This window comes from Clostridium sp. FS41, assembly GCF_000954015.1.
Taxonomy (GTDB): domain Bacteria; phylum Bacillota; class Clostridia; order Lachnospirales; family Lachnospiraceae; genus Enterocloster; species Enterocloster citroniae.
This window is the reverse complement of record NZ_JYHN01000067.1, coordinates 345,837-403,507: the sequence shown is the minus strand read 5'-3', so window position 1 is coordinate 403,507 and position 57,671 is coordinate 345,837. Positions and strand designations below refer to the sequence as shown.

The following is a 57,671-nucleotide window of genomic DNA, read 5'->3' as shown; positions in this document are numbered from 1 at the left end:
TGAAGGATGACAGCGGTAATTATATCATCCGTGAAAATGTGGTAGGTGACGAGGCCGATTATGTGGCAAAGCAGAACCAGTCCGAGGACGTGAGACTGTTATCCAACCAGGTTAATGAGCGCCTGAGGCAGGCTATTGAGTCCGATACCCTGCTGGCGGGAATTTATAAGGATCTGAGAAACGGTGCGGTTGTTTCAAACGCCGAGGAGGATGGACAGGACAGTTTTGTATCCCTGGAGGATGGCGGAAGTGATGAATCCGGCAATGATGGCACCCAGGCCGATGACAGCCGGAATGAGGGAAGCCAGGATGATTCGGCCGTCTCGCCTGAGAGCGGTTCCCCAGCAGGGGAAAACGGATCCCAGGGACAAGGCTTAGAGGGACAAAGCTCGGAGGGACAAGGCTTAGAGGGACAGACTGCTTCCAGCGGACAGGAACCGGCCGAAGGGACCACTGGCGGTTCCAATGTGAAGATAGAGTGATGCTGGAGGAAGAAAGACATGGATGTTAGGGATTTTTATTTTGATTTACCGGAAGAACTGATCGCCCAGGATCCTCTGGAGGACAGGTCATCCTCCAGGCTTCTGGTGCTTGACAAGGATACAGGAGAGATCCGGCACAGGGTATTCAGGGATATTGTTGAGTATTTAAGACCGGGGGATTGTCTGGTGATTAATGATACCAAGGTGATACCGGCCAGATTATTCGGAACAAAGAAGGACACCGGTGCAAAGATTGAGATACTGCTGTTAAAGCGCAGGGAGAATGATATATGGGAAACCCTGGTCAGGCCCGGAAAAAAGGCCAAGCCAGGTACTGTGATTGATTTTGGAGAGGGGCTTCTGACCGGCACTGTCATCGATACCGTGGATGACGGAAACCGGCTGATCCGGTTCAGCTACAAGGGGATCTTTGAGGAGATCCTGGATCAACTGGGTCAGATGCCGCTTCCTCCTTATATCACCCATCAGCTTCAGGACAAGAACCGGTATCAGACCGTGTATGCAAAGCACGAGGGATCGGCAGCAGCACCTACGGCAGGGCTCCATTTTACAAAGGAGCTTTTAAAACAGATAGAAGACATGGGAGTGAAGATCGCCCATGTGACGCTTCATGTGGGTCTTGGTACTTTCCGCCCGGTAAAGGTGGAGAATGTGCTGGACCACCATATGCATTCGGAATTTTATGTGGTGGAGGAATCTGAGGCCAGGAAGGTCAATGACACTAAGGCAGCCGGCGGCCGGGTCATCTGTGTGGGAACCACAAGCTGCAGGACAGTGGAATCAGCTTCCACCCAGGAGGGGATTCTGGAGACAAAGACAGGATGGACGGAGATCTTCATCTATCCGGGATACCGGTTTAAGGTGTTGGATGCGCTGATCACTAATTTCCACCTGCCCGAGTCCACCCTGGTCATGCTGGTGAGTGCACTGGCGGGGAGGGAGCACATCCTCAATGCCTACCAGGAGGCTGTGAAGGAACGCTACCGGTTTTTCTCATTTGGGGATGCTATGTTCATTGCATCTGATCCAAAAACGGGGAACCAGTAGCTGCAGAGGATATGAGAGAGATCGTTATGAGAGAAGCGGTTAAGAAAGAATCAGTGAAAGACGAATCGGTTAAGGACGAGCGTCTGAATAAATGGCTCAGTCAGATGGGGGTATGCTCCCGGCGGGAAGCGGACCGTCTGATTCAGGAAGGCAGGGTGCTGGTGGACGGCTGTCCGGCAGTTATGGGGCAGAAGGTGTCACCGGGGCAGACGGTGGTCTGTAATGGAATCCCTGTGTCTTGGGAGACATCGGGAAGGCCGGAGCCTATTTTGCTGGCAGTAAACAAGCCGCGGGGGATCGTGTGCACTACCTCATCCAAGGACAGGGCTGAAAATATAGTGGAATACCTGAAGTATCCGGAACGGATCTATCCGGTGGGAAGGCTGGATAAGGAGTCGGAGGGTCTGCTTCTTATGACAAATCAGGGGGATCTGGTGAATAAAATCATGCGCAGCGGCAATGCTCATGAAAAGGAGTATATTGTCACCGTGGATCATGCAGTGACAGCGGAGTTCATGGATCAGATGGCAAAGGGCGTGTATCTGAAGGAACTGGATGTGGGGACCCGGCCCTGCAGGCTTCACAAAGTGGGGGAAAAGACATTTTCCATTGTACTGACCCAGGGACTTAACAGGCAGATCCGCCGCATGTGCGAAGCCTGCGGATATCATGTAAAACAGCTGGTCCGGGTGCGGATCATGAACCTTTGTCTGGGGAACCTTAAAACAGGGGAAAGCAGGAAGGTGACACCGGAGGAATACCGGGAACTGACCCGTCTTTTAAAGGATTCCACCAGTTTGCCGGTCAGACATGGCGGACAGTAATCTAAATCAGGAGAACAGAATGGAAGACAGAATTCAGAGAATGAAAGAATTGGTTTCCATCCTGAGGCAGGCGGGAAAAGCCTACTATCAGGAGAGCAGGGAGATCATGAGCAATTTTGAGTATGACAAGCTTTATGATGAGCTGAGTTCTCTGGAACAGGAGACAGGAATCATCATGTCAGGAAGCCCTACCCAGAAGGTAGGGTATGAGGTGTTAAGTGAGCTTCCCAAGGAAACTCATGATTCTCCCATGCTTTCGCTGGATAAGACAAAGAGCGTGGAGGATCTGCAGGCATGGCTGGGAACCCAGAAGGGCCTGCTGTCCTGGAAGATGGATGGTCTGACCATTGTGCTGACCTATGAAGGGGGAAGCCTTCAGAAGGCGGTTACAAGGGGAAATGGAGAGATTGGGGAAGTGATCACTGCCAATGCAAAGGTATTCTCCAATATTCCGTTGAGTATTTCCTATGAGGGACAGCTGGTACTACGGGGAGAGGCTGTGATCACTTATTCGGATTTTCGCAGGATCAATGAGGAAATCGAGGACGTGGATGCAAAATACAAGAATCCCAGGAATCTGTGCAGCGGCTCCGTGCGCCAGCTCAACAGCCAGATCACGGCTGAGCGGAACGTGCATTTCGAGGCATTTGCCCTTGTGAGGGCGGATGGGGTGGATTTTGACAACTCCAGGAGGAGACAGTTTGAATGGCTGAGGGAACAGGGATTTGAGGTTGTGGCATTTACGGAAGTAACCGCAGAGAGCCTGCCTGAGGCGGTGAAGGAATTTGCGGACGCGGTGGAGGGCAATGACATTCCTTCCGATGGTCTGGTGCTTACCTATGATGATATTGCTTACGGGGAATCCCTGGGAAGGACTGCGAAGTTTCCGCGCAATTCCATTGCGTTTAAGTGGCAGGACGAGATCCGGGAGACACGGCTGGACTACATTGAGTGGAGCGCTTCCAGGACAGGGCTGATCAATCCGGTGGCAGTGTTTGATCCGGTGGAGTTGGAGGGAACCACGGTGAGCAGGGCCAGTGTCCATAATCTGAGCATTATGGAGGGGCTGGAACTGGGAGTGGGCGATACCATAACTGTTTATAAGGCGAATATGATCATTCCCCAGATCGCAGACAATCTGACCCGCAGCGGGGTAAAAGATATACCTGGGGAATGTCCCGTATGCGGCGGAGAAACCCAGATCAAACAGATCAATGACGTGAAAAGCCTGTACTGTATCAATCCTGACTGCCAGGCTAAGAAGATAAAGAGTTTTACATTATTTGTAAGCCGCGATGCCCTTAATATTGACGGACTTTCAGAGGCGACCCTGGAGAAATTTATCGGGGCAGGTTTTATCCATGAGTATGCCGACATTTTCCATCTGGACCAGTACAGGGACACGATCGTGGAGATGGACGGTTTTGGGCAGAAATCATATGACAATCTGATGGCATCCATACAGACTGCGTCCAATACTACCCTGCCAAGGCTGGTTTATGGTCTGGGAATTGCCGGGATCGGGCTTGCCAATGCCAAGATGCTTTGCAGGGAGTTTAAGTTTGATTTTGAGAAAATGCGCCATGCCCAGGCTGAGGAGCTGGTGGCTGTGGACGGGATCGGAGGCGTGCTGGCCCAGGCATGGATGGATTACTTTTCATCGGAGAAAAATAACCAGTCGGTGGATCACCTGCTAAAAGAACTTACCATTGAGTTGGAGCAGGCGGAGACAGGCGAGGCTGTTTTTGAGGGAATGACCTTTGTGATCACCGGATCGGTGGAACATTTTGCAAACCGCAAGGAGCTGCAGGAAGTGATCGAGAGCAAGGGCGGCAAAGCCACAGGCTCTGTCACTGCCAAGACCACGTATCTGATCAATAATGATGCGGCCTCCAATTCATCAAAGAATAAAAAGGCAAAGGAACTTGGGGTTCCCATCATATCCGAGGAGGAGTTCCTGCGAATGTTGTAGCACAGTTTCGGCCGGCATACGGATGGCGGAAATGATTATTCAAACACGCTCGTGGATGGTTCAGACAAAAACCTGTATGCAGCGGCTGTGGGATTGCCGGCGAATCTGTGCTGTTTGTGAATGGATCACACAACATTTGAAGGGAGAGAACAAGTATGCCAATAAAAGTACAAAAGGAACTTCCGGCCAGAGCCATTCTGGAATCAGAGAATATATTTATCATGGATGAGGACCGTGCCATGAGGCAGGACATCAGACCTTTGGAGATTTTAATCCTGAACCTGATGCCTATCAAGGAGGATACCGAGACACAGCTTCTGCGGGCATTATCCAATACGCCCCTGCAGGTGGACTGCACCTTTCTCATGCTGTCCACCCACGTGTCCAAGAATACCTCGGCCAGCCATCTGAATAAATTTTACGTAACATTTGACGATATCAGAAAGCGAAAATACGATGGCATGATCATCACCGGGGCGCCTGTGGAAAACCTGGAATTTGAGGAGGTTAATTACTGGCCGGAACTTTCCAAAATCATGGAGTGGAGCAAGACACATGTGACATCCACCATACATATCTGCTGGGGAGCCCAGGCCGGACTGTATTATCATTATGGGATCCATAAGTATCCAATGAAGAGGAAGCTGTCCGGTATCTACAATCACAAGGTGTTAAACAGGAAGGTGCCCCTGGTGCGCAGCCTGAACGATTACTTCCTGGCGCCACACTCCAGGTATACGGAAGTGCGCAAAAGTGATATCTTAAAGCATCCTGAGCTTATGGTGCTGGCGGAATCAGAGGAGGCGGGAGTCTTTCTTGTAATGAGCTGTGACGGCAGCCAGGTCTTTGTCCAGGGCCATCCGGAGTATGACAGGATGACGCTGAACAATGAATATCACAGGGATTTAAACAAGGGGTTGGATCCGGAACTGCCCTGTAATTATTATGAACACAATGATCCCTTCTCGGTACCGGCGTTGACATGGAGAAATACCTCCAATACATTGTATACAAACTGGCTGAATTACTATGTTTATCAGACAACGCCTTATGTGTTGGATGAGGAGGAGTGAAGGCTATACCTGCCATAAGCTTTTGGGAAAGAGTTCAAGGATAACTGCCTATACTGCAACTGGGGAACCTGTTCGCGGTGTGATGGCTCGGGTCGAGTGTCTTATTAAGTCAAAATTCAGTAGGCTCTGTTTGACACAAACAAAAAAATAAAAGCAGGATGACTGAGAAAATGGTTTCAGTCATCCTGTTTTAATATTCCAGTTTGTAGTGGAGTCAGATGAAGATTATAATGATATAGATCGATTTATCAATGAAAAGCTGTTTTGCGTATCTGGTGATTTAGAAGTACTCACTGCTGAGGTTCTATTGGCTATGGACGGCGAAAGTGATATTTTAGAAATAAAAGGTAACAAAACAAACGAGAGCTTGCGGAGTAATGCATGGGATAGAAAATCTGATCTTAAAAAGAAAAATATAAGCAATAATCCTGCTAGACAAAATAATTATAAAATATGGATCATATTGAGATATTATTCCAAACATAGTATAATCATAGTCAGACATAAGCGTGAACAGAGAGGGAAAATACAGTTTTCAGGCTGGAAATGCGATACAATCATTTCATCACAAAAATTTATTGATCAACATAACCAAGGAGAAACTATGGACAACGCCAGTGATATGACACGTATTTCAAGGTGTAACAAATCAAAGATCCAGCGGTTTGATCTGTCGCCCCGGGAAGTGATCGATTTCCTGGACCATGGAGCCATTTACAGAACATTTTCTGATGTATTGACCAAGGTTTATCCCGGCAATGACCTGCAAAAGGTGCTGGTTGGCCAACTGGAGGAAATAACCGGAAAAAAGCGGGACAGCGTTACACGCAATGTAAAGAACTGGATCAAGGGATGCAATGAACCCAGCCGGGAAAGTTTATTTCAGATTTGTTTTGCACTGCGCCTTGATGAGCAGCAGGCATACCGGCTGCTGGCCAGTTCCTCGGATACGGGTATTCACTATCGAAATCCAGTGGAACTGATTTATGCATTCTGTCTGAAAACCGGAAGGACCTATAAGGAGGCACAAAGATTAAAGGAGGAGTTGATCCCCATTTATGAGGCTGAGAGGGCATTGGCAAAACAGTCTGAAGCAAGGGAGGAAGTCCGGGAACAGACAGCGGTGCATACCTTATACATGAAAGATGAGTTCAGTGAACGGGTGGAGACAGAGGAAGAACTCCGCGCCTTTTTCATTGACCACGGCAAAATGCTGGGAATCCTTCATAATACGGCATATGAGGAATTTATGAAAATGCTTGGCCGGCTGCAGGATCCGGATGAGGGGTTTGAGGATGATTCCTTTGACTTTATGAAAAAGCACAAAGATGAGTTTGACGAGACTTCTCTGAACAGATTGGCGGAGAGGGAGGAAGGCTTAAGAAAACAGTCCATCAAGGCAGTGGTTGAAGAATTTATGCAAATGCATGTTCCGGTGAGAACGGAGAGTAAACCGGAGAAAAAACAGGCGAAAAGGCAGGAGCGGGATTATGTTTATCTGCAGCAGGTGATCAAGGACAGCTGGCCCAGCGAAGATATCCTTTATAAAATGATATCCAGGGAAAATGACGTGAGCCGCAAGGTACTCCTGCTGCTGTTTTTGCTGACCGAAGAGTTTGAAGCAGAGGAAATGGAAACTTCCGATATGGGATCAGGGATGGATGATCTGTATTTTGAGAGGATTGAGAGTGAAGACGGAGGCGAGCGCATGGAAGCACGTCTTCATCTGATGAATCTGTTTCTTGACAGGTTCGGTATGAACCGGCTGGATCCGGGAAATGCCTTTGACTGTCTTGTTCTGTACGCGCTGCGGGCCAGCTACAGCGGAGGCGAAGGAGATCCCATGAGCAGCCGGCTGAAGCAGACCCTGGAACTGTTATTTCCGGGACATGGGGCGGACCGGAACATGGGTATGGACCGGAATATGAATGTGGACTGTAACATGGATGCGGACCGGAAAACGGAAGCGGATATCTGATGATCCCCTGATATACTTATAACGGAAGTCAGCAAGAGCATTGCGGGAGAAAGGCGGAACGGATGGATGGCGTACACAAGGACGTTTCGGAAAGACGGTGAGGTTCTCTATCTTGGAGAAAACGCATATCGGATTTTAGGTATTGCCGGTTATGGCGGCAGTTCTGTGGTGTACTACGCCGCATACCGGGATGGGCTGAACACGGATCAGGAACACCGTGTTCTGATCAAAGAGCTGTATCCCTATGATCCCAGAGGGCATATTTATCGGAATGAGGAGGGCGAGATCTGCTGGACGGAGGAGGCAGGGCAGAAGATCGAACACAGCAGGAAGTGCTTTCGCCTGGGTAATCAGGTCAATCTGGAACTTTTGGAAAAGCTCCCGTCCCAGATATCCGGTAATCATAACTCCTATGAGGCATACGGCACCTATTATTCCGTACTGACGGTTCACGGGGGAGTGATACTTGAGGATCTGCTAAGTGGGGAGGAACCCGCCAAAACCCTTCGGCAGGCAGCTGTCATCACCATAAAGATTCTGGATGCGCTGAGGGGATTGCATCAGAATGGACTGCTTCATCTGGACATCAGCCCTGACAATATCCTGCTCCTTCCGGAACAGGCAATGCTGATTGACTACAACAGTGTCCTTAGACGGTCGGACATAGAAGCATGTGAGTTTTTGTTTGCCGGGAAGGCGGGATATGCGGCTCCGGAGGTCCTTGAAGAAGATGTGTCATCCATCGACTATTCCTCAGACCTTTACTCTGTGTGCGCGGTGTTTTACCGGATGCTCACCAAAGATGGGATGACGGACCGGGAGATGGATCCCAGGCATATGCAGAAAAAGCTTTGTTCCGGGTTGGAGATCTTTTGTGGCGAACCTCAGTCTGCCGTTTCCAAAGCGATTCAGATCCTGCTGCGCGGGCTGCAGGTTTTATCAAGAAAACGATACGCGGATATTGATTCCTTAAAGCGGGATTTGGAGGAACTGGTTGAGCGCATTGACGGGAAAGGCATTTCCAACAGCGCCCTTTGGGAAAGCAGCAGGACCTTATACCGCCGGACAGGGGATATGGATCATGTTTACCTTCCCCAGAACATTTCCATATCGGATTTTGGGGAGGTTACTCTGCGTGAACTGTACGATTATCTGAAAGAGGGACATAATGTTCTTTTAAAGGGACCGGGTGGAATGGGAAAGACCAGTCTGCTGAAAGAACTTTGGGGAATGCATGTGGAAAGCTACCGGGCAAATGCTCCTGTGGTTTACTACATTTCGCTGAAAGACTATCAGGAGACCCAGGGTGAGTCCTGCTTTATCCGCAAATATTTTTTAAGGCAGCTGTGTTTTTCCGAAGGGCAGCCGGATACAGAGGATGCACTCCATGAACTGGAGCGGATCTTTGACCAACGGGTCGGTTTGGATGCAGGGGTGATCCTGCTGTTAGACGGCCTAAATGAAGCGGGAAGCAATCGGGAAAAACTGCTGAGGGAAATCGAGGGCCTGGGTGATAAACCGGGTGTGGGTGTATTGGTGACAGAGAGAACGGAAGAAGTTCTGGAATATGGGCTTACAATGTTCCAGTCTGCCCAACTGCTCCCCTTGCCATCACAGACAGTTAGAAATGAATTGGAAAAATATGGAATACCACTTCCGGAAAAGACAAACCTGAGAGAACTTTTGTCCAATCCCATGATGCTGGATCTTTACAAGAGCATTATTTCCATGGAAAAGGATAACCGGACCCATGTGGCATCAGACAGGAGCATCCGCAGTGCAGATGACTTGGTACGTCTGTATATGGAGAATCTTTGTACTACCCAGCTGCGGATCGATGCGGGAAATGAATCCATGCAGCTGTGCCATAAGTATATTTTGGTGCATCTTCTGCCCGCCATTGCCCTGGCCATGACGCGAAAGAAGCGCACTCTTTTGTCATTTGACCAGATGTATCAGATCCTGAGGCAGAATTACGGAAATCTGAGGAAGATTGGGTTCGGAAAGAAATTTAAGGATTACCTTGGGAAATCCCGCATGATGCTGGGCAGCTTAAGCGAGATGGAATGGTTTGATTTTGCAGTGGCGGAACAGCTTGACGGAAATCTGGGGCTTGTAACGAAAAACAGCAATGGATATTATGGATTGATCCATGATGATTTTCAGCATTATCTGGCCAAATGCGGGAGGGACAATGAAAAAAGGCTGCATAGCCTGAGATTGCCGGTGGCCATCGGCCTTACGGTTTGCCTGGCGGCCCTGGATTTTGTTGGGATCGGCCGCATCCTGCCGGGGAAAGGACATGATCCGGCAGCAGGTGCGGTAACGGAATACTACCATGATATAAAAGAAGTCTATGATGTTCCCAAGGGGATACATCCGGTAACAGAGGATGATCTGCCGCAGATGAGTTCATATTGGGCCATCCGGACCAATGAAAGTAAAACCATATTTGGAAAACGATTCACCAAGGGGCTGGGGACAGGATCCTTCCTGTGGGCCACAGATGTCGCGGACATTGAAATCTTTTATGATGATCCGCTGTATTACAATGGGGAGACCACTTACCGGTCGGCAGATATCCTTTCTTCATCCGGCTATGTTACCTATTCCTACGGAAAGGATTTCTATGAATCTGCGGAAGGGGCTTACCGGGTGATCAGCTGTACGGGAAGTGAATCCCCGGACAATCTTCCCTTTGGAAACGTGAACGCATACTATGAGGATTACGGTGAACTGGGAAAAGATATTGTACGCATCAAGGAATACTATACCCAGGAGGGATACATACATTACAATATGTTTCTCAACAGTTTTACGGATGCGGACAGCTACAGCAAGGATGAGAACGGGATTTCCGGCCTGGAGTTTGAGTACAATGAACTTGGGATCAGGACGGCCCAGTATTACCTGGACCAGGACAGAAAAAGAGTTTCCAGGCAGGGGGTATACAAGGTTGAGTATGTATATGATGAACGCGGAAACCTGGTGGAAAGCACATACAGGGATAAGGAAAATTCCCTGGTCCAGGGGCGGGAAGGATGGGCCCGGGTAAAACTTAGCTATGACCAGTGGCATAACAGGACCGGTTTGTGGTTTTATGACAGGGCCGGAAATCCGGCAAAGGGACCGGAGGGAGCGGAGCATCTGGAATTTGTGTTTGAAAAGGGCAATGTGACAAACGTGTCCTATTTTGACGGAAATGGAAATCTTCAGAAAAATACCAACGGATACGCTGTTGAGGAACGGTTTTACGACCATGGGTATTCTGTGAGACAAAGGTTTCTGGATGAAACAGGGAAGCCTTGTAAGCATGCTTTTGGCTTTGGGGAGCGCACTCTGGAATTGGGTTATGACGAGGAAACAGATACGTATAAACCGCTGACGGTCCGTTACCTGGATCTGGACGGGTCCATGTGCATGAATGCAAACGGCTTTGCAGGGATCTGCTATGAGTATACTCAGGATGGGATCCTTTGCAGGATCACCATGATAGATGTCCAGGAAAAACCATGCAGTTCATCAGATGGGTATGCCGTAATAGAAGGAAAAGACCCCATTGAGGATGGCGGATTTCGGTGGATCATCTGTTATGATGAGAATGGAAGGGAGGTTGAAAGAATGGACTCCACAACCTATGATGGGATATACCTGAAGTGGAGATAGACGAAAGCATATTATTTAATGTAAAAAGAACAGCAAGATCCAACGGATGAAACAGTTGGGGCTTGCTGTTTTTGCGTGCTTGGAATGCTGATCGCGTATAGAGCCATGTTTGGTTCTGGGATCAAAGCGTCTTGGATAAACCCTTCAAATAGGCGAGGGCCAGCTGCTTATCTTCCTGGGGAAGAGTGGTGAAAAGTGAAAGACAGAGGGCCTGTTCAGAAGTCAAACCCTGTTTGCTGCGGTTTGGTTCAAAGAAATCGGAAACAGTAATGCCAAATCCCTGACATAATTTGAAAAGGGTTGGGATGGATGGCATGTTCTGTTTATTGATCATGGTGTTTAAGGTGGAATATGTGATTCCTGCTGCTTTGGAGAGCTGGTAGTAGGACCAATGCCGTTCTTCACAAAGCTCCTGAATGCGCTCCAACGGATTTATCATATCATCCATGAAAAACCTCACTGTTAAAATAGTCAAAATTGGGCCATTTCTATTATATATGAGAAATTTCAATTAACCCAGATACTATTGTACGTCATTAATAAGACGAATAAACGTTACTTGGAGCGGAAACGTTTGGAAGAAAACTAAAAAAAACGCGGTATGATCATAATGGAAGAAAGGTGGTGACGACAATGGACAGGTTGACCATGCTTTGGATCCAGGCATTACATGGATCCGGAAAAGCGTACAGAAAGCTGGGCCTGGTATTTGCCGCGGGCGGCATAGAGGAACGGACATTGGCAAAGATTTGCCTGGAGAGGTCCATGGAATTGGGGGATGAATACGGTTTTTTTCTGTACCACAAGCTTTTTTGCAAAGGAGGCCAGGTAATTGACGACTTTTCCTATAGGACAATATGCAACGAATATATACGGACCAGGAGCCTGGTAAAGCGAAGACAATTAAAACCATATCTTGAATTGGGGACAAAAAAACAGAGAGCTTTATTTCGCGCACACTATGCCAGGTGCAAAAACGCTGAGACAAGGAAAAATTGAGACAATAAAACGAAAAGACGTTGATATATATACGAAAATACGTTATAATGTGTAATAATCAGAAAGGGGACGGCTTGCATGGATCAATGCCTCCCTGAATAAATGGAGGTACATAATGAAGAGGACAAAATTAGTAAAAGGAAGTGCTAAAAGGGCAATTGCAGTGGCATCTGCTTTTATGATGACCTGCGTTTCAGTTGCGGCAAGCCCTGGGTTGGGCACGGCCACTGCGTATGCCAAGGAGGCCGGTATTACAGGACAGGAAGCGGATCCGAAAGCAGATACGGATGCAGATCCGGTATCAGATCCGGTATCAGATCCGGCAGCTGGGGACAAAGCTGGGGGGAAAGAGGACAAAGGGGAAAACAATCCGGAAGCGGGCAATGGGGAGACAGAGGATAAAACGGAAAGCGAAGAAGGAAACCCCGAAACAGGAGATGGAGAATCGGAAGGAAATCCTGAAAAGGGAGATGGCGAGGCGGAAGGAAATCCCGGAGCCGGAAATGAGGAGACAGAGGGAAATCCCGGAGCCGGAGACGGCGAAACAGAGGAGAAGCCTGAAGCCGGAGACGGCGAAACAGAGGAGAACCCTGAAGCTGGAGACAGCGAAACAGAGGGGAACCCTGAAGCCGGAGACGGCGAAACAGAGGGGAACCCTGAAGCCGGAGACGGCGAAACAGAAGGGAACCCTGAAGCCGGAGACGGCGAAACGGAAGGAACCCCAGAGTCCGGAGCCGAAAATCCTGAGGATCAGCCTGCAAAAGAACAGCAGACAGCCCAAACCGTAAAACCAGTGCAGCCGGTTGCTGCAGCCCAGGAGAGAGTGAACGGAAGCTGGTATATCGTACTGGATGAGGACTGTGTGTTTGATGAGGAAAAAGGATATTATTATAAAACAGACGAGAACGGGGATCCAACGGATGAGATCATAAAAAATGAGTTTATCCAGTTGGATAACGCGGTGATCCATGTTGGCAAGGATGGGAAGAAAGAGACAAAGAAATGGATAGGAGACAAGGATGGCGGCTTCCGTTATGCGGACAGCAACGGAGAGATCATCATGGGTGAGGAGGCAAAGGCAGCAGGTAAGTACTACGGCAATTTTGCTGATGACGGCTATTGGGAAGCAATCTCCTATACATTCTTTGAAAATGACGGAAAACTGCAGTATGCGGGCAAGGATGGAAAGATCGCAGCCAAAGAGGAGGAAGAAAGCTGGCAGCCCTATTTCTTTGAGAATGATGAAAATGGAACTAAATGCCTGCTGCCGTCCCAGTCCGGAGGGACAGAGGTGACATCTGCATGGGCTGAGGATCTGTGGATCGATGAAAACGGTTATCTTATGACCGGTGATGACATGAAGCCGGAAAAGATTGGTGATCGGTATTACACCTTTGATGAGGAAGGGCACAGTACACTGGTTTTGGATTCCATTATTTATGACGCGGATGGGACGATCCTGTGCTATGTAGATGAAAATGGGGAAATGGTGAAGAACCAGTTTGTCTCCGATGGTGACCGCACCTATTATTTTGGTGATGACGGTGCCCAGGTGTTCCGCAAATGGATTGAGGGTGTGGACGAAAACGGCCAAGCCACATTCCGCTATATCAATGGCAAGGGTTATATGGTCTATGGTGATGTGAAAGTGGTGGGCGGATACTACGGTGAATTTGATATGGAGGGCTACTGGACCGCCATTGAAAACCAATTTTTCCAAGATAAATTGGATGACGGGACAGAGGTGACAAAATATTCCGGAAAAGGCGGAAAAGTTGCAGGTATCGGTGAAAAGGATGCCAGGCAGGACTATTGCTTTGTAAGTGACGAAAACGGCAGGAAATGCTATCTGCTGTCCGAGGACGGAACAACCATGGAGCAGGCGGAATCCGGATGGGTGGAGGATTTATGGGTACAGGAAAACGGCTATCTGCTGACCGGACAGGAGAGCAGCCAGCATAAGATAGACGGCAAGTACTATAACTTTGACGGAGAGGGACACGCTGGCCTGATCACAGATTCCATTATTTCTAATGCAGACGGAACGATCCTGTGCGGTGTGGATGCCCAGGGCAACATGGTAAGAGAAGCGTTCTTTACCTTGGGAGGGTTCACCTATTATTTTGATAAGGATGGGGCCCAGGTATTCCACCAGTGGATCGAAGGCGTGGATGAAAGCGGAGAAAAGACATACCGCTTTGTGGACATCGAAGGATATATGGTTTGGAATACGACAACGGCGGCGGGCGGGCGTTACGGCGTCTTTGATTTAGACGGCTATTGGACCGCAATTCCTAACACATTTTTTGAAGAAAATGACGGAAAGCGGCAATACTCGGGCAAGGATGGCAGGATCGCAGGCGCGGGAGAGGGGGAGAACCGGCAGCATTATTCCTTCCTGTCTGACGAAACCGGAAAGACCAAGTGCCTGTTGGCGGCCGAAACCGTAAGTTCCCTATGGATTGAAGATCTGCGGGTCGATGAAAATGGATATCTGGTGACCGGAAACGATTTGGATAAACTGGAGATAGACGATAAGTACTACACGTTTAATATAGAGGGACACAGCACTCTGGTTACAAATACATTCATCCGTGATCCGGAAACAAACAACATCCTATGCTATGTAGATGAAAATGGCGACAAGGTACGCAGTAAGACCGAGTGGGAGATCGATGGCAATTATTATAATTTTGAGGCAGACGGCTCAGGAGTCATGATCACCAATGCGTTCATTCATGACCCGGACGGTAATATCCTGTATTATGTAGATGTATTTGGAGAAAAAGTGACTGATGAGAAACATAAGGAAATAGATAATAAGTTTTATGACTTTGATGCGTCAGGTATAGCTGCATTGATCACAAATTCCTTTATTTACTGGCAGGATGGGACGGTCCGGTGCTATGTGGGTGAGGATGGAGCAATCATGAAAAATGTACCCCAGCAGGAGATCGAAGGTAAATTCTATCAGCTTGATGAGCTGGGCGCAGTCACCTTGATCACCAATTCCTGTATATATGCTGCGGATGGCCAGACCGTACTGTACTATGTGGATGAGGACGGAAACAAGGTGTCCAATGAAGACCAGAGGGAGATAAACGGCAGATATTACCGCTTGGACGAGAGGGGGAATGCCACGCTGATCACCAATGCGTTCATTTACGAGGCGGACGGCCAGACCGTTGCTTTTTATGTGGGTGCGGACGGCCTGAAGGTGACAAATGTACCCCAGCAGGAGGTGGAAGGCAAATATTACAGCATTGACGGGACCGGAAAGGTTACCTTGATCGTGAGCGTCTTTATCACAGACAGGGAAAACACCTATTATGTAGATGAAGATGGAACCAAAGTGACTGATGAAAAACAAAAGGAGATAGACGGTAAATATTATAACTTTGATGGGACCGGCAATGCCTCCCTGGTTATAAATGCCTTTATTCACGGATCAGACGGCCAGACGATTGCTTTTTATGTGGGTGCGGACGGCCTGAAGGTGACAGATGTGCCTCAGCAGGAGGTGGAAGGTAAATATTACAGCATTGACGGAGACGGCAGGGTCACCTTGATCGTGAGTTCCTTTATTGAAGTCGGGGAGACCACCTATTATGTGGACGAAGACGGAAATAAAGTGACCAATGAGAAGCAAAAAGAAATAGGGGGCAAATATTATAGCTTTGATGGGTCGGGCAGCGCTTCCATGATCATAAACAGTTTTATTTTCAATGAGTCCGGGGAGCCTCTGTATTACCTGGATGCACAGGGAGATAAGGTGACGGACCGGACCCAGGAGCTGATAGGGGAGAAATATTACAATATTAACGCAGACGGGCAGGTCACACTGGTTACATCCGAGTTTATCCTTAAAGACAACGGCGAAAAAATATGCTACGTAGATGCAGACGGAAACAAGGTGATCAGCGTCACTGGAATGGAGATAGACGGCAAATATTATAACTTTAATGAGTCGGGTATCCCCACTATGATCGCAGCCGGGTTTGTGTATGACGAGTCCGGAAATCCTCTGTATTATCTGGATATAAATGGGGACAGGATAACAGATAAACAGCAGGAACTCATAGAAGAAAAGTTCTATGATATTGACGCGGACGGTAAGGTTACACTGATCAAAAATTCCCTGATCTATTCAGGGGACAGCATTTGGTGCTACGTTGGGGAAAATGGAGAAAGGGTAACAAACGTAGACCAGCAGCCCATCGGGGATCAGTATTACAGGATTGATGAATCCGGCAATGTTATGCTGATCACATACGAATTTATCCTTGATCCCAACGGGGATAAGCTGTACTACATGGATGAAAATGGAGATAAGATCACCAGCCGGACATCTATGAACATAGAAGGTATGTATTACAGCTTTGATGATATGGGAAATGTCACCCTGATCATAAACTCCCTGATCCGTGACGGAGAACGCATCATATGCTATGTGGGGGAAGACGGGCAGATGGTGACAAATGCAGTCCAGATGCTCATAGAAGGCAAATATTATAATATTGACGGGAGAGGCGCCGTGATCCTGATCACAGATTCCTTCATTGTGGATTCAGAGGGCAGGAACCTGTTCTATGTAGGTGCGGATGGAAACAAAGTGATCAATGAGACTGGGAAGTTCATAGACGGTAAGTATTATAATATTGACGGAAACGGCCTGGCCTCCCTGATCACAGATGCCTTTGTATACGACAGGCAGGGGAAGATTGTATGCTTTGTTGATCCGGAGGGGAACATGGTGACCAACGCAAACCAGAAACTCATAGACGGCAGGTATTACAACATCGACTTAAGCGGCAATGTCCATCTGATCACAGAAGATTTTATCCGTGATCCGGAGAGCGGAAGTATTGTATGCTATGTTGGCGCCAACGGCGATATGGTGACTGATAAGTTTGTATCTGACGGAGAACACACCTATTATTTTGGAACAGATGGGAAAATACTGCTCCGCCATTGGATCGAAGAGGTAAAAGGCGGGGAGAAAAAATTCCGCTATGTTGACGGCAAAGGGCGTATGCTTGTCAATGTGACAAAGGAAGTGGCAGGGTATTACGGAACCTTTGACAGTGCTGGTTATTGGACGGCGCTGGAGGATCAATTTTTCAGCACAAAGCTGGACAACGGGACCACAGTTAAAAAATATGCCCTTGAAGGCGGAAAGGTTGCCGGAACCGGAGAAAAGACAGAGCGGTGGGATTACTGCTTTGTAAATGACAAAACAGGCACCCTGTGCTATCTGCTCTTTAATGATGAGAGCATCCAGACACCGGTGGAATCCACATGGATCAAAGATTTCTGGGTAAATGAAAGAGGATATCTGGCTATTTCGGCAGACGTGCCCGTGGATGGCGTGTATTACCGCTTTGACCAAGAAGGACACGGTACCCTGATTACCTATAAGGTTTCCTATGAACTGAACGGCGGAACCAATAACAGTGCAAATCCTTCAGGCTACACCGGAGCCATGAGCACCATCCTGTTAAATGCGCCCTCAAGAAGCGGATATACCTTTGACGGCTGGTACACAGACGGCAGCTTCACAAACCGCGTCACGGAGATTGCGGGCAAGAGCCATGGAAATATGACACTGTATGCAAAATGGACAGTGATTTCAAGCAGTGACGGAAGTGATGGAAGCAGCAGTGGAAGCGGCAGCGGAAGCAGTGGGAACAGCGGTATGGGAACCGGAAACAGCAGTGCAGATAATGGAACCGGCAGCGCAAATGGCAGCACCGGTAATACGGCATCGGTAACAGTTACGGTGGAAGAAAATCAGACTGTGACCGTGCAGACCGGAGAAAGCACAGTAGCAGCATCTGCGGTCCAGACAGCGGCAGGAAGCATAAGCGGCAATACCATTGTTTCAACAGCAGAACCGGTGACCGTTCCCGTGGCGGGGGGACAGACGGCAGTTGTGGCAACCATAGCCGTGGGCATGGATGGTTCCTCCAGAACGCTTTTGGCCTCCCAGGTACAGGGAGCCGCTGTTCAGCAAAAGACTGTTACCATACAGGGAACAGAAGTAACGCAGAATGTGGTCGTATATGCGGACGGTACCCAGGTTTCACAGAAGTCCGGCACCGCGGAGCTGGAGGGCTTTGACACGGCAGTTGTATTGGCGGAGCAGGCGATCCAAAGCGGTGTGCAAAGCGTTGCAGCAGTATACAATGACAAGGTGGACATTGATCTGCATCAGTATCAGCAGGTCGGGGCAGCTGTCACATATGAGGTGGTTGCTGGAACAAACGGAGCAGTTTCACAGACGCAGATGGAGCAGACCAGCTTTGCTCCCGGACAGGAGATCGCGGCACTGATCACAGATGCCAACGGAGGAGTAACGGCGATCACCATTGTGGTGGGTGAAAACGGGATCATCCAGTATCAGATTCCCGGCGTAAACTGTGTGGTCAGGTTTATGAGCAAGCTTGCATAAGCTTTGCTGAAAAGTCAGAGAGCCGGCAGAGGATAGGAAACTTCCTTTGCCGGCTTTTTGAATGTTGGGTCCGGACCATTTCACATAGTTTCTCTCAGACGGTTTATCTGAAAAAGAATTATGAAATTGTAAGGATTATTAGATTGTATAAATTTGGTATTTTTACTATAATGAATATATGTAACTGGAAATTGTAACTGGAAATAATCCAAATGATAACAGAGAGGGGATCGTTATGAAAAAGCAGAAAGCGTTATGCCTGGTCATGGCAGCTGTTATGACAGTCAGTTCCGGGTTTACTGCATTTGCATCCGACACAAAGATTGACAAAGTTAGGCTGGAATTTTCTTATGGTGAAACTCCTAAAAGCGGGGATGACATAGGTGACATTACGGTAAAGGCAGGGGGAAGTGAATACTATGTGGAGTCCGCGGAATACACCAACTCGGAGAACCAGGATACCTGGACATTAGGTGATGTACCGGAGGTAAAGGTTGAGCTTTCCGCCAGGGATGGCTACCGTTTTTCCTATACAAGCAAAAGCCATTTTACCTTAAACGGATGCAATGCCAAGTTTAAAAGAGCCAAGGTTTATGACAGCGGCGATTATATAGAGGTTTATGCTGAACTGAAGCGGATTGGCGGAAAATTGGAAGGCACATCCAATCTTCAGTGGGAAGATACCGTAGCTGAATGGGATGAGATCGATGGGGCCAAGAGTTATGAGGTAAAGCTGCTTCGCGATGAGAAGACCGTGACAACGGTCAGTACCACGGGTACCTCCTATGATTTTGCGGGTTATTTTAACCGGGAAGGGGATTACACCTTCCGCGTAAGAGCCATCTCAACATACAATGACAAGGCAGGAGAGTGGTCGGACGATTCTGATTCCCTGTCCATTGACGAGGATGAAATTGCAAATTACGGCGGCAGCGGCCGCTGGGTACAGGACGGCACAGGCTGGTGGTATTCCTATGACACCGGCGGTTATCCGGCATCCTGCTGGAAGCAGATCGATGGTGCCTGGTATCACTTTAACAGTTCAGGATATATGCAGACAGGATGGCTGAGACTGGACGGCGAATGGTATTATCTGGCAGGAAACGGAGCCATGATGACCGGATGGCAGGCCATTAACGGAAAGTGGTATTATCTGGGGACGGACGGTGTGATGTATGCGGACACATGGACTCCTGACGGCCGCTATGTGAACGGTTCCGGCGCCTGGGTACAGTAAATTATCAGTCAATTAATATAATATTCGCAAAAGGAAACGTAAAAATTAACATAGTATTGACATACGTTAGGCAGTGGTGTATGATAATACCAGCAGAGTAAAGATGTTATGTGCATTGTAACACAAGTGAATCCCCGGAGAGCGGCAACTCTTCGGGGATTCTTTTTCCTTTTAGGGAAGGAATATCCCAGGCTAGCTGTTGATATTTACTTTCTGTCTAGCCATTTGCCGATGTAATAGCAAATCACACCGGCCAGGACAGAAATGAGTAAAGATGTTATGTATTGCATTGCACCACCCCCTTTCCACTGGAAAGAGTCAACAGCAATTATATTATACCCACTATTGAATTATATTACAAGTACCTCGGAGAATAAATACAAATAAATATCATTGAATAAATATAATTAATATGATAAAATAAATATGTCAGAAGAATTTCTGTGGATTGAAATAATGATATTTATTTGTATAGTCAGAACGAATAAGGTGCCCTTCAAATTATAGTATAATAATTTGAAGGGATATTCTTGTATTAATAGTATTTGTTGTGCATTCAGATATTTGAATTTATACAATGTGAAATATAAGGGTGTCATTCACTTGACACAACCCTGGGTACAGTAAGTGATTGTTAGGCCGAAGGGTTTTATAATTTGATGGAATAAAAAGAAAAGGACTGAATCCAGGAAAACATTTGATGGGTTTGGTCCTTTGTCCTATACTGAAAGAAAACAGACAAAGGAGGAGCATGGGGTGCAGGAAAAAATATGCTGTGTAACATACGGGGAACTGGATCAGCTGGTGCGTCAGGTAGTAGACAGCTATAAGGATGAAACCTGCTGTTTTGATATAGTGGAAGGGGTTCGGGAGGAGAACCTGGACCGGATCAACCGTTCTATTTTGGAGGGGGCGGAGATCATAATAGCCGGAGGCGCCAATGCGGAGGTGATCAGGGGATATTTTAAAGTTCCTGTCATCAATTATAAGGTAACAATTTTGGATTATATGCAGGCGGTCCAAACTGGATTCAGGGAAGGGAAAAAGGTGTGTCTGGTAAGCTATATGACACACATGAACAGCCGTCTGAGGGAATATCTGGAGCAGATCCAGCGGCCGGTTATGGAGATTATTTATGAGGATACTGAAGAACTGGAGGAAAAGATACGGCAGAGTGAAGCGGATGTCTTTGTGGGAAATGGCCTGGCTGTCCAGCTGGCCAACAGCCTTGGACGAAAGGGAGTTATTCTATATTATGGGAAAGACAGTATAGAGGAGTCAATTGAGGAAGCCAGGCGTTTGTTAAGGGAAATACGCAGGGATAAAGAGCGGAATCAGTTTGTGAAAGCAATGATGGAGTACAGCCCCAACGGTGTCCTTTACCTGGATATGGAGAACCGGATCATTGACTGCAACAGGACTGTTTACGAACTGCTGCATAAGCCGTCCGGTATACTCGAAGGGAAGATCATTGAGGATGTACTTCCTGAATGTGTTCCTGAAAACCGGGAAGGGCCGGAATCCATGGTGGTCCAGGTGGATAACCGAACGTATATTGAGCGCTGGATCCCAGTTGATGATGGAAATGGAAATTGTTTTGGCTATATCATTATCCTTGCCTTGTTTTCCGATTACAAGAAGGCGGAACTGGATTACCGGAACAAACAATCTGAGCAGAGAAAAAAACGTGGATTTACAGCTAAGTTCACATTGTCTGATATCATTGGTGATTCCTATCACATGAAAATGGCAAAGGATGAGGCAAAATTATTTGCCCGCAGTGATGCCTCGGTGCTGATCTACGGTGAAACGGGAGTTGGAAAAGAACTGTTTGCCCAAAGTATCCATAATGGATCCCTGCGCAAAAACGGTGCTTTTGTGGCGGTGAATTGTGCGGCTTTGCCGGAGAATCTTTTGGAATCTGAATTATTTGGATATGATGAAGGGGCATTTACAGGAGGCCGCAAGGGCGGAAAAAAGGGACTGTTTGAATTGGCGGAAGGAGGATCCCTGTTTTTGGATGAAATCGGTGAGATATCCCCGGCTCTTCAGGCGCGGCTTCTTCGGGTCCTTCAGGAGAAGGAAATCATGCATGTGGGAGGAGACCGGGTTATCCCGATCAATGTGCGTGTTATAACAGCCACAAATAAGGATTTGGAACATATGCAGGACAGCGGGTTCCGCCGGGATTTACTCTACCGCCTGAATGTACTGGAACTGCATATCCCACCTCTTAAAGCCCGTGAGGATGATGTGATCAAGCTGTTTGATTTTTATTGCAATAAGAAACGAAAACTTGAATCCTGGGATATTGTGCTGACCGAAGATATGAAGAGGATCCTGACATCCTATTCCTGGAGGGGCAATATACGGGAACTTCAGAATGTTTGTGAACGTTTCTGTTTGTATATGGAATGTAGCACCAAGTTTAGTGAAGGCTATGCCAAGCGGTGCATCATAAAAGCAATCGGTGAGAAAAAGCTGGTTCAAGATTTACAGGAAAAATATGGGGATAAGAATAAAAAGGAACTGATTAAGGAGATAAAAAGGCTGTTTTCCTACAATAATGATCAGGTGGGGCAGCTGTTGGGGATCAGCAGGACAACCTTATGGAGGATCCTGAAAGATGAGAAACAGGCTGTAATTGATTGATCCGGTAAGTAATATTAAAAATACATATATGTCAGCATGGGAAATGTTTCAAATTTTTGAAAATCGAAAATTTGAAACATTTTTTTGCGTTTCAGGGGAGGCTATATGAGGTAATAATACGAAAAACCCTGATAAATCCGTACTTTTTAAAAGTTGGCACGCATTTTGCTTTATATAAGTGTACAAATATAAAACTGAAAGGAATGGTAAAAATGAATAAGGGTTTATTAACAGGAGTAAAGGTTCTTGATCTGACACGGGTTCTGGCAGGTCCCTACTGCGGAATGATGCTGGCTGATATGGGCGCGGAGGTTATAAAGATTGAGATGCCGGGCAGAGGTGATGATGCCAGGAAGAACGCCCCCATTGTCAATGGGGAAAGCGCGTATTTCATGAATCTCAACAGGAATAAGCGGGGCATGACCCTGAATCTGAAATCGGAGGAAGGCCGCCGGATCTTTAAGGAGATGGCTGCAAAAAGTGATATCATACTTGAAAATTACAGGCCCGGTGTGATGGAAAAGCTGGGGCTTGGTTATGAAGAACTGCGCAAGATCAATCCCGCCATTGTATATGGCGCGGTATCGGGCTTCGGACATTACGGGCCGTATTCCCAGCGGGCCGGGTATGACATCATCGGCCAGGCCATGAGCGGCCTCATGAGTACCACCGGATGGCCGGGAGGACAGCCTACCAGAACAGGAACCGCTATCTCTGATGTAATGGGCGGTATCAGCTGTTGTACCGGAGTGCTGGCAGCCTATGTTAACCGGCTTAAAACAGGGGAGGGAGACAAGGTGGATGTATCTCTGGTGGATTCCATGGTGTCTTCATTGGAGATCATCAATATGATTTATCTGTGCACTGGCAGGATTCCGGACCGTATCGGCAACCGGTATGAGGCAATCTATCCCTACGATACCTTTGAAGCATCGGACGGCATGGTCATCATCGCGTGCGGCAATGATAAACTTTACGGACTGCTCAAGGGAGTGCTTCAGCTCCCGGAACTGGAAGGAGAGGAGTTTGGTGACAATATCAAACGTGTACAGAACCATGCAAAGCTGAAGCCCATAATTGAAGCATGGACTGGTAAAAAGACGATTGACGATGTGGTGGAAACGCTTCTGGCAGCCGGGATACCGGCCAGCCCCGTAAATACCATTGACAGGGTTGTGAGGGATCCTCACATTGCGGGAGCCAGGGAAATGTTTGTGGAACTGGAGCATCCGGTAGCGGGAAAAATGAAGGTTACTGGCAACCAGTTAAAGTTTACCAACAATAAAATAGCGATCGATACCCCGGCTCCTCTTTTGGGACAGCACACAGAGGAAATACTGAAGGAGTTCCTGGGAACCAGCCATGAGGAATATGAGAAGCTGACAGAAATGGGTGTATTTTAGTGGGGACGGAAAGGAGCGTTTAAGATTATGAAAGCAAAGGTAGTTGAGATCGGACCAAGGGATGGGTTTCAGAATGTAAAGGAGTTCATACCCACAGAGATAAAGCTTCAAATCATTGACGGACTGGTACAGTCAGGTTTTAAGAAGATACAGGTGACCTCCTTTGTAAGCGAGAAGGCCATTCCGCAGATGAAGGATGCGGCTGTGATCGCGGATCGGGTATTACATAAGTATGAAGGCGTGGATTTCTTTGCGCTGGTACCCAACTTTTATGGGGCCAGATCGGCCGTTGCCGCAGGCCTTAAGGAGATAACACCGGTTATTTCACTAAGTGAGTCCCATAACAGGGCCAATGTAAAACGTACGGTGGACGAGTCTGTGGAAGAAATAAAGAAGATCCGCCAGACATTCCCGGACATCCGTATAACCCAGGATATTGCATGTGTATTCGGATGCCCATTTGAAGGGGAGATGCCGGCGGAGGCTTTGCTGCTGCTGGTAGGAAGGCTTAAGGAGATCGGCGTGGACGCATTTACACTCTGCGATACCGTAGGCCTGGCTTATCCTGCCTTGGTTGAGCGTATATTTAGGGCAGTGAAGTCGGAATTTCCGGGAGTGGAATTTAATGCCCACATTCACGACACAAGGAATATGGGAATCCTTAACAGCTATGTGGCGCTCGGGAGCGGAGCAGACAGTATCCAGGCAGCGGTTGGCGGTCTGGGCGGCTGTCCCTTTGCGCCGGGAGCCACTGGCAACACCTCCAGCGAGGATCTGGTCTATATGCTGAACCACTGTGGGTATGATACGGGAATCGACTTTGATAAGCTGCTTGACGCAGCAAGATTTGCGAAAGAACACATTGACGGTAATTTCAGCGGACACCAGATTCATATTTCCCCAAATCCATGTGTGGTGACACAGGAGTAGGGGACAGGCACAGCAAAAGGCTTATTATTCAAGAGGAGAATGGAATTGAAACAGGAAGTAAAAGATATCTGTGTTCAGATCAGAAAAGATATTATCAACATGGTTTATGACGCGGGATCCGGGCATCCGGGAGGTTCCCTTTCAGGGGTAGAGATTATGGCAGCCCTTTATTTTACGGATCTGTTCCGGTGCGATACAATGAACCCCGACTGGAAGGAACGTGACCGCTTTGTGTTATCCAAAGGCCATGCCAGCCCATTAATATACAGTGTGCTGTGCAGAAAGGGATTCTTCCGGGAGGAGGAACTTAAAACCTTCCGAAAAATGGGGACGATCCTTCAGGGTCATCCCCACAGGCAGCAGGTGCCGGGGCTGGACAGCTCCGGCGGCTCCCTGGGGCAGGGGCTTTCCATTGCCAACGGAATGGCCATGGGATACAGGATGCAGGGCATTGAAGGCAGGTGCTACTGTCTTCTGGGTGACGGAGAGCTTCAGGAAGGGCAGGTGTGGGAGGCCGCCATGACAGCGGCCCAGCAGAAGCTGGACCATGTATGCGCCATCGTGGATAACAACCATGTACAGCTGGACGGAATGACGGCGGATGTGTGCTGCGTGGAACCGGTGGCCGACAAATGGCGCTACTTTGGATGGAACGTGATCACGGTTGACGGTCACGACCTGGATGCATTATACGCGGCATACCGGTCGGCCGGGGAGACAAAGGGACGCCCCACCGTTCTGGTGGCGGAAACCATAAAGGGAAAGGGAGTATCCTTTATGGAAGGGCAGGCTGGATGGCACGGTGCAGTGCCCAATGAGGCGCAGTATAAGCAGGCAATGACGGAAATAGAAGGAGGTGGGAAGGTTGGATAGGATACCGCCCAGGGATGGATATGGAAAAGCATTGTTACGATTAGTGGAAACCGATGAGAGGATCGTGGTGTTAGATGCGGATGTGGCCAAGTCCACAAGGACAGAGTGGATTAAAACAGCAAAACCAGAACGGTTCATTGACATGGGGATTTCGGAACAGGATATGGTGGGTACGGCGGCGGGGCTGGCGCTTTCGGGAATGATACCCTTTGCAACTACATACAGCGTATTTCTGGCTGGACGGGCATGGGATCAGATCCGCACTACCGTCCTGTACAGCGGATGTAATGTGAAGCTGGCAGGCGCCCATGCCGGGATCAATGTGGGTCCTGACGGGGCAACACATCAGGCTATGGAGGATGCAGGCATTATGAGGGGGCTGCCGGGAATGACAGTGGTGGTTCCCTGTGACGCCATTGAAACGGAAAAGGCAACCATGGCCATCGCTGCATTAGACGGCCCCGCCTTTATACGGTTCGGACGGGAGGCCATGCCAGTTGTCACCGGTGAGGATACGGAGTTTGAACTGGGAAAGGCACGGCTGGTATCAGAGGGCGATGATGTTGTGATATTTGCCAACGGCCCTTTGGTATATGAAGCCATGGAAGCGGGACAGGAATTGTTGAAAGAAGGAATCCATGCTATGATTGTAGATGTCCATACCATAAAGCCCCTGGACTGTGAATGTATTGTAAATGCAGCCAGGAAAACGGGAGCGGTGGTGACGGCCGAGGACCATCAGGATATAGGCGGGCTGGGAAGCGCAGTGTGTGAGTGCCTTAGCGGACAATACCCCGTTCCTGTGATCCGGGTGGGGCTTCACAACACCTTTGGAGAGTCGGGACAGGCAGGCGAACTGATGGAAAAGTATGGGTTAAGCAGAAGCCATATCATCAGCGCAGTCAAAAGAGCATTGGAGCTTAAACGTTGAATCACATTATATTAGAGATTGTGAAATATTATCAAATCACCAAAAGCTGGGGGAAAGAATGATGGATATTGGGTTAATAGCACTATTGCTGCTGCTGTTAGTGGTAGCATTGGGATTCTGGCGCAAAGTAAATGTAGGACTTCTGGCAATTGCCGGAGCCGCTGTTTTAGGCTATGTTTCCGGCCAGTTTTCCGGGAAACAGATCATAGGGGGATTCAGCGCGTCACTTTTTATGACGCTTCTGGGCGTCACTTTATTCTTTGGGATCATACAGGAAAATGGCTGTATCGAGTTTGTAATGCGGCGCATGGTTGGGGTGTTCGGAAAGCAGATATGGATGGCGCCTGTTCTGGTATTTGCCATGGGATTTATTGTGGCAGCCATCGGGCCGGGATGTGTACCGGCCATGGCATTTGCGGCGGCCATGGCAGTTCCTCTGGCGCATGAAACAGGATATCATCCCGTGATGCTGCTGGTAATCGGTAATCTTGGAACCTACTCGGGCAGGTTTTCTCCCATCACCCCGGAGGGAATCCTTATTAGAAGCCTGTTGGAAGAACAGGGGCTATCCATATCCATTACATCTCTGATACTTAACACATTGATAGGAAACCTGGTATTATTCCTGATTGTGTTTGCGGCTTATAAAGGATTTCGCATTAAGGCCTCGGACGGAATAAAAATAGAGTGTGAAAAGGAGAAAATGCGGGCGGATCAGGTGATCGCCCTGATCAGTGTTGCGGTTATGATCCTTCTGGTTATTTTTGTAAACATGGACGTGGGCCTTGCGTCATTTCTGGTATCAGCCGTTCTGATCCTGTTGCGGATAGGAGATGAAAAGAAAGCAGTTGGAAGTGTTCCCTGGAATACACTGCTTCTGGTGTGCGGTGTAGGCGTTCTCATGAACCTTGTAATCAGTACGGGCGGGATCGATATGCTGGCCAATTCCATGTCATCCATCATGACATCGGGAACAGCAGCCGGTATCATGGGTGTAGTTTCAGCGGTTATGTCATGGTTTTCATCAGCGATCGGAGTTGTTTTCCCCACATTGATTCCAACGGTGGGAACCATTGTGAATAATGTGGGAGGCGGTGTACAGACCGCGGAGATGGTAAGTGTGATCGCCCTCTTTGCGTCCGTAGCAGGATTGAGTCCGGCTTCGACCGGCGGCGCCATTATCATGGGAGCCTGTGGAGCGGACGAAGAGTTTAACCGCCGGTATCCGGGAGATAAGCTGTTCGCACAGCTTCTGGCCTGGGCCTTTATCACAATTGGCGTGCTGGCGGTAATGGCGTTTGCAGGAGTGTTTGGCTGGTTTGGATAGCAGAAGCTGGAAAATATGAAGAAACATAATTGATTTGGAGGTAAAGATGAAGATTGTAGTGCTTGACGGATATACCCTGAATCCGGGAGATCTGGACTGGAACGGTTTCAATGCATTGGGGGACTGCGTGGTGTATGACCGCACCTCCAAGACAGAAGATAGGGAGATCATTGAACGGATAGGAGATGCAGAGGCCGTATTTACCAATAAGACCCCACTATCAAAAAGCATATTTGACGCATGCCCGGCCATACGGTTTGTTGGTGTATTGGCAACCGGGTATAATGTTGTGGATATCCAGGCAGCAAAAGAAAGGGGGATCATTGTTTCCAATATCCCATCCTATGGCACCAGTGCAGTTGGGCAGTTTGCCATTGGCCTGCTTTTGGAAATATGCCATCATATAGGTTATCATGACAAGGCTGTTCATGAAGGGGCGTGGATGCGCAATCCGGATTGGTGTTTCTGGGATTATCCCTTAATCGAATTAGAGGGAAAAACCATGGGGATTGTGGGATTTGGACGTATCGGCCAGATGACAGGCAAGGTTGCCAGGGCCATGGGAATGAAGGTGATCGCCAATGACCGGTTTGAGAGCGAGAGCGGACGCGGGATCGCCGACTATGTGGACCGGGAAGCACTTTTGAGGACCTCTGATGTAATCGCCCTTCACTGTCCCCTGTTTCCGGATACGGAGGGGATGATCAGCAGGGAAAACATAGGGAAAATGAAAGACGGCGTGATCATATTAAATAATTCCAGAGGCCAGCTGGTTGTGGAACAGGATCTTGCGGACGCCCTGAATTCCGGCAAAGTATACGCAGCCGGACTGGATGTGGTTTCAGAGGAGCCCATACAGCCGGATAATCCTCTGTTGGGGGCAAGGAACTGTATCATTACTCCTCATATATCCTGGGCCCCTAAGGAATCCAGGGCCCGGCTGATGGCATTGGCGGTGGATAATCTGCGGGCATTCATGGAGGGCAAGCCGGTCAATGTGGTGAATCCTTCCATTAAGTAAGGCCGGAAAAATTGATATAGGATGAAAGGAAACCAAGTTTGAGAGTAAAAGGCTTTGACCATATAGTGATCACAACAGGGAATCTAAAAGCGTGCCTTCATTTCTATGTGGATATACTCGGCATGGAGCTGGATGAAAGGAACAACAGATGCGAGCTCAGGTTTGGTAACCAGAAGATCAACATCCACAGAAAAGCGGCGGAGTTTCTGCCCGCAGCCAGGAATGTTACATATGGCAGTCAGGATATCTGTTTGATCATCGAGAGCAGCATAGAAGAGGCGATGGAGGAACTTAGGCGCAAAAGAGTGGAGATAGAACTGGGCATTGTTGACAGAACGGGTGCCTGTGGGCCGATCTCCAGTATTTATCTGCGTGACCCGGACGGAAATTTGGTGGAGATCAGCACTTATAAATGATCTCAGGCACGGGAAACTGGCCAGGTGTTTCTGTCCCCGGTCCATTGATGAGGCTATAAGCTGGAGTTCCTTGAATTATACGAATTAAAATGTTATACTTGTAACCGTTAGAAAACGATCAGTTCATATTGGCGGTGAAAATCATGTGCATAAACAAGAAAAAGAAAAACAAAGTATGGCTCCATGCAAAGCCAGTATAAGCGACACTTGCATGGAGTAATCTTATTGTCGCTGTCATAATAATGCTGGCTTTGCTGCTTGACTATATCGATCAAGGAGGAAGCCGCATGAAATACATAAATGCAACTACAATTCTTCCGGATATGTTGATCCAGGAACTGCAAAAATATGTTCAGGCGGGTTATATCTATATCCCTGCCAAAGATGAACAGCATAAATCCTGGGGCGAATTATCCGGCTGCCGGAAGGAACTTGGCAAACGCAATAAAGCTATCATTGAAAAACACCGGAATGGGGTTTCAATGGAAGAACTTGCTGATGAATACTATCTTTCGGTATATGCCATAAGAAAAATAATATATCAGAAATGATGATGGAGAGCTGTCGAAAAGGCAGCTCTCTTTTTCTACTGATCGCTTCGGTGCCATTTGGTGTATTGAGAGTACATTTCCTCCGGAGTACAATCATTGTAAATAATTAGCTGACAGGAGGATTGTAAAATGGCTGATTCAAAAAAGTTATATCCAAGAACAGGGGATACACAGACCATCTATCTTAAAAATGCGATTACCAGCCCTGACATAGTGGTGGGCGATTATACGATGTATAATGATTTTGCAGACAACCCAATCAAGTTTGAACAGAATAATGTGCTGTACCATTATCCTATCAATCATGACAGGCTTTTGATCGGAAAATTTTGCTCCATTGCCTGCGGTGCGAAATTTCTTTTCAACAGTGCGAATCATACAATGGATTCGTTATCTACCTATCCATTCCCTCTGTTTTTTGAAGAATGGGAACTTGAGAAAAAGGATGTTGCAAAAAGCTGGGATAACAAAGGGGACATTATTATTGGAAATGATGTTTGGATTGGTTACGAAGCTGTGATATTGGCAGGCGTTACCATCGGCAATGGGGCAATTATAGGCGCCCGCGCTGTTGTGACCAAAGATGTGCCGCCATATACCATTGTTGGAGGCGTACCAGCCAAACCCATCAAAAAGCGCTTTGACAATAAGACCATTTCTGAACTGTTGGATATCCAATGGTGGAATTGGCCGGATGAAACGATTGCCCAAAATATCAAAGCAATACAATCAGGGAATATGGAACAGATTAGCAGGAGGATTTGATCATGTGTACGAGATTTGTTTATAATGGAAATGATACGATTACAGGGTTTAATTTTGATATAGACCTTTCGGTTTGGACACATACCGTTATCAAAGAAAAAGACCGGTTTTATATCGGAATAAAAATGCCTGACGGCGATTATCATTCCTTTCATGGAGTCAATAAGAACGGAAATACGGGCACGCTGCTGTATGTGAATGGCAATGAAAATGGAAAACATGCGGACGGCAGAACCTGCTGCACCATTTCTGAGTTGACTGAAAACTTTATTAAAGGCGAAATCTCACTTGATGACGCGCTTAATATAGTGCAAAACAGCAAAGTTGTTTATGCTCCGGATACCACGATGCAGGCTATGCTTTCGGATAGAAACGGGCGTGTACTTATCATAGAGCCTGGATTGGGATACCGGTTAGAGCGGACAAGGTATTCCCTGATTACAAACTACTCGGTGTTGCGCCCGGAAACAACCAGGCCTTATATTGTATCTGGAGATGACAGATTTGAAAGAGGCGTCAAACAGCTTGAGGTCTGTGATGATGAGTTTTCCGTTACGGAAGCATTCCGCGTATTAAAATCTGTAAAGCAGGAAGGATTATGGGCAACCAGAGTATCTTTTGTATATTCAGTTGGCGGGAATAAGGTTTACTATGTTCTCAATAATGACTTTGAACATATGGAAGAGTATGGGTTTTAAAAGAGACGGCATAGAAAATCCGCAGGCCCAGGCTGTAATCTTCATAATATTGTAATGAGATTATCAATTGTGGCTTGCCGGAGAAACATGGTATACTGATTCTGACTACAAAAGCAGGAGAGAGCGGCCATGGATAAAAACAGGATTTTGATCATAGAGGATGAAGCTTCCATTCGGGAGCTGCTTGCCATGAATCTGGAGGCGGTGGGATATAAGGTGGATCTGGCAGAGGACGGTGTTAAGGCGGAACAAAAAATCCTTGCAGACCAAGGCTTATATGACCTGGCCCTGGTGGATGTGATGCTGCCCGGGCCCGGAGGGTTTGACCTGATCGGGAGCTTGAACCAGAAGGAGATCCCCTGTATCTTTCTCACAGCCAAGGCGGATGTGGCCTCCAAGGTAAAGGGGCTGCGTCTGGGGGCGGAGGATTATATGGTAAAGCCCTTTGAGATGATGGAACTTTTTGCCAGGGTGGAAAATGTCTTAAAGAGAAGGAAGAAACTAAAGGATTTTATGGAGATTGACAAATGCAGGATCGATCTGGCCAGCCATAAGGTATATGAGGAGGGGGAGGAGATCTCCCTAAAACCCATGGAATATGACCTGTTCCTCTTTTTCTGCAGGAACCAGAACGTGGCATTTACCAGAAACCAGCTGCTTGACAGGATATGGGGAGGGGATTACGGCGGTGAGACCAGGACCGTGGATGTCCATGTGGCCAGCCTTCGCAGGAAGCTAAAGGCTGGGAGCAGGATACAGACTATTCCAAAGCTGGGATACCGCCTGGAGGTGTAGGGTATAGATGAAGCTTACGAAAAAATTAGTTATCATACTGTTGTCAGGACTCGGAGCCGGGTTTCTGGCTATCAGTACCGCGGCTGTATGGCAGATGCGTTCCCAAAGCATAGCCATGGCCGTGGACAATTATGGAAAGCAGATGGACTCCATTGCCTATGCATTTTCTGAGATCGGCACAAGGGATGAGTTTGAAAATCTGGGGGACATTGCGGCGGAGGCATATCTTAAATACCAGTTCCGCAAGTGTTACAAGGAGGGGTATGCCCTTCTTAAGGGGAATGAGTGCCTTGTAAATCTTACGGATTATGAAATCCTTTCCCCGTCCGAGCTTGGGGAGGAACATATGATCCAGCATCTTGGTACCAGATCAGTCCTCCTGATGAAGCGGGAGGTCAGCCAGTTCCCCGGCTATCAGGTGCTGATGACCCAGGATATTACCCCGTATTATCAGGAGATAGAGCGTCAGGGAACGCATCTGCTTGTGCTCTGCGGTCTGATCTGGGCTGTCGCCGGAGCCGGAGTGTCTGTTTTGGTCCACAGGGCATTGAAACCCTTACGGCGGCTGACAAAGGCAGCTGAGAAGATCGGAGAGGGAAATCTGGATGAGCGGGTTCCTGTGGAGAGCCGGGACGAAATCGGGGAGTTTGCACAGGTTTTTAACCAGATGACCAAGAAGGTGGAAGGGCAGGTGGAGGATCTGCAGCTGCTTCTGGGGGCATTGGCCCATGAGATCAAGACACCCATGACAGCTGTGATCGGGTATTCCGACAGCCTGCTCCATGTGAAGCTGTCCGAGGAAAACCGGAAACGGGCCCTGGAACAGATCCACTATGCAGGTCTTAGACTGGAACGCCTTTCCGCTAAAATGCTGAATTTTCTGGGTACATATGAGAATGATGAGGTTCAGTTTGAAGAACTTGGCGTGGAAGCCCTGTTTCAGGAAGTGATCAGGGAAACGGAACCTTTGTGGAGCCGGAAGGGAGTTGTGGTGGAGGCGGAAACAGGGGATGGTGCGCCTGAGTCTGTGAACGGGGACAGGGAACTGTTGCTCACTCTTTTAAATAACCTGGTGCACAACGGAATAAAGGCCTCAGCACCGGGAAACCGTATCCGGCTCAGGGTAGATCAGGGCGTTTTATCCGTATGGGATGAGGGCTGCGGTATTCCTGAAAAGGATCTGCCCCATGTGAAAGAGGCATTTTATATGGCGGATAAATCCAGGAGCAGAAGTGAGGGCGGTTCCGGTCTGGGTCTGGCTCTTTGCGAGCGGATCGCACGCCTGCATGGAATGGAGATGAAGATTGAATCTGTGAGTGAGGGGGATGGGAAGGGGAAGGACCGGCCCAGGGGGACCGTGGTATTCCTTTATCTTCCGGACGGATATGGCCGGTGACCTGTTTACAAAACGTTTACATTTTGATGAGGACTTTGCCGTCCAAACCGGATACAATGGGCTTATCAAAGAGAAAAGGAGTGAAGAGACAGTGAAACGGAAAGAAAAACGGTCCCTTCTTTTGAGTATGGTCCTGGCCGCAGTTCTTCTTGGGGGCTGCGGGGGAACGGAGGAGCCAAAGGTGATCGGTGAGGAGACGGATGTTGTTTCCGGGCAGCAGACCGGGGATCACAACAAGGAACGTGTTCCGGATACAGAGAACGGGGGTACTGAGGGGGAACAGATCCAGGAACAGGTACAGGCACCGGAATATTATAAGGCAGAGGTCAAGGGGGACGGACTGCTCCTTTCAGCGGATGCACTTGTAACAGTGCCGGATGTGCGGGCAGCCGGTTCAGGAACCTCCGGCTCCGTGAATTTTACAAACGAAGAGTATTCTGCGGTGAAGAAAGCCCTGGAGGACCAGATGGGTATTAAATGGGAAGAGGAGCACAGCGAATCACTGCAGCCGGTTCCGCTGGAGGGAACGGAGGAACTGTTAAAACAGACAGGGACCAGCACCACAGCCAGGGGGATTAGCCCATCGGAAGATGAATACATGATTTCTTACCAGACAATGGGGGAGGAGATCACATTCCCCACCTCCATTATCTGGGTTACAAAAACGGAGAATGACGGCCGCAGCACGTCCAGACCTGCCCGCATTTTTGGGACGGGAGAGACTATGGAAGGACAGCCGGAAGAAAAGGGCACACAGCTGGAGGAAAAGGCGGAAGCGCTGATCCGGGCCATTGGCTTTAAGGATTATCAGATATGCCGGGGAAGATGGAGGGAATCTTATTATGAGTTAAGGGGCAGGTCATGGTCGGAGAATGATTATTGTGTTTCCTTTACGCCGGTGGTAAGGGGAATCAGCTGCACCAGGCCGGAGGTGAGCCTTTTGGGAAACTCATACATAAAAGGCCCGTATATTGACGTGTTTTACGGTGAGGACGGAACCCTGAACCAGCTGAAGATCATTGGGAAAGAGGAGATAAAGGAGGTGGGAGGCGGAGAGTTTCTGCTGCCCTTTGAGGCCGTGCACCAACTCTTTGAGCAGTATTGCAAAGACTATTTTACCCCCGGCAGCAGTGGCGGGGCAGCTGCACAGATGTCCATGGCCGGTGAAGGGACCACAATGGAGGAGGTGTATGTAAATGTTAAAAGTGTAAAACTGGAATATGTCTTCTCCCTTCCAAAGGATGATACAAAGGAGGAACTGGAACTGATCCCTGTATGGAATTTTTACGGCAGCCTTGAAAAGACACCCTTCCTTACATCCACGGAGGGCAGCCGGGAGACCGTATACTGGACCGCCAGGCAGGAGCCGGAAGGGCGCATCCTTTCCATACGGGCTGATGACGGACAGATTTTGGCTGATTGACTTTTGTGCGGATAAACCATTTGCGGACCTGAGATGGATTATTCTTGAGATGATATGATAAAACTGCTATACTCGAAGTGCGGGCCGGATCTTTTGGTCCGCACTTCGAGTATATTGCATGATCCCGGTGATGCCCGGATGCCCTTATCCGGACCAAAGGCAGCCGATCAAATGGCAAGGAGCAGAGAATAAGAAGATGAAAAACAGGGTGAAGAGAGGATTAGCCGCAGTAGCCGCGTGTGTGATTGTTAGTTTATGCGGCTGTTCCCAAAGTGTCCAGGTTCCCGAAACCGATGCAAGGACGGAAGCCGGTTTGGAGAAGATAAAGCTGAAGGTTTTTTATTCCAGGGACGATATCACGTGGTCCCTTGTAATGGACGACCTTTGCAGTAAGTTTGAGAATGAGAACCCGGACATAGATCTGGAACTGCAGGATGGGGGAAGCGGGATCTATGAGGAGAGCTTAAAGGTCAAGGAAGCCTTAAATGAATTTCCGGATCTGTTTGAGATACAGAATGTGGACGGTTACGTGGCCAATGACCGTCTTGGTCCCATACCGCCGTCTGTCAGCAGTCTCATAGAGGAACCGGTCTATAGGAACGGGACGGTCTATACAGTTCCCCTCTATACAACCACATACGGCATTATCTATAATCAGGTGCTGTTTAAAAAGTATCACCTTCAGGCGCCCCAGACCTATGAGGAATTTCTGGAAATATGCCGAACCCTCAGCAGCCACGGGGTGGTGCCCCTGATGTGCGGCGGGACAAAGGAGGACAGCATCGCCTACTGGCTGAATTATTTTTATCAGAAGAATGTGCTTCCAAGGGCCGGGGAACAGGGGATCCGTTCCGCGGATTTTACGGCTCCCGGCTACATGGACATGCTGGGGGATTTTGAACGTCTGATGGACAGCAGGTATGTGCTGAAGGATTCCGTGTATATGAATGACAGCCAGATCATTTCCCAGTTCCTGGACTCCCAGGTTGCGATGTATTACACAAAACCCAGTTTTATCGCCAATATCATACTGGCGGATCCGGACTGTATGAGTTCCACAAAAGACAACATGGGAGTGGAGATAGAGGATGACAGCAGTACGGTGCGCCTGGCATGGTTTTTTGTTCCCACAGGAAACGGGGATATGGTGGCCACAAGGGAGATCGGTTCCCAGCTGGCCATTTCCAAGGAGTGTGCCCAGGACCCGGCCCGGTATCAGGCAGCGGAGCGGTTCCTGAAGTTTTTATTTGAGGATGAAAATTACCGGGGGATCCTGAAATCCATGTATGGATTCCAGACCACGAAAAAAAGGGTATTGTATCCGGCTCCATCCGTGCAGCAATATCTGATCATTGATTACCGTTATGCCAGGAAAGAGGAGTCTTTTTTGGATGCCGATCATATTTCCGGCAGTTTTAGGGGGGAGTTGTCCAAGGCGCTGTATCTGCTCCTGGGCCATTCCATGACAGTGGAGGAAACTGCCCGTTATCTCAATACAAAGTGGAGTGAGACAAGTGAAAAGGAAAAATAAAAGATATATCAGTATCTTTACAAAGTCGGTGATCGCATTTTTAGGTCTGGGTTTTCTTCCATTTATGGTCATCAGTCTGACTGTATTTAAAAAGAATATTGACAAGGTAACGGAGACCGCCATACACAACGCATCCCAGATCACAAAGGGCATCAATGACGACATAGCGGTGCTGCTGGAGGAGATCAGTGATCACAGCAAGTACCTCTATGAGTATGAGGCTGATGATTACGGATATTTTTATGAGATCATGACCAATGACGCTATCTCGGATATTTTAAGGGAAAATCTGGTGGAGGATGCCCTGAAAAAGATATTGTACAGGAATGACTCCATTAACCATGTGTATTTTATTGACACAAAGGGAAAGGTCTATTCCTCCACCAAGGCACCGGAGAAGATCGTAAACCAAAAGCTCATGGATGAATGGGGAAATACCCATTATGTTCCTGAGAAAAACGCGGTTACCATCATTCCCACCCATGGCACGGAGTATTATTTTAATTCTTCCAAAGAGAACTTTACCTATGTGCGGAACATCATGAACACGCGCTCCATTGAATCCGCAAGCAGGGAGATACTGGGCACCTTATACATTGATGTAAGCGCGGACAGCTTCCAGACCATTATAGATGAAGCAGGTCTGGTGGGCAATGACCATATCTTTGTCTGCGATTGGGGCAGGGACGCCCTGATCTACAGCAATTACAGCGGCACGGAGGCGGCGGAGGACTATGGGAAAATGAAAAAGGATTTTTCGCCCGAAGACCGTAAATTCTGCCTGAAATCAGACCAGATGTATTATATCGGCTACAACATGAAACAGACGGACTGGGCCGTGGTGGAAAAGCTTCCCTTTTCAAACCTGGAAAAGACGTATCAGTCCATTATCCGGAGCACCGTTTACCTGGTGCTGGTGAGTATTGCCCTTTTGATGATCCTGTATTATTTTAACTCAAAGACCACCGCAAAGCCGATCCGGCTGTTAAAAGACGCCATGGATAAGATCAAGGCGGGAAAGCTGGAGACCCGTGTGGATATCAGGTCCAATGATGAACTGGGAGTTCTTGCGGAGGGGCTGAATAATATGACGGAACAGCTTCAAAAGCACATAGAGAAGGTCTATATTTCGGAGATCCGCCAGAAGGAAGCCCAGATCAAAGCGCTGACTGCCCAGATACAGCCCCATTACCTGTATAATACACTGGATGCGATCCGCATGTCCGCCATTACCAATGATGACCATGATACGGCGCTGATGCTGGAAAGCCTGTCAGCCCAGATGCGTTATCTGATCGGGGATGCCAGAAGCCTGGTGACCCTGAAGGAGGAGCTGGACAGTATCCGGAATTATTTTATCATTATACAGATCCGGTATGAGAATGCCGTTCAGCTGGAGATCAACGGGAAAAATGAGACCTTAAAATGCAGGATACCGCGCCTGACCCTGCAGCCGATTATCGAAAATTCCGTCAAGTACGGGATCTCACCCAGGGGAGAGGGGAGCATAGCTGTCTATACGGAGAAAAAACAGGAATACCTGGAGATTACCGTTCTGGATGATGGGGTGGGAATGGACGGGGAGACGCTGGCTTATGTGAACGGCGTCTTAAAGGGAACCGTGATCCAGGAACGGACAGAGGAACGCAGGTTCAGTATTGGCCTTAAGAATATCGAGGACAGGATCAAGCTGCAGTTTGGCGACTGCTATGGGATCCGGCTTGACAGCACGCCGGGGCTGGGCACTCTTGTGCATGTGAAATTACCGGTCTACTATGGAGAAGGAGAGGGAGATTAGATGTTTTCAGTGGTGATAGCAGATGATGAACCGCTTATCATAAAGGGGTTGATGAAGATGGTGGATTGGGAGAAATTAAATACCCAGGTGATCGGCACGTCCAGGAACGGGGAGCAGCTGATCCGCCAGATCGATGAGATGTCGCCGGATATTATTATCTCAGACATTTCCATGCCCCATCAATCAGGAATCGATGTGATCAAGTACATAAATGAAAAGGGACTTAAGTCCAAGGTTATCTTTTTAAGCGCTTTTCAGGAATTTGAGTATGCGAAACAGGCGCTCCGGTACGGTGTGATCGAGTATTTATTGAAGCCTGTGACAAAGGAGGAACTGGAGCTTTCAATCATAAAGGCGGAACGGGCGTTAAAGGATAACCTTTCCCTGGAGTATCTGCAGGAGGATGCCAAAAGCGCACAGGCTGTTTTCAAGGCGGTCACATCAGAATATGAGTATCAGGATCTGTATAAAAAGTTTGAGCAAATGGGGGTGCCCACATCAGATGCCAGCTACACGGGGGTGTGCTTTTCCGCCGTGGAAGACAGAGGTAGGGCGGAGAAAAACCGCAGCGAGTTTGAACTTTTAAGGTTTACTGTGTTTAAGAAGATCGAGGATCATGCGGTAAAGCGTAAAAACGGATTCTGCCTGAAACGGGAGGCGGATTTCTGCAACATGATATTTTTCTATGGAAAAAATCAGGAGGAAACGATCCTGACGGATGTGAAGGCTTTGATCAGGACCATGGAACGTGAGTACGGGATCCGTCTGACCGCCGGTATTGGCAAACGGACGGACAGCTTATCAGATCTTAAATTTGCTTATAAAACAGCTGCATTTGCCTGTAACCTGTACTATTTCAAACAGGATCCGGTGATCATCTACGACAGGATCAATAAGGAATACCACCATTCTTTTGACGACTACAACGAGGCGTACTCTGCACTGGTAAAGGCCATCCTCCTGCGCGATGACATGTGGCTGGATCAGCTGAAGCAATGTCTGGAGCTGATCGGCGAACTTCACTATGGCAACCGGGTGGTTGCGGAAAACAGGTGCGTGGCCCTTCTCATGGAGCTGCTTCGTGAACTGGGGAATTACTGCCGTCTGGATGAGGAGGACAGGCATACGTATGAAGGATTTGTGTCAGGGATCAGAAGCGTTGGCACCTTTCAAAAGGTAAAGGCAATGATTCTGCGTTATCTGGAACAGTTTGTGGAAAAAACCGTGTTTTCCAATCTCGGAAATGAAAATGAGACTATTAGAGGGATCAAGTTCTATATCAGGGAGAACTATGACCAGGAGATCAACCTGAGATCACTGTCACAGCATTTTTTTATGAACCAATATTATTTCAGTTCCTTTTTTAAGCAGAAGACAGGTAAGAATTTTAAGGATTACCTGGTTGAGGTGAGAATGCAGAAAGCATTGGAGCTGCTGCTGGAAAACAGCGGGATGAGCACCCAGGAGCTGGCCAGGAAGGTGGGCTATAATGATGCAAAGAGTTTTTCTGAGAAATTCAGGCAGTATTACGGGGAAAGCCCGGTCAATTATAAGAAGATAAATAAAATGTGAGAAAAGGGGTATTTTTAATAAAAAAGGGGGCGTTTTTAACAGGCGTCTCCTCTTTTATTGCAGAAGAACAGAGGGTGTGGTATGGTCGGTTTATCAAAAATGTATGCGCATACAAAATGATACGGATCAGATACAGGATCAAGTAAAGATCAAATATAATGTATGGAGAAGAAAGAGGTATTTAATATGAAAAAAGTGATGGCTTCTGTATTGGCTCTTACCATGGCGGTTTCACTGGCAGCATGCGGCTCATCTCCTGAGAAGACCCAGGAACCTAAAAGCGAGGCGGCTTCCACGTCCGGACAGGGACAGCAGGACACTGCAAAAAAGGGGGAGGGTCAGACCATAGAGGTGTGGACCCAGTGGACAGCGGGAAGTGATAAAGAGACTTATTCCCTGGAAATGATCAAAAAGTTTGAGGAGGAGACCGGGTACAAGGTAAACTGTACAAACTTCACCTACGATATGCTTCACGAAAAGGTATTGACCGCAGCGGCAGGGGGGAATGTGCCCGACTGCGCATGGGGGCTTCCCGAATACATCGGTGAGTTTTACAACATGGGGATCCTGGAGGACCTGACGGATGAATTTAATGCATGGGATGAAAAGGACGTGTTCAGCGAGTCGGTTGTGAAAGCCATGAGCATGGACGGCCAGGTGGTGGCAATGCCATATGAAATGTCGGTCCGCGCTTTCCTGGTACATGAAGGTGACTTTGAAGCAGCAGGCATGGAGGTCCCGGCTACCTGGGAGGACCTGCTGAACATGGAGGGCTACTACGATGCCCAGGGTAAGTATCCCTTTGAGATCACGGGAAGCGGCGTGCGCGCAGCACAGGAGCTGCTGGTGTATCTGGCACAGAGCGGCGTGGAGATCGCCACTCTTCAGGAGGACGGACTGTATAAAAACACATGGAATGAAAATCCGGACCAGCTGGACAAGGCTGCCAAGGTATTCCAGTTCTACAAGGATCTGATTGACAAGGGGATCGTAAATCCCAGCGCCAGGAACTGGACCTGGGAAGAGACAGATGAGAACCTTTGTACAGGGCTGGTTTCCTCCCATGTGTCCGGCAACTGGCTGAGAAATAAGGAAAGCCAAAACCCGGAAACCATGAAGGACATGGGCGCTTATGCCATTCCTTACCCTGAGGGGAGCAAACCATACACATACATGGAGTGCAAACCAATGTTTGTCTTTAAAGACAGCAAGAATAAAGAGGGCGCCGTGGAACTGATGAAGGCCATTGCAGGAAAAGAGTGGCAGGAAAAAGTATGGGCTTACGGATCTCCCAGAAGCGATGTATATTCTGAGAGTATATGGAGCAAAGGATTTTCTGACATTGGGGCGGAAGGGATCTCCTTCCCGGGGGTTACGCTTGCCGGCGTGACGCAGGCCATGAACGATTCCATTGCCAAGGTGCTTCAGGAGGGAAAGACCCCGCAGGAGGCAGCGGCATGGCTCAGCGATGCGGTCAATGCATCCCTGTCAGACACCGGGGAACTGAGTAAATAGCAGACGGTAATGTCCCGAAAGCTGAGTGGTAAATATAATCTGGCTTTTGGGACATTTTTTCATCAAGACGAGGGGGAGATGTTCCTTGAAAATAAGTAAAATGACCAGAAGCAAAAGAAAAAAAATGACAGTTCTGATCCTGATCCTGCCGGCTCTGGTTTTTCTGGTTTCTTTAAAAGGGTATCCGCTTTTAAAGGTGGTCCACGACTCCTTTTTCCACGTGAGCCTGATCAAGCCGGGCACCGGATTTGCGGGGCTGGATAATTTTAAGACCATCATGGCGGATGAACGGTTTAAGCAGACCGTGGTCAATACCATATACTGGACCGTTTTTTCCGTATTGGGGGAGTATCTTGTGGGAATGATCACGGCAATCCTCTTAAACAGGGAGTTTAGGGGCAGGGCGTTTTTCAGGACCATGATCTTTATACCATGGCTGGTTCCCATCATTGTGGCAGGCATGACCTGGGACTGGATGCTTAACACGGAATTCGGAATTGTCAATTTCATGCTTAATACCTTACATATAACAAGCAGTCCCATCGATTTTCTGGGAGATGCAAAATACGCCATGGCTGTGGTGATCCTGATCAATATTTGGAGATCCTTTCCCTACTATACCATTTCATTTTTATCAGCCATGCAGTCCATTTCCGGCGACCTGATGGAAGCGGCCGCCATTGACGGGGCAGGTGTCATTAAACGGTTTTTCTATATCACCCTTCCTCAGCTGAAATCCGTGTCCCTGGTGATTGTTTTCCTGCACATTATCTGGACCGCGATCAACTTTGATTTTATATGGATCCTTACAGAGGGCGGTCCCAATTATGCAACCCAGACACTGCCCATTATGATCTACAGGTACTCCATGAAGAAATTTAACGTAGGCGCTGCATCCGCCCTTTCAACCATGATGTTTGCAGTGATGGCAGTTATATTTGTGGTGTATTACAGGCAGAGAATGAAGATCAGCGAGTCCCTGGAATAGGAGGTATAGAATGATCAGCAAGAAAAAAAGATTTTATATAAATATTATTTCCTATCTGCTGCTAATACTGTTTGCATTCATCTGCGTGTTCCCTTTTTATTGGATGATCCTTTTCGCGCTGAAACCGGATTCGGAGATACGGTCGGCGTTCCCTTCCCTGATCACCAGGATGCCTACGCTTAAGAACTTTACAAAAGTACTCTACACAGCAGGATTTTTAAAATACATTAAGAACAGTTTTCTGGTTTCCATCATTGCATGCTTTGTGTCCATGGTGATCGCCGTCATGGCCGGTTATGCATTCAGCCGTTATTACAAGGAACGGATGATCAAGATATCCAATTTCGCCATGCTGGTATCCCAGATGATCCCCGGTGTGCTTTTGCTGGTCCCCCTTTATATGATCATGCGGAACTTCGGGTTTTTGGAATCCTATATCTCACTGATCTTGTCCTACACCACGTTTGTCATTCCTCTTTGTACCTTCATGATGAGCAGTTTCTTTGACACAGTGCCCATTACGCTGGAGGAAGCGGCGGAAATAGACGGGACCAACAAGTTTCAGATGATGGTTAAGATTATACTGCCCATATCCATACCCAGCCTGGTGTCCACAGGGCTGTACGCATTTATCCAGGCGTGGAATGAATTTATGTTTGGTTACATTTTTATTTCCACGGATCAATACAGGACCCTGACGCCTGCGATCATGCTGTTTAAAGGCTCCAATATCATAGACTGGGGAGGCCTGATGGCAGCATCCGTTGTGGCGGTGCTCCCGGTCACATGTTTATTCCTTTTTATGCAAAAATACTTTTTATCCGGCCTGATGAGCGGATCTGTGAAAGGATGAGTTAAGATGAGACGAATAGAGATCAGTGAAAACAACTTAAACCTGGTAATGGAACTAACGGATGAGCAGGAGATAAAGCTGCTTCATTTCTCCGCCCTTCCCTTTGAAGAAAAGGACCTGGTATCCAGGAACGGGCTGCTGCCCTTTACCTTGGTGGAAATGTCCGTGACCGGCCTTAACCGGCTGGGCAAGCTCCACGGGGATAATTATGTCAGGACAGCGCCGGGCTGCCGCCTGAAATTTAAGGATTTTAAAGACTGCAGGAATCAGAACGGAAGAAAACTGGAGATCATCACATTTGACCAGCCTACCGGGCTGGAGGTGCACAGCCATATGCAGTTTTATGACGGGATATCCATTGTCCGTTCCTGGAGCCAGGTGGTGAACAAAGGGGATAAGGCGTGGGGGATCGAGTATCTGTCTTCCTTTGCCCTGACAGGCGTTACAAAGGAGGGGCTTCAGAATGCGGACAAAAAGATGAAGCTGTTCCTTCCCAGAAATGGCTGGCAAAAGGAGTTCCACTGGAATGAGTTTACATTGGATGAACTGGGCATGTCCCTGGCCCAGCCCGAGGATTTCCACCGTTCCTCCACAACCATTGGGATCGGGAACACCGGCTCCTGGTCTACCAAGGAGTACCTGCCCGTGGGATATCTGCGGAATGAGGAGATGAACAGCGGTTTATTCTGGCAGATCGAGCACAACGGTTCCTGGTACTGGGAGATCAGCGATGAGGACGGGCAGTATTATTTAAAACTCAGCGGCCCCACAGAGCTGCACAACCACTGGTGGATCCGGTTAAACCCCGGAGAGTCCTTTACAACCGTCACCGCAGCAGTGGGTTCTGCGATTGGAGGAATGGACAAGGCCTGGGCGGAGCTGACAAAATACAGAAGGAGTATCCGGAGGAAAAACGCGGATGATGAGAACCTTCCTGTGATTTTTAATGATTATATGAACTGCCTGTTCGGGGACCCAACCACAAAAAAGGAACTTCCCATGATCAAACGGGCGGCTGAGATCGGCTGTGAATATTACTGCGTTGACTGCGGCTGGTATTCCCCAGGACACTGGTGGGATAACGTGGGCCAGTGGATGCCCAGCAATGAGCGATTCCCGGGAGGCATCAAAGAGGTTATGGACTATATCCGCTCCTGCGGCATGGTGCCCGGGCTTTGGCTGGAGATAGAGGTAATGGGGGTCAATTGCCCGTTGGCTTCCCAGGTACCGGATGACTGGTATTTCAGGCGCCATGGGGAAAAGGTGGCTTACAGAAGCAGATACCAGCTGGATTTCAGAAACCCCCAGGTAAGGGAACATGCGACCAAAGTGATAGACCGTATGGTAAGGGAGTACGGGGTAGGATACATTAAGATGGATTATAACATTGAACCTGGGATCGGAACAGAGACAGGGGCGGACAGCTTTGGAGACGGACTGCTCCAGCATAACAGGGCATATTTAAGCTGGCTGGACACCATATTTGAAACATATCCCGACCTGGTGATCGAGAACTGTTCCAGCGGCGGTATGAGGATCGACTACGCCATGCTGAGCCGTCACAGTATCCAGTCCACAAGCGACCAGGAGGATTACATCAAATATGCAACCATTGCCGCCAATGCGCCCTCCGGCCTGACGCCTGAGCAGGCAGCGATCTGGTCCTATCCCATGACGGAGGGGGACGAGGAGGAGACCATATTCAACATGGTCAATGCAATCCTTCTCAGGATCCACCAGAGCGGCCATATACTGAACATGTCGGATTCCAGGGTGGAACTGATCAAAGAGGCGATCAGCTGTTATAAGAGCATCCGCGGCCACATAAAGGCTTCCCTGCCGTTCTGGCCCCTGGGATTCTCCCACTACATGGATCCATGGTCGGCCCTGGGATTAAGGTGCGGCAAAACCTCCTATGTGGCGGTGTGGAGAAGGACATCGGATCAGATCTGCCGGACCATACCGGTAACGCATCTGAAGGGAAGGGACGCAACACTGAGCCAGATCTATCCCTGTGGGGAACAGTATAAGTCGGAGTTTGTGTGGAATAAAGAAGACGGAAGCTTTTCCGTGAAAATGCCAAAGGAGTATACGGCAAGGCTGTTCCGTCTGGAAACAGCGGATTAACTGTAATCCGTTTTTTATGCTACCGCAAGATTTCTTAAGACAACCTCCATGTTTTTGTATATAATAATAACCGAGTGCTCTCGGAAACTCTTTGTACCTGGAGTTTCCGGGAGCATTGCCAATGTGTACTCTCAGAATCCCGGAGAGCACGCTCAACTTAAAAGGAGGTGATGGAGCTTGCAGCCCATTGAAGAAATCATATTGACTGTAAATTATATAGAAGCCAATCTCACCAGGAAGATCGATCTGGACATGATCGCACAGGCGGTCCATTATTCCAAATACCATCTGCACCGGGTGTTTTCCCACACGGTAGGACTGACCATACATGACTACATCCAGAGAAGGCAGCTGACCGAGGCCGGAAAGCTTCTGGTGTTTTCGGAAAAGTCCATTGTGGAGATCGCGCTTTTATCCGGTTACCAAAGCCAGCAGGCCTTTACCAATGCTTTTACATCCATGTATAAAATACCGCCCAACAAATACAGGGAAAAGGAAAAATTCTATCCCCTGCAGTTAAAGTTTGAGTTTGACGGGAGGTATGATATGCTGAAGCGGCCGGAAAACAGGGCATGGGATATCCGGTATGCCACAAAGGAGGACATACCCGCCTGGATGGAGCTGGTGCGGCTGGTGATCGATGGCTTTCCCAACTTGCAGGAGGATACGTACATGGAGGTGCTGAGACAACGGATACGCACAAACCAGGCGCTGATCGTAAAGGACGGGGTGACTGCTGTGGGAATTTTGCTGTTTTCCTGGGACACAGGGAGCATTGATTTTATGGGATGTCATCCCCTGTACAGGAAAATGGGGATTCCCAGGGCATTTCTGGACAAGGTAATGGGAGAACTGCTGACAGGCCAGGAAATCAGCATTACCACCTTCAGGGAAGGGGACAAGGCGGATAACGGACAGCGAAGGGAGATACAGGGGCTGGGGTTTGCGGAGGCAGAACTTTTGGAGGAATACGGTTACCCCACCCAGCGGTTTGTCCTTTCACGGGAGGTGCAAAAGGATGGGTGAGAGCGTGTTGGAAGAAGAGTCCAGGCATTTGCGGCAGGTTCATCAAAGGATCGGCCAGGCCCTGGAACAGGCAAAGGAATCCGTCCAAAAATCGGACAAAGAATACATGGACACCAAGCGCTACATGGCGGAGCACAGAGGGGACATCGATCCCCATGAGATGTTTCAGAATGAGCTTCTTTTAAAACAGACGGACCACACCGGCGCCATGGCGGTGGAAATACTGGAACGGCTGAAAAAACTGAAGGATTCCCCTTACTTTGCAAGGATTGATTTCTGTGAAGCAGGGCAGGGGGAACCCTTCTCCTATTACATCGGGCGGTTTGCCTTAAACCATGACAGGGAACCTTTGGTCTTTGACTGGAGGGCGCCTGTATCCGGCATGTTCTATGACTGCGAGGTGGGACCGGCCGCTTTCCAGGCCCCGGACGGAAGGATCCAGGGAGAGCTGACAAAAAAGCGGCAGTTTAAGATCAGGGGCGGGAAAATGGAGTATGCCCTGGAAACCTCATCCCATATCCAGGATGACGTGCTGCAAAAGGAGCTGAGCCATACCTCGGATGAAAAAATGAAATCCATTATCTCCACCATCCAGAAAGAACAGAACCAGATCATCCGCAATGAGAACCAGGGGACCATGATCATACAGGGAGTTGCGGGATCGGGAAAGACTTCCATCGCTCTTCATAGGATCGCTTACCTGCTCTACCGGTTTAAAAACAGGCTGAGCGCTAAAAATGTAACCATCCTGTCCCCCAACAGGGTATTTGGGGATTATATATCCAACGTAATACCGGAGCTGGGGGAGGAACCGATCTATGAACTGAGCTTTGAGGAACTGGCAGAGATCCAGCTGGAGGGCCGGATGGGGTTTGAGCCGGAACTGGATTTGGATCAGGAAGGGGATGCGGATGAAAGCCGGAGTGGTGATCCAGGTGAAAGCCGGGGCAAAAGCCGGAGTAGTGACCCGGGACGGGGGGAGAGGGAACGGTTTAAATCCACCCTGGAATTTGTCCGTCTTATGGATGCTTATATAGAGATGCTGCCGGATATGATCTTTGCGCCAAAGGATTATACCTTTGGAAGATTTCGTGCAGATGCAAAATGGATTGGAAAGCGGTTTAAGGCATATGGAACCTTTCCGGTTAAACGGAGGCTTCTGATGGTTGCCGATGATATCCGGGACCGCTTTGACACAGAGAATATCATGGAGGATGAACTGCCCCGGCAGGGGGGGATCCTTAAAAGCCTTGCCTCCATGCTGACCATGAAGAACACACTGGCTGTTTACAGGGATTTCTATGAAAAGATAGGGAAAAAGGAACTGTTTGTCATGGCTGACAAAAAGACTTTGGAATGGGCGGATGTCTACCCCTTCCTGTACCTTCACGCGGCCTTTGAAGGGCTTAAGGAGAGCGGGATCACCAGACATCTGGTTATTGATGAGATGCAGGACTATACGCCGGTCCAGTACGCTGCCCTGAACCGGATGTTTCCTTGCCAGAAAACCATACTGGGGGATTTCGGACAGTTCATCCACCCAAACCACCTTCACACCCTGGAGGATCTCCTTCATCTGTATGAGGGGGCGGAGTTTGTCCGGCTAAATAAAAGCTACCGCTCCACGTATGAAATCATGACATTTGCCGGCCATATCCGGGCTGCATCCGGTCTGGAGCCGGTAAAACGCCATGGGGATGTTCCCGGGCTGGTCTCATGCAGGAATGAGGAGGAGGAGCTGTGCCGCATCATGGATTTGATACGGGATTTCAGGTCAGGGGACAATGCTTCGCTGGGCATTATCCTGAAAACCCACAGGGAGGCCGCAGAACTGTATGATCTTCTTTCAGAGGAATTTGAGGTGCATCTGATCGAACCGGAGAGTACCAGGTTCAGCAGCGGTATATCCGTTACCTCGGTGAAGATGGCCAAGGGCTTGGAATTTGACCAGGTCATTGTACCACATGCCTCTGACAGGAACTACAGGACAGACCATGACAGAAGCCTGCTCTACATAGCCTGCACCAGGGCCATGCACAGGCTGACACTTACATTTTCAGGAAAGAGGACGGGATTCATTGATTAGATTCCCGTCCTTGTTTCTTTAAGCATCCATTGCTGTATTTTGCCAAAACTACCTTGCAGATGCAGCCGCTCCCACAGGTGCCTTAGCAGTGCCCCATGGGAAGCCGCACACAGAAGCATGCCCCGCCGGAGGGGGAGTCGGATACGCTGATGGAGCCGCCGTGGAGCAGGACCAGTTCCCTGGCAATGCTCAGGCCCAGGCCGTAATGGAGTTTGTCGCTTCTGGCGCTGTCCGCCCTGTAAAACCGGTCAAATATATGTTTTTTCACCTCATCATCCATACCGCAGCCTTGGTCTGACACTGTCAGGCAAAGGCTGTTTTTCGTTCCGGATAAACGGTGTCTTTCCTGCTGTATCCTTGCCGAAATCCGGACCTCCCGTCCTGCGGGGGTGTGGCTGAGGGCGTTGTCCAAAAGGACGGAAAGGACTTGTTCCAGGCGGTTCCCATCACCTGTGATCGCCGGAAGGGAGGATTCGGGCAGGTCCAGATAAAGGGACACCCCCTTGTCGTTGTACATGGGTTCAAACCGTTCATAGACGCTGATCAGCAGGGTGTCCATGTCCAGCCGGTCTGTCTGGACCGTCCATGTCCCGGCATCTGCAGATGCCAGGACAAGCATGTCATTTACCAGAAAGGATAAACGTGAACATTCCATGTCGATATTTTTCATAAAATGCTCCTGTTTTTCCGGCGCAGCCGCAATGGCAGAAAGGCTGGAGCGGATCACCGCAAGGGGAGCACGCAGCTCATGGGAGGCAGCAGCAATAAATTCATTCTGCTTTTTCTGGTTTTCCGCAATGGGTTTTAAGGATCTGCCCACCAGGAACCAGCTCACAAGCATCAGGGCGGCAATCCCCGCGGTGTTGAGGAACAGGAACAGGATCCCCTGGCTGTATAAAAGGGAGGAGGCCGGATCTTTATAAGCCAGAAGGGTCAGGCTTTGGAAGCCCGACCGGGTGGGAAGCACCAGAACACTGGCCAGGTAGGAATCATTGTGATCTCCTGTGATTGTAAAAACGGAGGTGCGCAGCAGAGAGGAGGATACGGGACGCCTGGAAGAATCAATGTTCTGCGCCAGCGCGCCCTCTTTGGCCCGCTGGACCAGCCCAGCCCTGCCGCTTAAAGGATTCCAGGAACCGGGGTAGAGCAGGGGGATCCCATTGTCCTCAATCTGTATGATGAGCCTGCTGCCGCTTTCCAGCTGGGCCAGCCAGGTACAGCTGATGGTTGAACCGGCCTGGAGCCTGGAGGTGATGTTTAATATATGATTCTGAAAGGCGTCCAGGGTGTTTTTGTCAAATTCCCTGGCATTTACAATGAGGATTCCCGCCACTACCAGAGTGAGGATCAAACCCGTTGTTATGGTATAAAGCCCGGTGAGATTCCTTCTAAGCTTTTTGATCATGGATTGCCTCCTGCCTCAAGGCGGTAACCGGTTCCGTGTATGGTCTTGATCTGTACGGCTCCATTTACAGATTTTAGGCGCCTTCTTAAGAAATAGACGTAATTGTCCAGATTCCCTTCCTCCACCTCGGAGTCAGGCCCCCATATGTAAGAGAGGATCATTCCTCTGGTCAGGATCTGCCCTGCATTGCGGATCAGGTACTCCATAAGTGCGGATTCCCGTTTGCTCAGCTGGACCATGCCTGACGGTCCGGTCAGTTCCCGCTTTTCCGGATCCAGGCTTATATTGGAATAGGCTTTCGCGCGGGTTGGCTCCAGCTTTCCGGGCCGTCTGGTGACGGCGCGGATCCGGGCAAGGAGTTCCCCGGGCGCATATGGTTTGACCAGATAATCATCCGCCCCCGCGTCCAGGCCATCGATCCTGTCATTGATCCCGTCCAGGGCAGTGGTGATGATGACCGGGGTGGCAACACCCATCCGGCGAAGGCCGTTGAGCACGCTGAGCCCGTCCATCTGGGGCAGCATCCGGTCCAGCAGGATCACATCATATGGAAATTCCGCGGCATAATAAAATGCTTCCTGACCGGAACCGCAGCAGTCTGTTTCATACCCCGCTTTTTCCAGCTGCAGCTTAATGGCTTCACAAAGTTCTTTATCATCTTCAACCAGCAAAATTCTCATGATACGCTCCCCGTTATTCTAATCTAAATAAGATCCAAACACATTATAACAGAGAAATCTCTAAAAAACCTAAAAGAAATTTTACCAGTTTTTCAGATGTTTTAGAGATTTACCTGATATGATACTGGTGAAATGAAAATGGACAAAAGGGAGACTGATAATATGAGAAAAAAATTAATAAGCCTTTGCCTTGCACTGTGCCTGACAGCGGGCAGCCTGTGGGGATGCTCGGCTCCTGCGGGGACCGGGGAAACCGGAGCTTCCCGGGCTGCAAAGAACGCGGGTGCCGGACGGGATGAGAACATACCAAAGGGAAGATATGCGGAAAGCACGATCAGCATTCCCCTGGAAGAAGGGGAAATCATTGCTGACATGGTTCAGACACAGGATAAGATTCTGGAACTGTATACGCTTAAGGATGGTACGGCCAGGCGGTATAGATGGGCCGGCGGAAACTGGGAAAGGGAAGAAAAGAGCCTGCTGGAAGGGGTTGAGATCCCCTTCGGTATTCTCCATGTGGTCTATGGGCAGGACGGTTACCGGTACGCGGTCTTCCCAAAGGGAGACGACTATAAGTTCCATTTGCTGAAGCTGGCAGAGGGGAAGGAACCACAGGAGCTTTTGGAGGATGTGTTTTCCGTCAAACATGAACGCGGTTTTTATGAGGTAAGGCCGGATTTCGTGGCAGTGGCGGAGGATGGGAGCATTTTCCTGTCCGGCAGCAGAGAGACAAATGTATACAGCCCTCAGGGAGAGCGTTTGGTTTCCCTGCCCCAGGAATGGAGTTCCTCGGAATGGAAGGAATCAGGACTTCTTTTGGATCATCTGTATATAACAAACGGGTCTAACGGGTATCTGGTATATGATATCACCACCGGATCCGCATCCCCGAAAGAGGAGATCCCTTATCAAAGCTCAGTCTATGATCAGTTTTTGCCCATTGCCCATGACGGCGGCGGGGGGATCTTTACGGTCAATTCCCAGGGGATCCACCACATGAATCCCGGGGGGAGCATATGGGAGACAGTGGCTGACGGGACTCTTAACTCTTTGAGCCTTCCAAGCGCGTATGCCAGGAAACTGTTCGTGGGCGCTGAGAATGATTTTTACGTCTGGCTGCAGCAGTCCGATAAAAGTGAGATCAAGCATTACACATATGATCCTGAGATGCCCTCCGTGCCCTGCCAGAACCTGACCGTATATGGCCTTAACCTGGAAAGCACGGATACCATACGCCAGGCAGCCTCCATGTTCCAGCTGACGCACCCGGACGTGAGGGTGGAGCTGATCGATGGACAAACAGACAGCGGGGGGACCACGGACTCGGATACCATAAGATCTTTGAACACGGAACTGCTGGGCGGAAACGGAGCGGATATCCTGGTCCTTGACGGGCTTCCGGTTCAGTCCTATATGGAAAAGGGAGTGCTTGAGGATATGAAAGACCTGCTGGCACCCATGACCGCGTCAGGGGAACTGATGGGACAGATTGCAGGACCGTACACAGAGGACAGCGGCAGCATCTACCAGATCCCCACCAGAATGATACTTCTCGCCGCGTATGGGGACCAGGAGGCCATAGACAGCCTTGCATCCCTGGAATCCATGAGGGAATATCAGAGCGATCCCTCTCATCTGCCGCTGCGCACCAAGACAAAATATGAGAATCTGACGCGCCAGATACTGAGCCTTTGCTATGAGGAGATCGTGGACAGTGAAACGGGAAGGCCGCGTCCGGGGAAGATCCAGGAGCTGCTGGAAACCGTGAAGGTGCTGGGCGATGCCTGCGGCGCCAGGGCGGACTTTGACGAATCCGAGGACGGGGGAAGAGGACGTATCTATAACCGATCCATTGGAGCGGATGGCCTTATGGACAGCGAGTATGACAGTGTGGACCGGGGCAGGAGCGCTATTGCCATTGATAAAATACGGGGAATGTTTGACACCCTGCTTCCCCTGGCCGTGCAGAGAAACCACGGATTTAAAATGGAAAACCTGAAGGATTCCTATCTTCCCTCCGGTGTTGTGGGAATCAACAGCGCCAGCCCAAGAAAGGACCTGGCAAAGGAATTTGTTCTCTACGTACTGAGCGTGGAGGTCCAGTCCAGCGACCTGGCGGACGGACTCCCCGTCAATGCCCTGGCCGCAGAGGCGTGGGTGGAAAGAGAAGACTCAAGCAGCGCTATGGTCAGTGTCAGCGGCGGTGAAGACGGCTACACAATAGCAGGTGCCTGGCCCACAAAGGAAGAACGCCGTATGATATTTGATGCGGCGTCCAGGGCCAATAAGCCGGTGAGAACAGACCGCGTGTTGACGGAGATCATAATCGATGAGACCAAAGGATACTTTGAAGGGAGCCTTTCACTGGAACAGGCAGCCCAGAATGCCCAGAACAAAGCGAATCTGTATTTCTCAGAATAAAAAGCCATGGCTGTTTCTGGCACCCAGCCTGGCAGGGACCGCCCTGTTTGTCCTCATACCTTTTGCGGATGTGGTGATGCGTTCCTTCTACCAGGCCGTGGGAGGCCGGTTCGTGGGCCTGGAAAATTTTGTCCAGGTGTGGAACAGTCAGGCATTCCGCCTGGCTGTGAGGAATACCCTGCGTTTTATCCTGGTATGCATACCGTCCCTGATGGCGTTTTCCCTGTGGGCGGCTGTCCTGGTAACAGCTGCCTTTAAGGGGGGGAATGTGTATAAAACCACGATCCTGCTGCCCCTGGCGATCCCGGTTGCGTCAGTGGTCCTGCTGTGGAAAATGCTGTTTTATCCTCAGGGACTCTTAAACCAGCTGGTGGCAATACTGGGATTTGGGACCAGGGACTGGCTTAACCAGAACAGCGCTTTTTATGTCCTGGTATTTACCTACATATGGAAAAATACAGGGTATGATATGATGCTTTGGCTGGCTGGTCTGGATGGGATCCCGCTGGAGCTTTATGAAGCAGCCAGGGTGGATGGAGCAGGTTCCCGGCAGATCTTTTATTACGTCACATTACCCTGCCTTAAAAGCACTGCATTTCTGGTGACCGTGCTTTCCATTATCAATTCCTTTAAGGTATTCCGGGAGGCATATCTTATTTCCGGGGATTATCCCCATGAGAGTATTTATATGATGCAGCACCTGTTTAATAACTGGTTTGTCTCGCTGGATATCCAGAAGATGAGCGCTGCATCAGTGATGATCGAATCATCGGTGCTGATTCCGGTGATTATATGGATCCGGCGGAGGAATAAAAAATGATCAAACGTTTCCTGGTAAGGGCGGCCCTGATCTTTATATGCCTTTTCATATGGGTTCCCCTTTTATTGATGGCAGGAAATGCGCTTATGTCCGAGGGGGAAATGCTTCAGCGCTTCGGCGCTATATTTGGAATGGGAAATGCTCCTGTAAAAGCTGTATTTCTCCCTGAATACCCCACCTTAAGACCCTTGGTGGAATTACTCATCGATTCCCCTGGTTTTTACGTCATGTTCTGGAACTCCTGTTTCCAGACCGTCATGGTTTTGCTGGGGCAGCTGGTGGTTGCGCTTTTAGGCGCCTGGGGATTTGCCTGTTTTCAGTTTAAGGGAAAAAAAGCCCTGTTCCTTCTTTACATCATTCTCATGATGCAGCCGTTTCAGGTGACCATGGTGCCTAATTACCTGGTCCTAAAAAGGTTCTATTTGCTGAATACCCACCTGGCAGTCATTCTGCCGGGTATCTTTTCCGCGTTCCCGGTATTTATCATGACAAAATTTTTTGAATCCATTCCCAGGCCTCTTTTTGAGGCGGCGCGCCTGGACGGGGCAGGAGAAATGGCTATTTTTATGAAGATCGGGATTCCGGTGGGAAAGCCTGGGATCGTATCCATGCTGGTCCTGGGATTTCTGGAAACATGGAATGCCATTGAGCAGCCCATGACATTCCTGAAGGAAAAGCGGCTGTGGCCCCTGTCCCTCTACCTGCCGGAGATCACATCCGACAAGGCAGGGGTGGCGTGGGCTGCGTCCATTATCATGATGGTACTTCCCGTGGTCCTTTTTATGATGGGACAGGAATCACTGGAGCAGGGGATTGCCGCATCAGGAATCAAGGAGTGAATGAACATGAAGAAAGCAGCAATTACATTTCTGGCCCTTATGGCGGCTCTGACCTTTTTGTCCAGGGCCCTGGATTCCGTCACGGTCACCAGGGTACAGGTAGGATACGGAAAACAGGGAGTGGTCCCGTATCTTATAGAGGGGGACGGGACATTTACGGCAGACAAAATGGCATACATATCACTTCCTGAAAATCTCCAGGTGGGGGACATACTGAAGCATTCCGGGCAGATGGTCTTAAAGGGGGAGGCCATCCTTTGTCTGCAGATGGAGAGTCTGGAGGAGGAACGTGAAAAACTTTCCGTGGAGTTTGAAAAGGCCAGGCTGGCCCTTGAGCAGGAGCGGCTCTCCTCTGTGCCGGTCCCACGGCTGACCGAGGAGGCCCTGGCCGCCCAGTCCGTAGCGGCGGCACAGCGGGCCCTGGAACTAGGCAGGCAGGACCTGGCGGAAGCTGAGGAAAAGCATGCGTCAGCTACCGCTGATCTGGAACATGATTACATTCAAAAAAAGAACCGCACCAGGGAAGAGGTGAGGGAGGACAACCGCAGAGCCATGAAAAGCGCCGGAAGGGCCTATGAATCAGCGCAGGTAGCCAGGGATTCCGCGGTAAGAAAGGGGGAGCGTGAGGTAGAGGATAAGCAGAAAAAACTGGACCGGCTGGAGGAACAGGAGGACGCCTCCCAGCAGGAGATCGAGAAAGCGGCCCTGGAACTTGAACGGGCCGAGGAGGATCTGGAGGATATCCGGGATGAGCAGGATCTGGCAGTGGAGGAGGCCAGGGCAAAGATGTATGCTGCCGAGGAGACATATGAGGATATTGATTACGGGACTGAGAACGCCAAAGAGGAACTGCGCAAGGCATATGAGGATGCCGTGAAGGCGGAGGACGCCAAGGTGGAGGAAGCCAGAAGAAAAATACAGGACTTGGAGGAAGGACTGTATCAGTCCATGGAAAAGCTGGAGAACGCCAGGGTATCTGACGCAGGTACTGTTGCGGGGGAAGCTGCCCAGAGGGAGATATCCAGGCTGAGACAGGAATCCATGAAGCTGGATATGGAACAGATCAAGAGAAAACTGGAAAAAATAGAAGAATTGATTGCGGACAAAGGACAGATCAGTTCCAGTGTGGAGGGCGTAGTGGCTGATATGGACCTGAAGGCGGGGGACAGGATTGAATCCGGGCGCCAGATCAAGCTGGCAGTGGGAAATTTAAACCTGACCTCCCAGGTGGATAAGGAGAAGGCCGGTCTTTTAAAACCAGGAGCCAAAATGACGGTCAAGCTGTTGGGACAGCAGGCCGGTGTGGAGGCGGAGATAACGTCCGTTGACCAGATGCCGGAGGACGAAACAGCACAGGTCACAGCCGCCATGCCTCAGGGACAGGGGAGCCTGGGAGGCAGTGCATCCTTTGCGGTAAACATGGAATCAGGGGCATACTCCTGTGTAATCCCCATCGGAGCACTGAGGGAGGATAACACAGGATTTTTCTGCCTGGCTGTCCAACCAAAGAGGACCATACTGGGGGAGGAGATGACGGCAGTGAGGATCGGGCTGGAGGTACTGGAAAAAAGCAGCACTGCTGCAGCTGTTTCAGGCGCCGTTACACCGGAGATGAAACTGATCACAGAGTCGGACAAAGGTGTGGGAGAAGGGGACCGTGTCAGGGTGGTGGAATCATGAGAAAATGGATCATACTTTTCATTCTGGTGACCCTGTGGGGATACGGGGGGATACAGGCATTGAGTCTGAACACAGCAGACGGCCGTATTTTTATGTATTACCGGGAAGGGGAAGGACCCAGGGCGGAGGAACTGGACCGGGCCCTCGGCCGGGAGCAGGGAGAGACGGCCGGAACTGAAAGGGAGGATCAAGGGGGAAGCGTTTATCCGGAACTAACAGCCTGGTCCCTGGCTGAGGAGGTAAAGGTGCAAAACCTTGAGCTGGGCAGGGACAAAAAAGCGGATTGTCTGTCCGTTTACGGCCTGATGGAACTGGCTTCCTGCCGGGAGCTGGAACAGGGGACATACGGCTACAGGACGGACAGGGAGGGATGTGTCATCAGTAAGGGTCTGGCCATGGACCTGTTCGGGGCGGTGGAGGTGACAGGCAAACGCGTGGTCTGCAGGGACAGGCCATATATTGTCAGGGGCGTTACGGATGACCCGGACTACGTTATATTGATCCCTGCAAAAAAGGAGGAGGGGATGCGCTGTCTCCTTATGGATTATGGGAAGGGCGCTTCCGCAAAGACAAAGGCGGAAGGGTTTTTGTACCGGTATGGAATGAAAAGAGGGTATGTTTGTGTGGACGGCTCTCTTTTTTTCGCCGCAGCCGGCATGGTGTCTCTCCTGCCGCTTTGGGCGTCTGCCCTCTGGCTTTGCCAAAAAGCAGTCAAGCCGGACCTGGGGGTGAGAGACCGAATGTGTTCCGGCGGGGCCGGTATACTGCTGCTGGCAGCGGGCATATTCCTTATATGGCGGCTGGGATTTGGGATACCCGGGGATATCATTCCCACCAGATGGTCTGATTTTGATTTTTGGACCAGGAAGTTTGGGGAACTGCAGTCCGACATGGAACGCATGGGGGAAGCGTATCAGGTGCAGTGGCTGGATGATCTGAAAAAAAGGCTGTTTGTATGCACTGTCTGCTGCCTGACAGCAGGGACAGGAGGAATAATCTGGCTTCACTGTATGAAATGGGGGTGGAAAGGAAACGGATTTAGAGTATAATAGGGGTATGGTTTTATAAAATGTTGTTTGTGGGGGCCTGTTGGGTTGGATGACAGGCATGGGGAGGGGTTATGGAGCGAATCCGCAGGTTTCTGAATAAAAATATATTTATTTTCTCTGTGAGGCAGGGGCTTTTGCTGACCATACCCTTCCTGATCATGGGGTCGTTTTCTATGGTGATCATGCATTTTCCCGTGGAGGTATGGCAGGTCTACCTGGCTTCCATGGCAGGAGGAGTTATACATACTTTTCTGATGGGAGTCTACCAGGCCACCTTTGGTTCCCTTTCCTTTATTTTTATACTGATGATCGCCTATGCATACGGGGAGGAACAGAGGGTTTATGACAGC

42 protein-coding genes (2 of these 42 cut by a window edge) are annotated in these 57,671 nt (G+C 49.2%); 39 read left to right on the top strand and 3 right to left on the bottom strand.

All coding sequences use genetic code 11. The features are described 5' to 3' along the window. From CLFS41_RS21510 to CLFS41_RS21480, 7 genes are all read left to right on the top strand, one after another. Window positions 1-482 carry the end of a hypothetical protein gene (locus tag CLFS41_RS21510; RefSeq protein WP_045093423.1) on the top strand. Its footprint begins 589 nt before the window's first position, so 482 of the gene's 1,071 nt are visible here — the last part of the coding sequence; the start codon falls outside the window, past its left edge; its stop codon occupies window positions 480-482. Window positions 483-500: 18 nt separating this feature from the next. Beyond that, window positions 501-1,550, top strand: coding sequence for a tRNA preQ1(34) S-adenosylmethionine ribosyltransferase-isomerase QueA (queA, locus tag CLFS41_RS21505; protein WP_045093422.1), 1,050 nt, complete (start codon window positions 501-503; stop codon window positions 1,548-1,550). Window positions 1,551-1,576: 26 nt separating this feature from the next. Continuing rightward, window positions 1,577-2,374 carry a pseudouridine synthase gene (locus tag CLFS41_RS21500; protein ID WP_045093421.1) on the top strand — a complete coding sequence of 266 codons (798 nt, stop codon included), beginning with the start codon at window positions 1,577-1,579 and terminating at the stop codon, window positions 2,372-2,374. Window positions 2,375-2,393: 19 nt separating this feature from the next. Next, a complete protein-coding gene (gene ligA, locus CLFS41_RS21495; RefSeq protein WP_007863495.1) occupies window positions 2,394-4,346 on the top strand; it encodes an NAD-dependent DNA ligase LigA in 1,953 nt (650 codons plus the stop codon). A 155-nt stretch (window positions 4,347-4,501) separates the two neighbouring features. Next, window positions 4,502-5,419 carry a homoserine O-succinyltransferase gene (metA, locus tag CLFS41_RS21490; RefSeq protein WP_045093420.1) on the top strand — a complete coding sequence of 306 codons (918 nt, stop codon included), beginning with the start codon at window positions 4,502-4,504 and terminating at the stop codon, window positions 5,417-5,419. Window positions 5,420-6,023: 604 nt separating this feature from the next. Continuing rightward, window positions 6,024-7,397: a hypothetical protein gene (locus CLFS41_RS21485; protein ID WP_045093419.1), complete on the top strand. Its 1,374-nt coding sequence runs from the start codon at window positions 6,024-6,026 to the stop codon at window positions 7,395-7,397. A gap of 66 nt (window positions 7,398-7,463) precedes the next feature. Next, window positions 7,464-11,063 (top strand): NACHT domain-containing protein, encoded by a 3,600-nt coding sequence (locus CLFS41_RS21480; RefSeq protein ID WP_045093418.1) that lies wholly within the window; start codon window positions 7,464-7,466, stop codon window positions 11,061-11,063. Window positions 11,064-11,184: 121 nt separating this feature from the next. Here the strand turns inward: CLFS41_RS21480 and CLFS41_RS21475 are convergent, their stop codons facing one another. After that, window positions 11,185-11,511 carry a helix-turn-helix transcriptional regulator gene (locus tag CLFS41_RS21475; protein ID WP_048930573.1) on the bottom strand — a complete coding sequence of 109 codons (327 nt, stop codon included), beginning with the start codon at window positions 11,509-11,511 and terminating at the stop codon, window positions 11,185-11,187. 185 nt (window positions 11,512-11,696) lie between these two features. Here CLFS41_RS21475 and CLFS41_RS21470 point away from each other — a divergent pair, with 185 nt between their 5' ends. The 26 genes from CLFS41_RS21470 (at window position 11,697) to CLFS41_RS21345 (ending at window position 48,427) form a co-directional block, all read left to right on the top strand. Then, complete coding sequence (locus CLFS41_RS21470) at window positions 11,697-12,062, top strand: hypothetical protein (RefSeq protein WP_045093416.1); 366 nt, start codon at window positions 11,697-11,699, stop codon at window positions 12,060-12,062. A gap of 115 nt (window positions 12,063-12,177) precedes the next feature. Continuing rightward, the gene (locus tag CLFS41_RS21465) at window positions 12,178-18,513 is read left to right on the top strand and encodes an InlB B-repeat-containing protein (protein ID WP_045093415.1); all 6,336 of its coding nucleotides are present in this window, start codon (window positions 12,178-12,180) and stop codon (window positions 18,511-18,513) included. Between the two features lie 235 nt (window positions 18,514-18,748). Then, window positions 18,749-19,750 (top strand): endo-beta-N-acetylglucosaminidase, encoded by a 1,002-nt coding sequence (locus tag CLFS41_RS21460; protein ID WP_045093414.1) that lies wholly within the window; start codon window positions 18,749-18,751, stop codon window positions 19,748-19,750. 756 nt (window positions 19,751-20,506) lie between these two features. Further along, window positions 20,507-22,402: a sigma 54-interacting transcriptional regulator gene (locus CLFS41_RS21455; protein WP_045093413.1), complete on the top strand. Its 1,896-nt coding sequence runs from the start codon at window positions 20,507-20,509 to the stop codon at window positions 22,400-22,402. 212 nt (window positions 22,403-22,614) lie between these two features. After that, window positions 22,615-23,805 (top strand): CoA transferase, encoded by a 1,191-nt coding sequence (locus tag CLFS41_RS21450; protein ID WP_045093412.1) that lies wholly within the window; start codon window positions 22,615-22,617, stop codon window positions 23,803-23,805. Between the two features lie 27 nt (window positions 23,806-23,832). Beyond that, on the top strand, window positions 23,833-24,735 hold the full coding sequence (locus tag CLFS41_RS21445; protein ID WP_045093411.1) for a hydroxymethylglutaryl-CoA lyase: 903 nt from the start codon (window positions 23,833-23,835) through the stop codon (window positions 24,733-24,735). A gap of 39 nt (window positions 24,736-24,774) precedes the next feature. Beyond that, window positions 24,775-25,608, top strand: coding sequence for a transketolase (locus tag CLFS41_RS21440; protein ID WP_045093410.1), 834 nt, complete (start codon window positions 24,775-24,777; stop codon window positions 25,606-25,608). Then, on the top strand, window positions 25,601-26,539 hold the full coding sequence (locus CLFS41_RS21435) for a transketolase C-terminal domain-containing protein (RefSeq protein WP_045093409.1): 939 nt from the start codon (window positions 25,601-25,603) through the stop codon (window positions 26,537-26,539). Before CLFS41_RS21440 ends, CLFS41_RS21435 begins: the two co-directional genes overlap by 8 nt. Window positions 26,540-26,597: 58 nt before the next feature. Continuing rightward, entirely contained in the window at window positions 26,598-27,866 is a 1,269-nt protein-coding gene (locus CLFS41_RS21430) for an SLC13 family permease (RefSeq protein WP_045093408.1), read from the top strand. 46 nt (window positions 27,867-27,912) lie between these two features. Next, entirely contained in the window at window positions 27,913-28,887 is a 975-nt protein-coding gene (locus CLFS41_RS21425) for a D-2-hydroxyacid dehydrogenase (protein ID WP_045093407.1), read from the top strand. Between the two features lie 38 nt (window positions 28,888-28,925). Beyond that, a complete protein-coding gene (locus tag CLFS41_RS21420; protein WP_045093406.1) occupies window positions 28,926-29,303 on the top strand; it encodes a VOC family protein in 378 nt (125 codons plus the stop codon). A 287-nt stretch (window positions 29,304-29,590) separates the two neighbouring features. After that, complete coding sequence (locus tag CLFS41_RS21415) at window positions 29,591-29,854, top strand: CD3324 family protein (protein WP_007863539.1); 264 nt, start codon at window positions 29,591-29,593, stop codon at window positions 29,852-29,854. A 129-nt stretch (window positions 29,855-29,983) separates the two neighbouring features. Then, window positions 29,984-30,619: a CatB-related O-acetyltransferase gene (locus tag CLFS41_RS21410; protein WP_007863541.1), complete on the top strand. Its 636-nt coding sequence runs from the start codon at window positions 29,984-29,986 to the stop codon at window positions 30,617-30,619. 2 nt (window positions 30,620-30,621) lie between these two features. Beyond that, window positions 30,622-31,317: a conjugal transfer protein gene (locus CLFS41_RS21405; RefSeq protein WP_045093405.1), complete on the top strand. Its 696-nt coding sequence runs from the start codon at window positions 30,622-30,624 to the stop codon at window positions 31,315-31,317. A 129-nt stretch (window positions 31,318-31,446) separates the two neighbouring features. Continuing rightward, on the top strand, window positions 31,447-32,112 hold the full coding sequence (locus CLFS41_RS21400) for a response regulator transcription factor (protein ID WP_045093404.1): 666 nt from the start codon (window positions 31,447-31,449) through the stop codon (window positions 32,110-32,112). A 7-nt stretch (window positions 32,113-32,119) separates the two neighbouring features. Continuing rightward, window positions 32,120-33,508 (top strand): HAMP domain-containing sensor histidine kinase, encoded by a 1,389-nt coding sequence (locus tag CLFS41_RS21395; protein WP_045093403.1) that lies wholly within the window; start codon window positions 32,120-32,122, stop codon window positions 33,506-33,508. A 91-nt stretch (window positions 33,509-33,599) separates the two neighbouring features. Beyond that, on the top strand, window positions 33,600-34,931 hold the full coding sequence (locus CLFS41_RS21390; protein ID WP_147329426.1) for a DUF6034 family protein: 1,332 nt from the start codon (window positions 33,600-33,602) through the stop codon (window positions 34,929-34,931). 196 nt (window positions 34,932-35,127) lie between these two features. Further along, window positions 35,128-36,462 carry an ABC transporter substrate-binding protein gene (locus CLFS41_RS21385; protein ID WP_161797501.1) on the top strand — a complete coding sequence of 445 codons (1,335 nt, stop codon included), beginning with the start codon at window positions 35,128-35,130 and terminating at the stop codon, window positions 36,460-36,462. Further along, window positions 36,446-38,260, top strand: a complete 1,815-nt coding sequence (locus CLFS41_RS21380) for a sensor histidine kinase (protein ID WP_045093401.1) — start codon at window positions 36,446-36,448, stop codon at window positions 38,258-38,260. Before CLFS41_RS21385 ends, CLFS41_RS21380 begins: the two co-directional genes overlap by 17 nt. Beyond that, window positions 38,261-39,832 carry a response regulator gene (locus tag CLFS41_RS21375; protein ID WP_045093400.1) on the top strand — a complete coding sequence of 524 codons (1,572 nt, stop codon included), beginning with the start codon at window positions 38,261-38,263 and terminating at the stop codon, window positions 39,830-39,832. Between the two features lie 186 nt (window positions 39,833-40,018). Further along, window positions 40,019-41,347 (top strand): extracellular solute-binding protein, encoded by a 1,329-nt coding sequence (locus CLFS41_RS21370; protein WP_007863562.1) that lies wholly within the window; start codon window positions 40,019-40,021, stop codon window positions 41,345-41,347. An 85-nt stretch (window positions 41,348-41,432) separates the two neighbouring features. Then, complete coding sequence (locus tag CLFS41_RS21365) at window positions 41,433-42,335, top strand: sugar ABC transporter permease (protein ID WP_045093399.1); 903 nt, start codon at window positions 41,433-41,435, stop codon at window positions 42,333-42,335. A 10-nt stretch (window positions 42,336-42,345) separates the two neighbouring features. Beyond that, entirely contained in the window at window positions 42,346-43,188 is an 843-nt protein-coding gene (locus CLFS41_RS21360; RefSeq protein ID WP_045093398.1) for a carbohydrate ABC transporter permease, read from the top strand. 6 nt (window positions 43,189-43,194) lie between these two features. Next, on the top strand, window positions 43,195-45,315 hold the full coding sequence (locus CLFS41_RS21355; RefSeq protein ID WP_045093397.1) for a glycoside hydrolase family 36 protein: 2,121 nt from the start codon (window positions 43,195-43,197) through the stop codon (window positions 45,313-45,315). Between the two features lie 177 nt (window positions 45,316-45,492). Continuing rightward, window positions 45,493-46,341, top strand: coding sequence for an AraC family transcriptional regulator (locus CLFS41_RS21350; protein WP_045093396.1), 849 nt, complete (start codon window positions 45,493-45,495; stop codon window positions 46,339-46,341). After that, window positions 46,334-48,427: a 3'-5' exonuclease gene (locus CLFS41_RS21345; RefSeq protein ID WP_045093395.1), complete on the top strand. Its 2,094-nt coding sequence runs from the start codon at window positions 46,334-46,336 to the stop codon at window positions 48,425-48,427. Before CLFS41_RS21350 ends, CLFS41_RS21345 begins: the two co-directional genes overlap by 8 nt. An 82-nt stretch (window positions 48,428-48,509) precedes the next feature. Here CLFS41_RS21345 and CLFS41_RS21340 read toward each other — a convergent pair whose 3' ends face one another. Both CLFS41_RS21340 and CLFS41_RS21335 read right to left on the bottom strand, forming a co-directional pair. Further along, window positions 48,510-49,832, bottom strand: coding sequence for a HAMP domain-containing sensor histidine kinase (locus tag CLFS41_RS21340; protein ID WP_007863570.1), 1,323 nt, complete (start codon window positions 49,830-49,832; stop codon window positions 48,510-48,512). Next, on the bottom strand, window positions 49,829-50,512 hold the full coding sequence (locus CLFS41_RS21335) for a response regulator transcription factor (RefSeq protein WP_007863571.1): 684 nt from the start codon (window positions 50,510-50,512) through the stop codon (window positions 49,829-49,831). Before CLFS41_RS21335 ends, CLFS41_RS21340 begins: the two co-directional genes overlap by 4 nt. 162 nt (window positions 50,513-50,674) lie before the next feature. Here CLFS41_RS21335 and CLFS41_RS21330 point away from each other — a divergent pair, with 162 nt between their 5' ends. The 6 genes from CLFS41_RS21330 to CLFS41_RS21305 all read left to right on the top strand — a co-directional run. After that, complete coding sequence (locus CLFS41_RS21330; RefSeq protein WP_045093394.1) at window positions 50,675-52,933, top strand: hypothetical protein; 2,259 nt, start codon at window positions 50,675-50,677, stop codon at window positions 52,931-52,933. After that, window positions 52,896-53,753 carry a sugar ABC transporter permease gene (locus CLFS41_RS21325; protein WP_007863573.1) on the top strand — a complete coding sequence of 286 codons (858 nt, stop codon included), beginning with the start codon at window positions 52,896-52,898 and terminating at the stop codon, window positions 53,751-53,753. Before CLFS41_RS21330 ends, CLFS41_RS21325 begins: the two co-directional genes overlap by 38 nt. Beyond that, complete coding sequence (locus CLFS41_RS21320; protein ID WP_045093393.1) at window positions 53,750-54,592, top strand: carbohydrate ABC transporter permease; 843 nt, start codon at window positions 53,750-53,752, stop codon at window positions 54,590-54,592. The genes CLFS41_RS21325 and CLFS41_RS21320 overlap by 4 nt, the downstream gene beginning before the upstream one ends. 6 nt (window positions 54,593-54,598) lie before the next feature. Then, the gene (locus CLFS41_RS21315) at window positions 54,599-56,272 is read left to right on the top strand and encodes an HlyD family efflux transporter periplasmic adaptor subunit (RefSeq protein ID WP_007863577.1); all 1,674 of its coding nucleotides are present in this window, start codon (window positions 54,599-54,601) and stop codon (window positions 56,270-56,272) included. Next, window positions 56,269-57,321 carry an ABC transporter permease gene (locus CLFS41_RS21310; protein ID WP_045093392.1) on the top strand — a complete coding sequence of 351 codons (1,053 nt, stop codon included), beginning with the start codon at window positions 56,269-56,271 and terminating at the stop codon, window positions 57,319-57,321. The genes CLFS41_RS21315 and CLFS41_RS21310 overlap by 4 nt, the downstream gene beginning before the upstream one ends. 71 nt (window positions 57,322-57,392) lie before the next feature. Next, window positions 57,393-57,671: the 5' end (the start) of an EAL domain-containing protein gene (locus CLFS41_RS21305; protein ID WP_045093391.1), read on the top strand. It continues 1,809 nt past the right edge of the window; 279 of the gene's 2,088 nt are visible here — the first part of the coding sequence; its start codon is at window positions 57,393-57,395; its stop codon lies beyond the right edge, outside the window.

What these genes read in the sequence shown, in the direction of transcription:
- CLFS41_RS21360 (WP_045093398.1), top strand. Translation starts at nt 42,346, where the DNA reads ATGATCAGCAAGAAAAAAAGATTTTATATAAATATTATTTCCTATCTG.
- CLFS41_RS21445 (WP_045093411.1), top strand. Translation starts at nt 23,833, where the DNA reads ATGAAAGCAAAGGTAGTTGAGATCGGACCAAGGGATGGGTTTCAGAAT.
- CLFS41_RS21425 (WP_045093407.1), top strand. Translation starts at nt 27,913, where the DNA reads ATGAAGATTGTAGTGCTTGACGGATATACCCTGAATCCGGGAGATCTG.
- CLFS41_RS21480 (WP_045093418.1), top strand. Translation starts at nt 7,464, where the DNA reads ATGGCGTACACAAGGACGTTTCGGAAAGACGGTGAGGTTCTCTATCTT.
- CLFS41_RS21315 (WP_007863577.1), top strand. Translation starts at nt 54,599, where the DNA reads ATGAAGAAAGCAGCAATTACATTTCTGGCCCTTATGGCGGCTCTGACC.
- CLFS41_RS21375 (WP_045093400.1), top strand. Translation starts at nt 38,261, where the DNA reads ATGTTTTCAGTGGTGATAGCAGATGATGAACCGCTTATCATAAAGGGG.
- CLFS41_RS21325 (WP_007863573.1), top strand. Translation starts at nt 52,896, where the DNA reads ATGCCCAGAACAAAGCGAATCTGTATTTCTCAGAATAAAAAGCCATGG.
- CLFS41_RS21385 (WP_161797501.1), top strand. Translation starts at nt 35,128, where the DNA reads ATGAAAAACAGGGTGAAGAGAGGATTAGCCGCAGTAGCCGCGTGTGTG.
- CLFS41_RS21415 (WP_007863539.1), top strand. Translation starts at nt 29,591, where the DNA reads ATGAAATACATAAATGCAACTACAATTCTTCCGGATATGTTGATCCAG.
- CLFS41_RS21320 (WP_045093393.1), top strand. Translation starts at nt 53,750, where the DNA reads ATGATCAAACGTTTCCTGGTAAGGGCGGCCCTGATCTTTATATGCCTT.
- CLFS41_RS21355 (WP_045093397.1), top strand. Translation starts at nt 43,195, where the DNA reads ATGAGACGAATAGAGATCAGTGAAAACAACTTAAACCTGGTAATGGAA.
- ligA (WP_007863495.1), top strand. Translation starts at nt 2,394, where the DNA reads ATGGAAGACAGAATTCAGAGAATGAAAGAATTGGTTTCCATCCTGAGG.
- CLFS41_RS21395 (WP_045093403.1), top strand. Translation starts at nt 32,120, where the DNA reads ATGAAGCTTACGAAAAAATTAGTTATCATACTGTTGTCAGGACTCGGA.
- CLFS41_RS21345 (WP_045093395.1), top strand. Translation starts at nt 46,334, where the DNA reads ATGGGTGAGAGCGTGTTGGAAGAAGAGTCCAGGCATTTGCGGCAGGTT.
- CLFS41_RS21485 (WP_045093419.1), top strand. Translation starts at nt 6,024, where the DNA reads ATGGACAACGCCAGTGATATGACACGTATTTCAAGGTGTAACAAATCA.
- CLFS41_RS21405 (WP_045093405.1), top strand. Translation starts at nt 30,622, where the DNA reads ATGTGTACGAGATTTGTTTATAATGGAAATGATACGATTACAGGGTTT.
- CLFS41_RS21500 (WP_045093421.1), top strand. Translation starts at nt 1,577, where the DNA reads ATGAGAGAAGCGGTTAAGAAAGAATCAGTGAAAGACGAATCGGTTAAG.
- CLFS41_RS21475 (WP_048930573.1), bottom strand. Translation starts at nt 11,511, where the DNA reads ATGGATGATATGATAAATCCGTTGGAGCGCATTCAGGAGCTTTGTGAA.
- CLFS41_RS21450 (WP_045093412.1), top strand. Translation starts at nt 22,615, where the DNA reads ATGAATAAGGGTTTATTAACAGGAGTAAAGGTTCTTGATCTGACACGG.
- CLFS41_RS21465 (WP_045093415.1), top strand. Translation starts at nt 12,178, where the DNA reads ATGAAGAGGACAAAATTAGTAAAAGGAAGTGCTAAAAGGGCAATTGCA.
- CLFS41_RS21400 (WP_045093404.1), top strand. Translation starts at nt 31,447, where the DNA reads ATGGATAAAAACAGGATTTTGATCATAGAGGATGAAGCTTCCATTCGG.
- CLFS41_RS21370 (WP_007863562.1), top strand. Translation starts at nt 40,019, where the DNA reads ATGAAAAAAGTGATGGCTTCTGTATTGGCTCTTACCATGGCGGTTTCA.
- metA (WP_045093420.1), top strand. Translation starts at nt 4,502, where the DNA reads ATGCCAATAAAAGTACAAAAGGAACTTCCGGCCAGAGCCATTCTGGAA.
- CLFS41_RS21430 (WP_045093408.1), top strand. Translation starts at nt 26,598, where the DNA reads ATGATGGATATTGGGTTAATAGCACTATTGCTGCTGCTGTTAGTGGTA.
- CLFS41_RS21310 (WP_045093392.1), top strand. Translation starts at nt 56,269, where the DNA reads ATGAGAAAATGGATCATACTTTTCATTCTGGTGACCCTGTGGGGATAC.
- CLFS41_RS21440 (WP_045093410.1), top strand. Translation starts at nt 24,775, where the DNA reads ATGGAATTGAAACAGGAAGTAAAAGATATCTGTGTTCAGATCAGAAAA.
- CLFS41_RS21460 (WP_045093414.1), top strand. Translation starts at nt 18,749, where the DNA reads ATGAAAAAGCAGAAAGCGTTATGCCTGGTCATGGCAGCTGTTATGACA.
- queA (WP_045093422.1), top strand. Translation starts at nt 501, where the DNA reads ATGGATGTTAGGGATTTTTATTTTGATTTACCGGAAGAACTGATCGCC.
- CLFS41_RS21410 (WP_007863541.1), top strand. Translation starts at nt 29,984, where the DNA reads ATGGCTGATTCAAAAAAGTTATATCCAAGAACAGGGGATACACAGACC.
- CLFS41_RS21470 (WP_045093416.1), top strand. Translation starts at nt 11,697, where the DNA reads ATGGACAGGTTGACCATGCTTTGGATCCAGGCATTACATGGATCCGGA.
- CLFS41_RS21335 (WP_007863571.1), bottom strand. Translation starts at nt 50,512, where the DNA reads ATGAGAATTTTGCTGGTTGAAGATGATAAAGAACTTTGTGAAGCCATT.
- CLFS41_RS21330 (WP_045093394.1), top strand. Translation starts at nt 50,675, where the DNA reads ATGAGAAAAAAATTAATAAGCCTTTGCCTTGCACTGTGCCTGACAGCG.
- CLFS41_RS21340 (WP_007863570.1), bottom strand. Translation starts at nt 49,832, where the DNA reads ATGATCAAAAAGCTTAGAAGGAATCTCACCGGGCTTTATACCATAACA.